Below are 57,671 nucleotides of genomic sequence, written 5' to 3'. Positions count from 1 at the left end.
ACTGAAATTAGGCGATCGCAAAAACGTCTTTTGCTTAAAAGTAAGTTGAAGGCCATTAATTCTCTAATCGTATTTAAGACAACTAATAATGCCTTTCACTTTTTCCATCACATGGATGATTTTATATTTTTAGAATTGCCCAGACAACAAATAGCCCTTTTTTATTTTTACAAAAAGAAATTTACTGATAAAACAATTGCATATGAAAATGCAATGAAAATCATAAATACTCTTTATTAAACTCGCATCATATAATCAATTGTATGTATAATATCACTTTATTTTCTTCATTCCATAGAGAACTAGGTAAATGTAATTCAAATGAGTTATACAGAGTAATTGAATTTCTCCTGACGGTAAGGCTTGCTGCTGATTTTTATTTACCTAATCCACGCGTATGAATCTCATAGAAAATAAGGACAAACCCTTGACGAAAATTTATGCGGCGTATCCTGACGCGAGAAGTGCTGATTTTGGAGCGTTCAGGGGCGATGTTGGTTTTTGGGTTATACTGGCTGAAGGAGCCTGTATTTTTTACCCGTTAATAGAGCCAGTAAAATTTGCCCCTTCTACTCCCGAGGCGGGTAAGGATCTCTTTTGGGTATTTAATGAGTAGATTAGGGGTTGAAGATAATAAGCAGAAGACAGCGGAGTAGAAACTCAATTAAAAAGCAACGCTGTTACTATAACCAATCAAATCAAATGAACAATAGAATTGCGGTTGAAACATTAACACTAAGTGAAGTGTCTGAACTCTTTCGAGAATCTATTGAAATTGCCATGCCGAAAGCTAAGGGCGCGATTTCCGTTAAAATGAAAAAGCTTAAGAAAGCAAAAATCAGTAGGGAAAAATGGGTAAAGACTTACGAAGAATTTAAAGGTGCAAAACTTAATTTTTATTGTGAGAAAGTGCCTACTCAAGAACAACCTTATGTCAGCATAGGAATGATTCACAGAACTACCGATGGTTTAATTTTAATTGCCGTTGACACTTCAAATGGGGGCATTCCACCGAATAGTTTCTTTAGAAATTTGGGCTGGAATAAATGGGTGAGGATTTATACCGGACATTTTTGCGAAAGATTTGCCCAAAGAATCCTAAATGCAGAAAAGCCGGCTTTTCAGGCAGGCTCTGAAGGAATAATGTTTTCTGATATGTTAGGCCCTGTTCGTGTTACCGACAAAATCTCAGACGAAGTTGATAAAATAGAGTTCCAATTTAAAGAAGGGCAGGCTTATGGCTACCGTGATACAGCGAGCAAAATTACCTATTTCAAAACTGTATATTCAAACGACATGCTAAAGCGCGATCGGCTCGATTTCAAGAATGAATGGGAACAACCTCTTGAAGAACTATATAAGCTATTTAGACAGGAGTAACTAAATTATTGGTTGAATTTGAGAAGTAAGCTTGGGCTCTTGAAATATATAAAGAATGTAAAATATGGAATCTGATTTTTTCTCTGAAATGCAAATAGGTGATACCGAAAATTATAAAAAATTTGTTGCGGATTTCGATAAGAGTACAGCTTTCTTAGACGACTTGTCCAATTTAATAGATTATAACGGCAGAATTATTTCATTTTTTACGGATGATGGCATACACTATTTTAATACCTGTTTGCTTGATAATGCGGTGCAGACTTTACAAAGTATTAAACTGTGTTGTTCGATAGGCAGCTTTGCGGATGCCAATACCCTGATACGGAAATTAAGGGATGACTTGGTTATGTTCGTTTATATTCGTCGTGTTATTGATCAGCGTAAACCGTTTGTTGAAACAGACCTGCAGGATGTTGACCTGACCGATGCAGACAAGCTTTTAGAATCCTTTTCAAAGATGCGTATCAATCCCGATTTAACTGATGATGAAAAAGCCGTAGCTGCCTGGCTGAGCAATAAAGTGTCGGAACTACCCTGGGCGATAAAAAAAAGAACATTGAGCTATGAAAACTATATGATTTTTTTGGCACAACATAGCGGCATTAATGAAATACTTGCCGCCTACAATCTCCAGAATTATTGGGAACAGTTACGACAGAAGCTAAATAATTACGTTCACAACAACGGTCAGCAATTTTCAGCAATCAATATAATCCGTCCAGGAGATGAAAATGTGGATGCCTATTTAAAAAATGTTTATATCCGAACGTCATACATAACAACTTTCTTTTTGGTACTGATTATAATGGTGGATGCTACTTTAATTTCATCGTCCGATATGATAGATTATCTGGATAGCGGGAAGGAGCCGCCGGAAAACTGTCAATATGAAGTAGCGCCATTTATCCAGGAATATATCGATAAAGAGGTGGTGAGGCTTCATCCAGAGTTAAAACAATATCTGAAGGACAATAATGGCTACGGAATGAAAATTAATTGAGTATAAAAAAGATTAATAATTTATTAAAAATAACGCCGCTAGCAAACCATCCGTCGTGCCCACATAGCTCCAGTTATTTATAAAACACATCAACCATTCTATTCCCATACTCACCATCACGCAGCTTCAGAGGTTTTTTTCTCTTTTTAAGGATTTTTCTAATAACCATATAGTTTAGAATCTGAGAAAGCTGCTTGCTACTATACTTCCTTCCCTTGGATTCACAATACTCTTTCAGTTCCCAAATGTATGTTGGTTGATCTAGTAAATTTGAATTACGTATTTCGCTCTCTATAAAATACGAGTCCTTTCTTTCAAGTCTGGTGTTTCGGAAATAAGATTTTACTGATTTATTTTTATCATAAAAATTATTCAGCTCTTTGGATTTTTCCAATTTCTTAGGAATTCTATAGTTTGCCCGAAGAATGTTTGCGCCGGTTATATTAAATGCGGAGCCAATTCGATTGGCAATTTCTTCTGTAAGCTCCCTTGTTCCGTTTAAAAGGGCGTACATGTGACTGGTAGATATATGCAGATATTCAGAAAAGCCTTCAATTTCGAGACCAGAATGTTCTAATAGGTCTGAAACCCTACTACTAATGAAGTCTTTGTATTCTTTTGATTCTCCCTTTTTCACAGATTAAAGGGAAAAACATTTTTGTCCTAAAAATTATTCAAAATATTTGGCAATGAGATTCTCATTAGTTATTTTTACAATAACGGATATTAAGTAGTTGTATTAACATATAACTGAAAGAGTCTCGTAACTCGAAGTATGACAGCCAAGGAAGCGAGACGGTGAGGTATCCCATGTCTACTATTGTGTACATTTGCATCAATAGAATAGATATGGGCCTTGCCGTAAAATTTTCCTACTTCCTTGGCTGTCACTAAGAGTTGTAGGTTGGGAAGGCCCATATTTTTCCTATTCCGATCCGCATAAATGACGAGACTCATCCGACCCAAAACGGATGAGCGCCACAACATCATATTATTTCATTCTTGCTAATGCAATAGCGTACAGGGTTCTTTTTGCCTGTAAGCCTAAAATACCTGTGTAATAACGGCAGCCGTGGTTTAAAACGGCGGTGGGGTTCTCATGCCCATCGCCGTCCCGGCTGCCGGGGCGCTTAAACATTACACTGCCACTATATCACCGCTCCGTACTGCATCCGGGTTAATGCCCATGAGAGTTATTTTAACTCTTAAACGCGATGCAGTATGAAAAAAATAACAACGCTTGTTGTAGCAGCTGTCCTATGCATGTACCTAAACACTGTTTTTAGCCAAAACAATACCGCTTTAACGGTTTCCGGTACCATTCGTAATACGGCCGGAGAGCCACTTTCAGGAGCCTCCGTAACAAATACGCGCACCGGAAAAGGTACTGTAACAAATGCTTCCGGAGCTTTTACTATAAACGAAGTGCGGGAAAAAGATAAACTGCGCATTAGTTACATCGGTTATGCAGCCCAAACAGTTACGGCCAATAAAGATAACCCGCTTAATATAGTCCTTAAAGATGCCACCAACGAGCTGGATAAAGTGGTAGTACAAGCTTATGGTACTACCAGCCAGCGCCTGGCCACAGGTAATATTGGTGTAGTGCGCAGTGAAGATATTGCCAAACAACCGGTAATGAACCCGCTGCAAGCCTTGCAGGGCATGGTGCCCGGTGTAGTAGTTACCAATACCAGCGGCTATGCCAATGGGCCAGTAAAAATAGAAATACGCGGGCGCAATTCTATTAACGATAAGTTTACCAGTGACCCACTGTATGTTATAGATGGGGTGCCGCTTACCATTTTGGACCTTATGCAGCAGGATAGCTACCAGTACGGCTCCAAAGGTGCCATACAAAGTGGCATTCAAAGCCCGGCCAATGGACAAAGCCCTTTTTTCAACATCAACCCACAGGATATAGAATCAGTCGAAATCCTCAAAGATGCTGATGCTACTGCGCTTTATGGCAGCCGAGGCGCAAATGGCGTTATCCTCATCACTACTAAAAAAGGGAAGAACGGCAAAACAGATGTTGACGTGAAGCTGACCACGGGTTACAGCCAGGTACCGCGGTTTAATAAAATGCTGAATACCGAACAATACCTGGCAATGCGGCGGGAAGCCCTTTCCAACGATGGTCTTGCGGTAAATATTAATACTGCACCCGACCTTACCGAGTGGGATACTACCCGGTACACAGATTGGCAAAAATACCTGTGGGGTGGCAACGGCAAAACAATAGATGCTGAATTAAGTGTTTCCGGAGGCAATGCGTTTACCTCATTTCGCGTGGGAGCCAATTACCATTACCAGGCAGACATTACTGCATCTACCGGGTCTTATAAAAGAGCCGGTCTTTCTGCAAACATTAATCATAGCTCGGTCAATAACCGGTTTAAGCTTTCGCTTACGTCCTTGTTTTCAAAAACGCTAAGCGATATGCGGTTTCTTCCATCTGTTTTAACCATTCCGCCCAATGCACCAGATGTATATAATAAAGAAGGAAAACTGAACTTTATCGGTTGGCGGCCACTGGCTAACCTGTACAACTTTGGCACCATCCTACGGCCTTATAACAGCAACACTTATATTTTAAATAATGGACTACAGCTTAGTTACCAGCTGGTGCAGGGCCTTACCTTAAAAGCAAACCTTGGTTACAGTAATGGAAGGACAGACCAGTTTACCCAGGTACCCATCGCCTCCCAAAACCCGGATGCTAACCCTACCGGCAATGCTAACCTGGGCAATAGCTTTTTTGAAAACTATATTATAGAGCCGCAGGTTGAATACAGCAGGTTTATAGGCAGTGGAAAATTAACCGCACTGGTTGGAGGTTCGTTGCAAACCAACAATACCAAGTCCAATGTTTTGTCCGGCTATGGTTATGTAAAAGATGGCACAATGGATAATATTGGTACTGCTCCATCAATTTACGCTTCCAACACAGAAGTACAATATAAATATGTTGCTGCCTTTGGCAGGCTGAACTATATTTTAAAAAACCGGTACATTTTCAATTTTAATTTCAGAAGAGATGGTTCCAGCAGGTTTGGGCCAGGACACAGGTTTGGAAACTTCGGTTCTGCCGGTGGCGCCTGGATCTTTACCGATGAAAAATGGATGCATACCGGTATGCCATTTATAAGTTATGGAAAACTGCGGGGCAGCTATGGGCTTACCGGCAGCGATCCATCTTACGATAACCAGTATTTAAGCCGGTGGACCTATGCTAACGCTCTTTATAACAATATACAGCCGCTGTTGCCCAACAATCATACGGATTCTACCTTGCACTGGCAGGTAAATAAAAAGACAGAGATAGCACTGGACCTGGGCTTTCTTAAAGATGCGATTTCGTTTTCCGCATCCTGGTATTCTAACCGGTGTGATAACCAGATCGTACCTTTTCCAACACCCGCTTTTACCGGTTTTACAAGCGTTACCTCCAATAGTCCGGCTAATGTGCGTAACACAGGCTGGGAGTTTATGCTAAAGGGAAATATTATCAATAAGAAACTAATGCAATGGGCTTCTTCCTTTCAAATAGGTATCAACAGGAATAAATTAATTGCATATCCCAACCTCAGTCAATCGCCCTACGCATCGCTGTATGTAGTTGGTCAATCTTTAAACATCGTTAAAGTATTGCACAATACTGGAGTGGATCCACAAACCGGTCTATACACTTTTGAAGATAAAACCGGCGATGGCAAAATTACCATCGACTACAGAGGTAAAACTGCCGATGATCGATACATTATTGATTTAAGCCCGAAGTTTGACGGAAGCTTTATTAACAACCTGAACTTTAGAAACTGGAATATAAACTTAACCTTTTACTTCAGAAAGCAGCGGCAGTTAAATGATCTGTTCTCATTAAAAGCAGCGGGCGGCATCTCCAATCAACTTACAGACGTGTTGAAGCGCTGGCAAACCCCGGGGGATATAACTACAGTGGCCCGGTTTACCACCAATCCTGGAAGCGATATCTCTTACAGCAACTTTGGTTCATCAGATGCAGTATATTCAGATGCTTCTTTTATACGCCTTCAAAACCTATCCCTTAGCTATACTTTGCCCGAAAAATTGTTTAACGGCAAAGGGATTAAAAATTGTTCTGTTTTTATACAGGGGCAAAACTTATTTCTGTTAACCCGATACAAAGGCATTGATCCGGAAATTCCAGGCTTTGGCAATATGCCTATGCTGCGTGTCGTAAACTTGGGTATATCCGCAAAATTTTAAATGATCCAACATGAAAAAACTTTACATATATATTGCAATTCTTTGCTCCATTATTTCCTTAACCAGTTGCAAAAAACTAATAGAGATTAAGCCCTCCACAGGTTTTGTAATAACCGACCAGGTTTTTAAAAACACCGACGATGCAACGGCGGCCGTTGCCGGGATGTTCTATAAAATGGGATCCACTGGGGTTAACTATGCAAATGCCGGTTCTACCGTTTTTTGCGGGTTAAGCGCAGATGAACTCATGCTTTTTACATCGTCACAGGAATCTTATGTTCAATTTCAGACGAATAGCCTTAACGCGTCTAATGGCTTGGTTTTATCCTCCTTCTGGAGCCCTGCGTTTAGCGTGATTTATGAAGCCAATGCAGTGATCGCTGGTCTTGAGCGTTCCCTCATTAGTGATTCAACAAAGAACAGACTGAAGGCCAACGCCTTATTTGCAAGAGCTTTTACCAATTTTTACCTTACGAATTATTTTGGAGCTATCCCACTGGTTACAACCATTAACTACAGGGAAAGCAGCTTGCTCGGCCGAACGTCTACAGAGAATATTTATACGCAAATTGTTAAAGATCTTGTTGAAGCACAAAACTATTTACCAGATAATTATAATAACGCAGGAGGGTTACGTATTGAACCCACAAAGTGGGTTGCAAAAGCCCTCCTGGCAAGAGTATATTTATACCAGAAAGACTGGGCAAATGCGGAAGCAGAGGCCACGGACTTAATAAACAATACAAGCCTCTTTTCATTAATGGCAAATCTGAACGATGTTTTTTTAACCACAAGCAAAGAAGCTATCTGGCAAATTCAGCCCAATAAGAAGCAATCTCCATTTTTTGCAAATCAGGAAGCAATCAATTTTATTCCTTTTCCATCGCAGGCAACTTCAGCGCCCAATTTTGTTATTACACCAGAACTGCTGGCGCAGTTTGAAACGGGAGATTTAAGACTAAGAGACTGGACAGGACAAACATCTTATCAATCTCAATCCTATCTCTATCCATATAAATACAAACTGGGAAAAGCAGCGCAATCCGCATCTACTCCGTTTACAGAATGTAACACTGCATTGCGACTTGCCGAACAATGGTTGATTCGTGCAGAAGCAAGAGCCGAAAAGAATAATTTGAATGGCGCGCTCGAAGACCTTAACCGGATTCGGGCAAGAGCGGGGCTTGATAATAAGCGGATAGAGACAAAGGAGGAAATGCTTGCTGCCATTTACCGTGAAAAACAGATTGAGTTCTTTGCAGAGTGGGGGCATAGGTGGTTTGATTTAAAACGGTGGGGGATCGCCAGCCAGATTCTGGGTCCGATAAAAGCAAGCACCTGGCAAGAAACGGATCAAGTGTACCCGCTACCTTCCTCAGAGCTACAAACTGGGCCAAACCTGGATCAAAACGCAGGTTATTAAATATAAAGAAAGGGAAACAAAAATTGATTGTTTCCCTTTTCTTTTCTCCTGTGTTATTTCAATTACCAGGATGGTGATGAATAAAGAGGAGTGGAATGCATATCATCTGCGTAAAGGTCAAATGAATTTCCATTCCTGTCTGTGATCTTTGCCTGCTGTACTCCCGTACCTCCTGTTGTTACCAGGTTAGATGTGTTATAGGATCCAGCTATTTCAACGGTTTGGCTTCCGTCATAAGCATACAATCCTGAAACAAACCTGGGTTTACCAGCAAAAACAACTGCGGTTACTGCAAGCAATCCACATGCTACGAATAGTGATTTAATCCGTATCATAGGCGTTCATTTTATTAGTTAATAATATCGCCTACTCTTTTCTACAGGTTTTGGGCTAGTCCTGTCCTGCAATGGAAGCGCAGGCATTTTTATATAAAACCCGGGCAAATACTACACGTGACCAATCTTTCTATACTTTTCGTTGAAAATACCTCTGTTCTTATTTACAATAAGCAATCCGAATAAAATCCAGCTCATACTTACAATGATGAGCATTTTGTGAAACCATTTCATAAATTTCCAGTACCGATGAAAAGGCAAAACAAATGTGTCTGTAAAAAGCAGGACTAATAACAGATACACAACAAAACATACACATCCAACAAGACCCAATATTAATCCCGCATTACGTGTTTTTGGCCAAATAATCAATATTGCTACTGCCATTTCAGTTAATGGGAGCAAATAACTCACCTGCCGATGAGCGCCATGCATGAATGGCAAATATTTTAGCCAAAGATCAAAATGTTCCACCCGAACCAGCAGGTATAATCCTTCATAAAAAAAACAAAACATTGCCACTAAATAAATAACCTCTTCTATGTGTTTTTTTATGTTCATATAACTATCACTGTTTACTGCAAATTTGTGAACACACAATTCTCTTCAGGTTATATTGTCACCAGATCATTACTTCTGAATCCCGCTCTGGCTAAGGATTTCCTGTCCGGGAGAGATTATTTTTCCCCCGATTTTTTTAACTAAAATGACTTTTTTGCTTAAATCTTTGTTATCTTAGTAGTGCTGTGATTTACCTCCTTTTTGAATAACCCTCTACATATATAATCGTATAAAAGGGAGTAAATGGACTAATTGAAGAAAAGCTTTTTTTTAAGAAGATTGCAGGCGAAACCTCTGTTTACTTTCCATAACTGAAATATTTTGATCATTACCAGCGTACCTGGTGGCTAAACCTTTTCAAAATGTTTAAACGTCTTGCCTTAGGAGATGAGAGCGCCCTGCACCAGATTATTGACAATTATGGCGATGAGCTGTTGGCGCGTATTTTTCGTGTAGTGCATAACCGGTATTGGGCCGAAGAAATACAAATGGATGTATTCCTGGAACTATGGGAGCAACGGGAAAAAGTATCGCTCATGGCGCATCCCAAAGCATGGCTTTTAAAGGTGGCCTATAATAAAACAGTAGACCGGTTGAGGAAAGAGATTCATTATATACCGGTTCCATTAGAGTACCTGGAAGATACAGAAAATAAAGGGGCATTGGATGATGAGATCAGCTTAGATGAACTAACGAATATCATTGCCGCTGCAATTGAAGAATTACCCCCTAAAGAAAAGAGGGTGTACATTCTGAGTACGGAAGAACGTTGGTCCATAAAAAAAATCGCTGAGGTGCTGGGGCGTTCTCCCAATACCATCAGAAATGAGCTGGTAATTGCCCGGAAGTCGATTCGGAAAATAGTCAGCAATTATTTACACCTGTTTTTATTTTAATACTGTCACTTTTAAAAAGCGAACAATGGCAGAACCATCAATTTTATTTAAACACTTGCTCAAAAAGCACATGGACGGCATTGCCAGTAATAATGAGGAAGCAACATTGCGATTGATGTGGCATTTGTTTGATGATGAAGAAATAGTCGATTTTATTGAAGAGCTACAACAAGAAATGCCGGTAAACCTGCGGGAGTCAAAAACGGATAGTGCCGCCCTGACTGCAGCCATATTGCGAAAAGCAAAAGAAAAACAAGCAAAAAAACTAAAGGGCAGGAGGGTTCGTATCCTATCCTGGGCGGCCGCCAGCATATTTATTGTTGTTATAATGTTAGTTGTCTTTAACCAAAGGCAGGAAAGTTCTAACAACATATTATGTGATAATTCTGGCAATGGAAATATTCCCACTAAAGATTTTTACTGCCTGCTACAGGTGAACAGTACACAGCGTCTTGTTATAGATAGCAATTATAAAGGCATGTTGTGCCGTTATGGGAAAATGGCAGTGCTTGTTCATCCGGGAGTTGTTCAATACAAGGCAATGCCTTATTCTGCAACGGCAGATAGCTTAAGGGAAGGCGCTCAGCAAATAAGCACAAACAACATGCAGCAATATGTAGTGGAACTTCCGGATAGAACCCGTATCCGGCTGAATGCAATGACTACTATAAAAATTTATCCAGACCGGCTCAACTCCAAGGGGCAGTTTATAGAATTAGAAAAGGGAGAGATCTATATTGAAGGAGATCAGCGTTCAGATGTTCCTCTGGTTCTAAAAACCCCATCTATTACATTCATCGCAACCGGTAGTCACTTTAATACACAAATAGATAAAAGAGGAACATTACTGGCAGTGGAAACAGGAGAAGTGGCGGTGGAAAATAGCCACGGGGAACGGATCGTCAGAGAGTGTCCGGATCTGTCTCACTATAGTAAATCAAAGTCACTGGAAGGGAAGGATACTGTAAATACTTACAATATTTCCGATATTGATCTCGTAACGAATTGGAGAAGAACAGAGCGCATGTATAAAGATGTGCAGCTGGATTATTTTGTAGCAGACATGGCCCGTTGGTATGGGTTTAAATTCACGAGCCTGGATTGTTTGCCCAAAAAGAAGATCAGTACGGTGATCTGTTACAGGGCAAATATTAAAGACTTTATTGCTGTATTACGTAATAGTGGCGTCCGTGTTCGGGAAACAAGGGAAGGGTATGCGTTTTGTGATCCAGTGGCAAAGGCTTCTCAGCAAATGGCCATTGTAGAGAATAGAATAAAAATTCGCGGGGAAAATTAAATGGTTTCATTTTATCTTTTGAACAGATCGGGTATCCAGACCGGCAAATCGGCGACCTGTTGTTTTGAACGATCAGAAACAGGGATCCTTAATGTATCAAAATATACATTCAGGTTTCTTCCAATGGCTTTTGAAAGCAAAACAAAATACTGGTTCCGGCGCTCATCATCCGTTTTTTTGTAGAGTGGTGCCAGGCTTCGGCCGCCATATTGTTCATTGTAAAGTTTCCGTAACGACCGGTTTAACTTCTTGATCGCCTTCCAGCCAAAAGTGTCAATAATCGGATAATAGAGTGTAAAGAGTTGTAAAAACGGATCCCTTTTCCAGGTTTCATAATCGGGTGCCGCAATGTATGCTTTGATCGCTTTCAGGATGCTATCCCGCGGGGACCCGTCCCTGGCGTGATAAAGATCCTTACCTAAAATTGTTTGATATACGTACAATGTATACAAATTCACGGTCACCTCGCCCAAATCATCAAAATCAAGACCATCGAACTGGTGCCGATGTCCCAGTTCGTGAAAATGTCCCCAGCTTCCAGAGTCTCGCAAATGCTGCACATTCAGAAGTCTGGTTAAACTACGGTCGTTGGGCGCTACAATCTTTGACGGTACGGTATACATTGCGCCCCATTTAACATTATTATCAATAATGATCCGCTCCGGGTGCGGGCGATCTTTCAGAATAAAGGCCAGGTCTGCATTGGCGTTCATTACTTCATCCCAAAACTGCATTAACTTTTGCGGATGCTCAAGTTTGCGAATGCTATCCGAGGGAACGGTTAAAATAATTTTATCTGTTGCCAGTTCGGCCCAGGGAGCCGGGTTTTGCCGCACTTTTTGCAGCCATTGTTTGTCCGTGGTTTTCCCCAACTGAAAAAAAGGTGCTTCCACAGCGCCGGTAACCGCAACATTAAGAACGCTTCCTTTATCTGAAACTGGGATCCCGAAATAAAGAAGCCCCCCATATAGAGAGTGGATCATTAATTCTTTCTTATCCAGATTAAACATCCTTACCAGGTTAAACGGATTCCTGTAATATTCATTTGCATCCGATACATTATCATCATGTATTCCAATTTGTGCCATTAGCCGCCGAGAGGTGTCTTTTATATCGGATAGGGTAACCGTTACCATATCACCCGGGGCTACATACAGCCCGGTACTGTACAACCTTCTGAATGAGCTATCCGGTTCCGGCAATCCGCTCCATTTATTAGAAAATCTGATCTGCAGTTTCCTGGTTATCCGCGAAGCATTATCCGGCACCGTGCCCGGAAATTCTCCATTGGTCGTTGCTTTGTAGGTTGAGTCCTTTTCATAGGCCAGATAATCTCTGTTTACCCGGTTCAGATATTTAAAAAGGTCCGGCCAATAGGCGGTTATCAATGGCTTTTTCAGTGATGCGGTATCGGAATACTTGTTAGCGGGATCTTCTATCAGTTCACAAAGATCCCGATATGTTTTGGCGTTCTTGGGAGCCATAAAAAAGATCAATTTTAAAATCGTCAACGGCACAACCTCTGCACCTTTGTGATAAAACAGATCATAGTACCTGTAGTTTGCCAGATTCGAAAGAATACTATCCACGATCAGGTACTTGGGGACCGCTGAAATGCGCAGCGTATCATCCGTTGATCCTGAATGGATCGGATTTGCCAAATGGTACAACCCAGCATTAAGCAAGAGGCTATCCATTTTTGTTGCAAATATGTGATCATCTGACTTTTTATTATACTCGAAAAGGGAGGATACATACACTAAGGTGCCTCCATCCCGTACAAATGCATCCAGCTTTTGCACATATGACTGATCGACCGGCTCATTGGTAACAAAAATGACTTTATTATCAGACAGTCGCTGCGGATCCAGACTACCTGCAGAAACATTCATTGTATTGGCCATGGTAACTACCCGCTCAAATCCAGGCATCTCAAATCCGGCATTGGCACCGGATGCCCCGGACCAATCAAAAACATTTTTCCAGAACTGGATAATATTTGGATTTTGAATCAACGGCGGTTCCAGATAGGCATTGCTCCCTACGACTAAAACCTTGCCATTTCCATAACGTCCAGTTATAATTCCGGGTACATATATTTCTTTTGAAGGATCTTCGTTGTGGTAAGCAATAACCTGTGCCTCATAGCTCAATGGGTAAGTTGCCAGCACTTGGTTGGTATCCGGTGGCAATGGAAGTTCTTTTACATCTTTTAACAGCCAATTCCGGTCCGATTTTGTCTGGCAAAAAGAAGATACTATTGTGCAAATAAAATAGATTACAAAAGTGCATATCCTATAAAGTAAGATAATCGTCTTTCCCATTCATCAATTTACTAAACGAAAATCTAATACATAGATAATTCCTTGAAAAATTCCCTCAGAATTATTCCCATGAATACTATTTCTATTTAATCGATTTAAAAGCGCCAAAAAGGGGATGACAAATCGCGGGGAAAATTAGGTATCTTTATAGTGTAAACAGCTCTTTGCTTCACTGCTAAATATGCCACTGGCAAATTACTGGCAAATTTAAAGGGCCGCGAAGCGCGACCCTTGTAAATAGTTGATTTTCAGCTCCCCCTGCTGGACTTGAACCAGCGACCCTCTGATTAACAGTCAGATGCTCTAACCAACTGAGCTAAGGAGGAATATGCTCCTAACAGCATACGCTATTAAGGGTTGCAAAAATAAGGATATTTTTATTTGAAAGGGAATTAATTCAAAAAAAATTTACCGGTGCTGCGTATATTTTTGCGGGGGTAATACCGCTGCCAGCCTTTCCGTAACTGCTGCCGGTACCGGCTCCAGGGCCTCCAGCAGGTCCTGCAACTGTCCGGCTGTGCGTACACCGGCTACTACCGTGGTCACTGCCGGGTTTTGCAACACATACTGCAGTGCCAGCTGCCCCGGCGGATAACGGCCTGCCGGCTCGCGCAACGCCTGCTGCAACTGCTGCACCGATGCCGCCGGCTGATCCAGGTATTCCCGGGCAGGCTTGTCGATCAAAAGGCCCTGTGCCAGTGCACCTCTTACTAAAACTCCTTTATTTTTTTCCTTTAGTAATCCCAGTACCGCCTCCTCCGGGCGCCGGTCAAGCAGGCTGTACTGCAACATTACCGATTCAATGGAAGAACGTTTCACATACTCGCTGATTACATTGGGACGGATGCTGCTGATGCCATAATACCGGATCTTTCCCTGTTGCTTCAGTAATTCAAACGCTTCAATGGTTTCATCGATATTGTCCTCAATCGTGCCCCCATGCAGTTGGTACAGATCAATATAATCGGTCTGCAACCGTTTCAGGCTCTTTTCCGCACAGTCTAAGATATAGTCCCGGCGCGGGTTCCAGTCCCAGCCGGAGCCATCCGCCCTCCATTGATTGCCTGCTTTTGTAGCCAGGAAAATTTTACTCCGCATGGGTTTCAACGCTTCGCCAACCAGTCGCTCATTGTCACCTTTTTCATAAAGGTCCGCCGTATCAAAAAAATTGATTCCGCGCGCAACGGCTTCCCGGAGCAACTGCATGCCGTCTTTCCTGTTGCTGTTTGTTAACGACATACAGCCAAAGCTGATGGCGGAAACAGAAAACCCGGTGCCGCCTAAAAAACGATATTCCATAACAGCAAATTTCCAAAACAAACCGGTTCAAACCATCTTTATTGAAGAAATAGCAAAGTTTCTTTAAAAAACAGCACAAATGTTTGTTTGTACCGGTTTTTTCTATAATTTCCGGAGTAAAGTAAACCAAGAGAAATGTATTAAATAATACATGCAACACCTATTCAGAAAAGCAAAAAACTAAATATGGGTTCTATGTCCATTGAGGAAAAAATAAACCAGCGGCAGTTTAAGAGCAGCTATCACAGACTGGCCTTAAATCTTATATATACCACCAGCAGTCTCCAGGCTTTTTTAAAAGAAGGCTTTAAAAAAGAGGACGTGACCGTACAGCAATACAACATCCTGCGGATCCTGAGGGGCAGTTATCCCAAACCCTTATCCACCTTGCAGATACGGGCAAGGATGATGGATAAAATGAGCGATACCAGCCGCATTGTGGATCGCCTGGTACTGAAAAAAATGGTCACAAAAAGCATCAACCATATAGATCACCGGCTGGTGGATGTGGTGATCACACAGGAGGGACTGGAAAAGCTGGCCCTGCTGGACCAGACCGATGATAATATTGCAGCATTTTTTGGTACGGTAAGCACGGAAGAAGCGGAGAAGATCAGCAAAATGCTTGATAAGTTGCATCGCTGACAAGGTTTTTTATTAAAGACGGTTGGGCTACATTTGTAGACTATGACATCGATCCGTTTTATCCTTACCGGGCTTGTTTTTACATTCCTTTGCAATTGCTGCTTTGCACAGCAGCCCGAATATGAATTCCGTGGTGTTTGGATTGCCACGGTACTGGGCATCGACTGGCCGCCGCAGAAGGCCACGGTGGCTGAGCAAAAGGCGGAATTCATCCGCCAGCTCGACCTGCACAAATGCAATGGAATGAATGCGATCATCGCACAGGTACGGCCCAGCGGCGACGCGTTTTACCCATCGCCTTATGAACCCTGGAGCCAGTGGCTGACCGGTGTGCAGGGGAGGGCCCCTGTTCCGTTTTATGATCCTCTCGCCTTTATGATACAGGAAACACACAAACGGGGTATGGAGTTTCATGCATGGCTGAATCCTTACCGGGCAGAATTCAGAATAGGCGCTTCTTCTATCGCTTCAGATAATATGATCCGCAAAAGACCGGATTGGTTTGTTACCTATGGCACCACCCGCTATTTTAACCCTTCCAATAAACAGGTACAGCAATTTGTGATCGATGTGGTAAAGGATATTGTACGCCGTTATGATATTGACGGCATCCATATGGACGATTATTTTTATCCTTATCCCATCGGTAGCAAACCGTTCCCGGACGATTATGCGTATAAAAAATCCGGAACCACCCTCAGCAAAGCAGACTGGAGAAGAAGCAATGTAGATTCTATGATCAGGAACCTGGACATCGCAATAAAAGGTATAAAACCCTGGTGCAAGTTCGGGATCAGCCCCTTTGCCGTGTGGAGAAATGCCTCACAGGATCCGGCAGGCAGCCCTACAAAAGCGGGCATGACCAACTACGATGATCTTTATGCCGACATCCTGCTGTGGCTGAAAATGGGGTGGATCGACTATGTAACCCCGCAACTGTACCGGGAGATCGGCGATCACCTGATCCCTTATGAAACCATGGTGGACTGGTGGGCAAAGCACAGCTACGGCCGCCACGTGTATATCGGGCACGGTATTTACCGTTACTATGAAACCAATGCCAACTGGAAAAAACCTTCCCAGATTCCCCAACAGATTAGAATATTGCGAAATAATCCCAGGATCCAGGGTAGTGTGTATTTTAACAGCAAAAGCTTTGATAAGAACCCGGCCGGATGGAACGATTCCCTGAGGAATAATTATTACCGCATCCCGGCAAAGATCCCTCCAATGAACTGGCTGCCAAAAAAGCCAGATAATTAATAAAAAAGGGCAATATTTAATAAATATTGCCCTTTTTTATGCTGACCCTTATTTTTTAAAACTCGGCGCTTTTGGGCGTCCGCGGAAAGGCGATCACATCCCTGATATTGCTCATTCCGGTTACAAACTGGATCATCCGCTCAAAGCCAAGCCCAAAACCCGCATGCGGAACCGTACCAAAGCGGCGGGTATCCAGGTACCAGGACAATTCTTCCTGGGGAATATTCATCTGTTCCATTTTTTTCACCAACACATCCAGCCGCTCTTCCCGCTGGGAGCCGCCCACAATCTCTCCGATCCCGGGTGCCAGGATATCCATGGCCGCCACGGTCTTTCCATCATCATTAATGCGCATATAAAACGCCTTGATGGACGCCGGATAGTTCATCAGTATCACCGGCTTTTTAAAATGCTTCTCCACCAGGTAACGCTCATGTTCGCTCTGAAGATCCATGCCCCAGCCGGTTACGGGGTACTGGAATTTCTTTTTCTTGTTGTGATTACTTTCCTTCAGGATCTCGATCGCCTCGGTATAAGACAGACGCTGAAAGTCGTTATTCAGTACAAATTCCAGCTTTTCAATCAATCCCATGTCGCTGCGTTTATCCTGGGGCAGCTGTTTTTCTTCATCTGTCAGGCGCTGGGCAAGAAAATCAAGATCTTCCCGGTTGTTTTCCAGGGCATAACGGATAATATACTTAATAAATTCTTCAGCAAGGTTGGCATTATCCTCCAGGTCATAGAACGCCATCTCCGGTTCAATCATCCAGAACTCGGCCAGATGCCGGGCCGTATTGCTGTTTTCCGCACGGAATGTAGGGCCAAACGTATAGATCTCACCAAAGGCTGTTGCCCCTAATTCTCCTTCTAATTGACCACTTACTGTTAAATTTGTCGATTTTCCAAAAAAATCTTCCTTAAAATTGATCGACCCATCTTCATTTTTGGGTGTATTTTCAAAGGGTAATGTCGTTACACGGAACATTTCCCCGGCGCCCTCGGCATCGCTGGCGGTAATAATTGGTGTGTGCAGGTAAACAAATCCCTTGTCGTTAAAAAACTTGTGCACAGCGAAGGCCAGTGCATGCCTTACACGAAAAACAGCCCCGAAGGTATTGGTACGGAACCGCAGGTGCGCTTTTTCCCGCAGGAATTCCAGGGAATGTTTCTTAGGCTGCAGCGGATAAGCCTCCGCATCCGAATCACCCAGGATTTCGATCGACTCCGCTTTCACTTCCAGTTTCTGGCCTTTTCCCACAGAAGGCACCACCGTGCCGGTCACCTTCAGGGATGCCGATGTGGTGATCCGTTTTAACAAGGATTCATCAAATGCTCCCAGGGTGGCCACTACCTGCAGATTGGTATTGGTGGTTCCGTCATTCAGGGCAATGAACTGATTATTCCTGAAGGTACGTACCCATCCCATTACTGTTACTTGCTGTTCTGCCGGCTCCTGTTGCAGGAGTTCTTTAATTTTAATCCTTTTGTTAAACATATTGCTATTTCTTAAGCTGCAAAGATAATCACAAGAGCTGTATGCTTTTTCATCATTCCTTCCATCAGTTATATCCCCGGTACGGGGGATCTGTTTCTCCGGCCTTTCTGGTTATCTTTACATTCAATATGCGACTGCTTTTTTATATCACCGCTGGCCTTTTTATCACCGGCTGTAAGGATCCGGATCCTTTGCCGGCAGCACCTGTTGAACAAAAAGAGGTGGTTGCCGGGAAGAAGGGGCTGATTACCATTACTGCTGTCGGAGACATGATGCTTGGGTCCGACTTTCCGAACACACTGCGGATGCCTAAAAGGAACATCCTGCTGCCCCTGGCAGACTCATTGAAGTCGGGCGATTTCCTGATCGGCAACCTGGAGGGGGTGATCACCAGCACTCCTGTACCGGAAAAAAAATGCATCAATCCCAAAAACTGCTATGCCTTCAGGATGCCGCCGGGTGCTGAAAAGCATTTCAGGGATGCAGGCTTTGATTTCCTGAGTCTTGCCAATAACCACTCCGGAGACTTTGGTGCCAAAGGGCTGGACGAAACCATGGCGCTGCTGAAAAAAAGCGGTATCGGCTTTGCCGGGGTCAAACACCACCAGGCCCACCGGATCATCACCAAAAACGGCATCCGTTACGGTATCGTTACCGCCGGATTTGGCTGGCGGCACCTCCACATCAGCCACCCTTTGCCGGTTGCCCGGCTGATCGAACGCATAAAGGACAGTGCGGACCTGGTGATCGTTTATTTTCACGGCGGTGCAGAGGGGGGAACGATGGAGCACGTGCAGAAACAAAAAGAGCTTTACCACGGTGAGGACAGGGGCAATGTATATGCATTTGCCCGCGCCTGTATCGATGCCGGCGCCGACCTGGTACTGGGCAGCGGCCCCCACGTTACCCGGGGGATTGAACTCTACAAAAAAAAGCTGATCGCTTATAGTCTGGGTAATTATGCCACTTACGGCTCCATTAGTCTTAACGGACCGCTGGGCCGGGCGCCCATCCTGAAAATAACAGTGGATAAGAACGGGGACTTCACCGGGGGGAGGATCATTTCCACGATCCAGCTACCCGGAAACGACCGTACACCCCGCCTGGATACCGCGGCAACCGCCCGCCATCGCATAAAGTACTTGAGCAGCAGCGACTTCCCCGAAAGTCCGTTAAGAATTACCCAAAACGGAGAGATAATTATTAAAAATTTTTGATTTTAGTTAAAAGGTGCTAATTTTGTCACGGAAATGACCCTATAACATATGATCATCTCTGCTGAATGATAATATCAATTATCATTTGTCAATCCAAAAAACTTAAAATCTTTACCAAATTAATTATCTCATTAAGATTTAATCTTTTGATTAATCCCGCACATTTATGTATGACATTTTACAATTGAACGATATGCTCGTTCCTGAACTGTTAGACATTGCCGAACAGTTAAAGATCCCTAATGCCAAAAAATTAAACAAACAGGATCTGATCTACAAAATCCTGGACAGTCAGGCTGTAACAGGATCAAAAGCTTCCTCCGGAGAACGCCCCAAAAGAAAACGTATTGTAAAAGCCACTACGTCCATCGGAACAGAAGAGGCTTTTGTGGAAGAAGAAGGAAAAGATGAAGAACCTGCTGAAAAAGCCACCAAAGCACCGGCAAAGAAAGCCGCAGCAAAAAAAGCAGCTCCTAAAAAGAAAAAAGCACCGGCAAAGAAAGAACAGGAAGAACCGGTTGTGAAAGAAGCACCGGCTGCTGAGGAAACTGAAGCTCCGACAGATGGTGCCGGAACCGTCTTCAAAACAGATGCCGCCACGGAAGCCTTTATTCTGCAGGCATTGAAGGCTACCGAAAAGTACGACAATCCGGTAGTTCCTGTAGCAGAAGAAACAGAGTTCCCTGTAGAAAACAAAGTATACGCATCAAAAAAAGATCAGAGCACTTCCTTTAACAGTCCCTCCTTTAACGTGGAGTTCGACGGTGTTATCCTGAGTGAAGGGGTGCTGGAAATGATGCCGGACGGCTATGGATTCCTTCGCTCTTCAGATTACAACTACCTTTCAAGCCCGGACGATGTTTATGTATCTCCGTCACAGATAAAATTATTTGGCTTAAAAACAGGGGATACCATTCATGGTGCCGTACGTCCTCCAAAGGAAGGAGAAAAATATTTTGCCCTCCTGAAAGTGGATACCATCAATGGTAAAAAACCGGATGAGGTAAGAGACCGTGTTCCGTTCGATTACCTCACCCCCTTATTCCCCTACGAAAAACTAAACCTGTTCACCCGCCCTTCTGATCTGTCTACAAGGATCATCGACCTGTTTACTCCCATTGGTAAAGGACAGCGCGGACTGATCGTGGCACAGCCCAAAACGGGTAAGACCATGTTGTTAAAGGCAGTGGCCAATGCCATTGCCGAAAACCATCCGGAATGTTACCTGATGGTAGTACTGGTGGATGAACGCCCGGAAGAGGTTACTGATATGGAGCGCAGCGTAAAGGCAGAAGTAATCGCTTCTACTTTTGATGAGCCTGCGGAGAAACACGTTAAGGTTTCTACCGTTGCATTGCAAAAGGCAAAACGGCTGGTAGAATGCGGTCATGACGTAGTGATCCTGCTGGATTCCATCACACGTCTGGCACGTGCACACAATACCGTATCACCGGCGTCCGGTAAGGTATTGAGTGGTGGTGTGGAAGCCAATGCCATGCAAAAACCCAAACAATTCTTTGGTGCTGCACGTAAGATCGAGAACGGCGGTTCTTTAACCATCCTGGCAACAGCGCTGATCGATACCGGAAGCAAAATGGACGAAGTGATTTTTGAAGAATTTAAAGGAACCGGTAACATGGAACTGCAGCTGGACAGAAGACTCTCCAATAAGCGGGTTTATCCGGCTATTGATCTTACTGCATCTTCTACCAGAAGGGATGACCTGCTGCTGGACCGGGACGTACTGCAACGCATGAACCTGCTGCGCGTATACCTGGCAGATATGAAAACAGAAGAAGCAATGACGGAATTACTCCGCCGCATGAAGGGTACAAAAAGCAATGAAGAATTCCTCGCAAGCATGAATTCATAAAATACATACCCCCCAAATAAAAAAAACCCGTTTGAAACGGGTTTTTTTTATTCCTGTAACAAACCATACATTTGCTCCGGAACATTATTAATTGTCATTTTGAAAATTATACCACCGAAAAAACACACTTTTTTTATGGCAGCAAAATACAGTAATCAGTCGCGTTATACCGTAGCCGTGGATTGCATCGTGTTTGGATACGATGGAAACCATCTGAAGATATTGCTGGTGAAACGTGCCTTTGCCCCGCTAAAGGGAAAGTGGAGTCTGATGGGAGGCTTTATTTCAAAAAATGAAAGTGCCGATGAGGCTGCAAGCCGTATCCTCGTGTCATTGACCGGTCTTACAGATGTTTACCAGGAGCAGTTCTATACGTTTACCGACCCGGACAGGGATACACAGGAGCGTACCGTTTCGATTGCTTATTTTTCACTGATCGATATAAAAAAATACAGGGAATCGCTGAGCGATGCCTACCAGGCTGAATGGTTTTCGATAAAGGATTTCCCGGATCTTATTTTTGACCATAAGGAGATGGTGAAGATGGCAAAAAAAAGATTGCAATATAAAGCGACTTCCCATGCCATCCTGTTTGAGCTGCTGCCCGACAAATTTACCCTGCCGCTTTTACAAAGCCTTTTTGAAGATGTGTATGAGACCAGCTTTGATAAAGGAAACTTCAGCCGTAAAATGCTCTCCACTGGACTGCTTCTGAAACAGCGCGACAAGGATAAAACCGGGTCTAAAAAAGGCGCTTATTTTTACAAGCTGGACCGTAAGAACTATCAGCAACATTTGCATAAGATCCTGAAGCTGGTTCCGAATCCCAATAATGTATTATAGTTTTCAGCCGCTATACCGGCAGTTGTACAAAAAATGTAGTTCCCTTTTCTTCTTCGGTCTCAAACCAGATCCTTCCGTTCTGAGCCAGGGTATATTCTTTACAAAGATATAAGCCCAATCCAACACCCTTTTCATTAAGCGTGCCATAAGTAGAACCGGTATTCAGCGAAAAGAGCTGTTGTCGCAGTTCCTTTTTTATTCCCCGCCCGGTATCTTTTATCATAATCAGTGCGTGCGCTTCATCGCCTGTTATGGTAATAATGATATGACCACCGGGATGGGTAAACTTTATGGCATTGCCCATAAGATTACGAACAATGATCTGCAGCATAGACGCGTTGATCAGTGCGGTAACCGAGGGATCAATGTTCCTGGTAAATCTTATTTTTTTTCGTTGCGCTTCGGGCTCAAATAAAACCAATGTGGGCTGAATGACCGAAGCAATAGTCTGACGGTGCAGTTCCGGCGCCGTTTTACGCAGTTGATCCTTCGACCAGGAAAGCATATTATTAAGCAGTTCCTGTGTATGATGCACCGCGGTGGAAAGCAGCCGTTCTGTTTCCAGGCGCTCTTCTTTCGAAAGTGTGTCTGATTGAACCATTTCCAGGTAAGCCGAAATCGAATGCAGCGGCGAACGGAGATCATGTGATAAAACAGAAAAGAGCTTGGTTTTTTGCTGGTCCATTTCCTTCAGCACCTTCGTGCTGGCGGCGGTTTTTCTCCGCTCCCGGTAGTACGCTTCTTTCAGATAATACAATCCCGCAAACAGCACCACCAGGTTGATGGTCACCGTTGATCCATGATCGATAATGATGGCCTTAAGATCTGTATAGGTCTGTTTTACCGAAGCAGGATGATACAGTTCATACAGCATATTTCCCCAGGTGGCACCAGTTACCAGCAGGAACCAGAGAAGATACTGTTTTTTTGGAGCAATAATCATCAGCAGGAAAAATAACAAGGTATAGGAAAGCAGGCTGGCGCCTCTGATCCCATCACTGTAAAAATAATTCCATACAAACAACCCGATGAAAAGAACCGAGATAAGGGTGATGCTGTAGCGGTATTGTTGCCGGAACCGGGAAAGATAGTACAGCAGGAACAGCAATAGGGTTAACCCTGAAAAAACCCAGGCGGTAAAATCCAGTCCTACATAAAAATTGAACGGAATATTGTAGGCACAGATGATAATTCCAAGGAGGCAGATGGTATTAAATATACGGACCTCAAGTGTAGTGCCGCCGGCATCTCCCGCCAGAAAACCATAAAGACCCGACAAATGTTGCCCAAGTTTTTTAAACAGGTTGTTTTGCATACCGGTAAGACGATATGAATTATATTAAAGGTTCATTACAAAAATCCTTCAAATATACTTATAATAAAAATGTACAGAAGGATGCATCCTTCTGTACATTCAATTTCGTTGGCAGCAATGTCTGTTACAATATTACACACCGGGTTTTGTGCCTTCTGCAGTATCTGCTGTGCCCGTATCTGCCGTTTTATTTTCGTCACCTTTATTTCCAAAAAGGTCATTCATCCATTTTTCTGCGCCGGGAAAATGCTCCTTCAGTGTATCCATTCCCTTTGTGGCAAGCTCTGAAAAATAATCCTTGGCCTGCTCTGCAGACTTTGAAGCATCGTCTTTCAGTTTGTTTGCTTTTTCCTTCAGGTTATTCATCATCTTTTCCTTCTCTTCCTCGCTCATACTGGTATATTTTCCTGCAGCCAGCCCGGCCAGGGCTCCCAATATAAAAGTGGCGATGTGTTTGTTGTTTACCATGAAAAAAAGTTTTAAGGTGGATCAATAGAATACTTAAATATACAAATTTTTACGTTGGATTATCTTCCGGAACCGCCGGTTAATTTCATTTCGCTGATCAGATGACCGGCTCCGGCATATTTATCAATAATAAATAACACATAACGGATGTCTACCATGATGTTGCGGCAGATGGATGCATCATAATTCACATCACTCATGGTGCCTTCCCATACCCGGTCGAAATTGATCCCTACCAGGTTGCCATGGGCATCCAGCGCAGGACTGCCGCTGTTTCCTCCTGTGGTATGATTGGATGCAATAAAGCATACCGGCATTTTTCCATTTGTGCCATAACGGCCATAATCCTTTTTGCGGTACAATTGCCGCAGTTTTTCCGGCACATCAAATTCATAATCCCCCGGTACATATTTTTCCATAACGCCATACAGATACGTATAATAATCATATTTTATACCATCTGCGGGATAATACCCGTCAACTTTTCCAAAACCCACCCGCAGGGTGCTGTTGGCATCCGGGTAAAATTTTTTATCGGTCAGTACTTCCATCTGAGCCTGCATATAGCTGCGCTGCAGCCCGTTGATACGTGCCTGCAGTTCATTGAGCTTTGGTGTGATCCCGGTGTCATACAATGCTGCCATACCGGAAACCAGCTGTGCTGCCGGGTCGGTATCAAAAAGAGCGTAAAGAGCGGATGGGTCCGTTTTTATCGCTTCCATTACTTTTGCTGAATCCAGAAAAACACTATTACCATACAGGGCAGCGGCCCATTGCTGGTAATTTTTTCCATATTGTTCAAACTGCTGTTTTGCCACAGGTGCAATAAAGGCCGGATCCTGTTTTTCTATGTAAACGGGCAATAACGCGGCAAAAATATCCCGGTCCACTGTGGGGCTGAGATTTTTATACAGTTCAGTGAGCTTATCCCGGGCTGCAGCATATTCTTTTTCGTAATTAGGTTTACCCGTGGCAGCTTTCAGCGTACGCAACCGGTTTATGATAACAAATAATTCGATCTTACTGATCGTTTCAAGATAATAATCTCTTGTAAGTCCGAAAGGCTTTATGTCCTTATAAGCACTGTTCAGATCCTGAAGAACAGTTCCGTACCGGTTTTTTAAATTATTATCTGCATTCAGCCGTTGGGTAAAGGCCGCTTCATAATCCAGCTTTTTTTGTACGCCTCCGGTCCGGGTAAGGCCCAGTACCTCACCCTGCCATTTCTTCCATGCATTGGCAATACCAGCATATTTTGAAGCGTATTTTATTTTCAATCCTTCATCAGCACGCATATAGCGCTTCATAACAGCCAGTGCCTGGTCCCGTACCATTATCTTTGCCGGATCATTTACGGATACGATCTGCTGCACGGCCTCGCTGGGAAGATATTCAGTAGTACGTCCCGGAAAACCGAAGATCATGGTAAAATCATCCTGTTTCATTCCCTTGAGTGAAATGGTAAGCGCTTTTTTGGGAATATAGGGTACATTATCCGGTGAATAGGCGGCGGGTTTATTATTTCTTCCGGCATAGATCCGGAACACGCTGAAATCGCCTGTATGCCGGGGCCACATCCAGTTATCCGAGTCCTGCCCGAAATTGCCGATACTGGAAGGTGGTGCGCCCACCAGGCGTACATCATTAAAAGTTTCTGTTATAAACAGGTAATATTTATTGCCGTCAAAAAACGGACTTACAAACCCGTTTTCAAAATCGCCCAACACTGTGGTTTTCTTTAATTCATTAATATTCCGGTCGATCCTGCTCTGCCGCTCATTTTCCATCATACCGGGCTCTACACCTTTTAATACCTGCGCGGATACATCATCGATCCTTACTATAAAGGTTACATACAAACCCGCATTGGGCAGTTCCTCCGTCTGGTTACGCGCCCAGAATCCATCTCTTATATAATTTTTGTCAAGCGTGGAATGTTTCTGTATGGATTCAAATCCACAGTGATGATTGGTAAGTACCAGTCCCTTTTCCGAAACCACCTCGCCGGTACAGAACCCCCCGAAACTTACGATCGCATCTTTCAGGCTGCCTTTATTTATGGAATAGATATCTTTTGCAGTCAGCTTCATCCCCAGCTGCTGCATGCGTTTTTCATTGAGATTTTCAAGGAATTGTGGTAACCACATACCCTCATCAGCCTTTGCAAATCCGATTGTTAAGATCCCGATAAGCAGAACCATCCATTTTTTCATACAAATCATTATTTACACCTGTTAAGGCGCGAAAGATAGTTCAATTTTCACTGCTTACATACATTCGTTTTTAAATATTAGATACAAAATAAGTCGCACGGATACCATTATTTGTCCCCAATACCCTGTGAATTACGGCTAAACAATGTGAATAACCGGCCGTGGAACGTGTATGTGAAATGTATTACTGGCTGAAAGTTTTGACATTGCACCCGGTTTTTCTAAATCAGGTGCACAGCAGCGATTTTATACCGCTAATATTAACATAGTGTAAATTTAATATGTCTTTAGTTTTTTTTAAACATTGTGTAATTCACAATTTTGTTGAAAAACGGCTATGATCTATAAGATTCGTAACTTCATGATGTGAATATCTGTTATAAAACAGTGGATAAACCCGATTCACAAAAAAATAATTTTCGTGGATAAGTGAGTTATCCACGAATCCACAGCCATAATAATAATAGGTTATTTTAAATAATTAATTAATATAAATATTATTAAAAGAAAAAAGGGCTGTTTTAAAAAACTTTGATTTTTTATTTGTGTTGATCGTATCATTGCAGGTACAAAATTTTTTCAATGATGGACGTTCAAATTCCTGAAGCGGCAAAAAATGATCTGGATCTGAAAGGGTTCCTGGATGTGGAAGTAGATCCGCAACTGGATCTCTTTGCAGAGATTGAAAAATTGAAAAAAGAGAAAAACGCCGTAATCCTGGCGCACTACTACCAGGAGCCGGACATTCAGGACATAGCGGATTACATCGGTGACAGCCTCGGACTGGCGCAGGAGGCCCAGAAGACGAACGCAGACATGATCGTTTTTGCCGGCGTGCACTTCATGGCGGAGACCGCCAAGATACTGAACCCGGCAAAGAAAGTCGTGATCCCGGATTTCAAAGCCGGATGTTCACTCAGCGACAGCTGCCCGCCCCCTTTGTTCCAGAAATTTAAGGAACAGCACCCGGATCATGTGGTGGTAAGCTATATCAACTGCAGCGCCGGCATCAAGGCGCTCAGCGATGTGATCGTTACCAGCAGCAATGCACGGATCATTGTAGAAAGTTTCCCAAAAGACCAGAAGATCATTTTTGCACCCGACAAGAACCTGGGCGCGTATATCAACAAAGTGACCGGCAGGAACATGTTGTTGTGGAATGGTGCCTGCATGGTACATGAAATATTCAGTCTTGAAAAAATAACACGATTGAAACATCAGCATCCGGAGGCAAAGCTGATCGCACATCCGGAATGCGAAGAACCACTGCTGCGGATGGCGGACTATATCGGCTCTACAACGGGATTGCTGAAGTACACCCGGGAGGACAGTGCCAGGGAATATATTGTTGCTACTGAAACCGGTATCCTCCATCAGATGGAAAAGGCAAGTCCGGATAAGACCTTTATACCTGCCCCGCCGGACAACAGCTGTGCCTGTAATGACTGTCCGCACATGAAACGGAATACGCTTGAAAAAGTATATCTCTGTATGAAGTATGAAATGCCGGATATTATTATGGATGAGTCATTAAGGCTCGCAGCAAAGAAACCCATTGACCGGATGCTTGAAATAAGCGCTGCTGCTGGATTGTAGCCTTTTATACCTTTAAATGAAAAAACTTTCTTCCTTTATTGCTATTGCAGGTTTGTGGATATTGCTGCCGTTAGCCGCTGTTTCACAAAAAAAGGTGGAATGGACCAGCCAGAAAATTTCGCTGACAAAAGGACTTACTTTTCCGCTTAGAATACCGGCAGGCTATCAGATAAGCATAGCAGCAGAAGGATTGGAGCGGCCGCGCTTTTTTGCAAAGAGCCCGGATGGCAGGTTGTTTGTTACAGATATGCACAATCGCAGCGACAATAAAAAGGGAAGGGTAGTGGTTTTGGATAAGTGGAATGCGGATACAAAAACATTTGCAAAGCGCACTACTTTTTTAAAGGATTTACACAATCCCAACCAGGTTGCCTTTTATACAAAGAATGGACAAACTTATATATATGTGGCCGAGACCGGTAAGCTGAGTTATTATAAATACAATGCGGGTGATTCAGTGGCTGTGGGAGAACCTGTAGTAATTGCTACATTCCCGGATTATGGTTTGAGTTATAAGTATGGTGGCTGGCACCTTACAAGAAGTATTGTATTTAAAAATGACAAGATTTATGTAAGTGTTGGCAGCAGTTGTGATGCATGTGTGGAGAAGGAAGATGTCCGGGCTGTTATATTGGAAATGGATCCGGACGGAAGTAATAAAAGAATTTTCGCCAGGGGGATCCGCAATGCAGTCGGTATTAAATGGGTGAATGACAATTTATGGGTAACGCATATGGGCAGGGATAACAGGGGGCCGGATAAACCAGAGGAATTATTTCATACGGTTGTGGAAAACGGGTTTTACGGTTGGCCGTATTATTATCAATACCGGAAAACAATTATTGCCGACACGCAATTTATAAAAGTCAGGCGACCTGATTTTGCACGTAAGCCACCGGTAGCGCCTTATGGATTTAAGGCCCATTCAGCACCATTGGGGTTTGAATACGTTACTGGCTTTGATGATCCGCTTTTAAATAATTCTTTTCTGGTAGCGCTGCATGGGAGCACCAGTGTATGGAGGCAACGGGGCAACGCGATTGTGCAATTGCTTCCGGGGGGAGCTTACAGGGAACTGGTTTCCGGTTTCCTGCAGGGTACAACAGAGAATAAGCGCTATGGAAGACCCTGTGACATTTTGCAGTGGAACAGAAAGTCCTTTTTTATTAGCGATGATAAAAACGGAGTGATTTATTTTCTGGAGAAACGTTGAACTGCTGGCAATTCTTTATTAAACTTTATTGTAACAAAATAATTAACTTTATTTGCAGCTGTTAAACCATTTGTTTTATGAAATTACTGGAGAATAAAGTTGCCATAGTAACCGGTGCGGCGCGCGGAATTGGAGAAGCGATTGTTGAAAAATTTGCAGAGCAGGGCGCTGCTGTCGCTTTTTCTTATGTAAGCGACAGCAGTACGGATAAAGCAAATGCACTGGTAAATAAATGGACCAGCAAAGGTATACGCATCAAGGCCTGGAAAAGTAATGCAGGAGAACTTGCTGCCTGTGAAACCTTTGTTGCAGAAGTGTTGAAAGAATTCGGAACGGTTGACATCTGTGTGAATAATGCGGGGATCTCTAAAGATAATCTGTTATTACGTATGACACCGGAGCAATGGGAATCTGTGCTTCAGGTAAATCTGAACAGTGTTTTTTATATGACCAAACAGATTATAAAACCTATGATGAAAGCCAGGTCCGGTAGCATCATCAATATGAGTTCGGTTATTGGAGTAATGGGAAATGCCGGCCAGGCAAGTTATGCAGCCAGTAAGGCGGGTATTATTGGGTTTACAAAAAGTATGGCGAAAGAACTGGGAAGCCGTAACATCCGGTGTAACGCAATTGCACCGGGTTTTGTAGAAACTGATATGACGAGTTATTTACATGAGGGAGACAGTGCAGCCAAATACCTGACAGATATCCCATTGGGGAAATTTGCAAAGACAGAAGATATTGCTAATGCAGCTTTGTTTCTTGCTTCTGATATGGGATCGTATATTACCGGGCAAACGATCAGTGTTTGCGGCGGGCTCAATATTTAAAACCCGGCATAAGCGGGTTTTACCCATTTATCTTTCGGTTCAAAATAGTGCCATAAAAGCGCGGATAAGTTTCTGGTAAGTATCCATGCTTCATTTTCATGAAGCCAGCTGGTATCCTTGTTATTTTTTGTAAAGATGCTGAAGATATACGGCTGGTTTGGTGCGTTTACCAGGAGGATCTCGTTGCGGCTGCCATCTACGCAGCCGTTTTTACTGAATACTTCAATATAAGGCGGTACCTGCGACAGGGCTTCATCCGTGTCCCAAAGATTGCGACCCAGACAACGCTGCATGCGCTCACAGGCAGCAGCTGTATAAATTTTATTTTTATAGATGGCTTCCAGGATATTGGCGATGTCCCTGGGAGTGGTTTGGCCCCAGCCGTTCTCGATCTGAAAAGCCCGCCTGCCGGGCGTTCTGGAGTTTACTCTTGTGGCTGCGTAGCCCAGGCTGTCCAGCAGGGTGTTGATTCTTGTTCCCGTGCCCGCAAGTTGTTGCAGCCAGAGGCTCGCTGTGTTATCACTGGTGGTAAGCATGAGCATCATCAGTTTCTGTAAACGGATCCTGCCGCCATTTTTAAATTCACCTAGAATGTCTTCACCTGCATAATAAAGAGAATCGCTGTAGGTAAAGGTGGAGTCATAGGTATAAGCCCCGGTTGTTATTTTATCCATAATGCCGATAAGGATCGGAACTTTTACAATGCTTGCAGTGGGAAAGATCGTGTCTGCGTTTATTTCAACGGTTTTTCCTGTTTTCAGATTTTTTACATAGATACCGATGGTACCGTGGAATCCCTGAATTGTATTCCGGATAAGCCCGGTTAATTTTTTATCGGTGGATTGTGCATGGGATACTGCTATATGGAGCAACAGAATAAAAAACACTGATAGGCGAAGCATTGTCGGATTATTTGTTTCTGTGTTGTTTAAAAGTAGTAACTTTTACGGAAAGTTTTATCGTTGGTCGTTTTTGTATATTTTTATCAGGGAACTTACAGGAACTGAATCATTGAATTGACAGAAAATGTTGCTGAGGCATTTACATTTTTTAAAACTGGTATTGCTGCATGGCTTAACAGCTTTTGGCGGACCTCAGGCGCATCTGGCGATGATGATGAAAACTTTTGTAAAGCAGACACCTTATATCACCGAAAAGGAGTTGATGGAGTATAATGCTTTCTGCCAGTTGCTTCCCGGCGCTTCTTCCACGCAAACACTGACGCTGATTGGGTTTAAGAGGGGAGGTATTCCACTTGCTGTATTAACGTTGCTGGTATGGATTCTTCCGGCTTGTACGATTATGGGGGGACTTTCTTTTCTGGTAAATTATCTGAATACGGCAGATAGTCTGAATATTTTTCGTTTTATTGTGCCAATGGCCGCGGGATTTTTGATCTATGCCTGTGTCGCTGCTTTTCCTTACTCTGTAAATAATACCATTACGCTGGCGATAGCCCTGATTGCGGGTTTTGTTACATTTTTGTTTTTTGGAAGACCATTTATTGTTCCTGTGCTGATTGTGGTGGGTGGGATCATTACCAATCTGAGTAAGAAAAGAATTCCCCAGGTTGCGGTGAAGCCCGGTAAGATCCAGTGGTGGAACATCTGGCTTTTTGCTATCCTGTTTGTGCTTGCAGGTATTTTTAGTGAAATGGCCCGGAAGAATGAGTGGACCTACAGGAAACCGGTGAACCTGTTTGAAAATAATTATCGTATGGGGAGTCTTGTATTCGGGGGAGGAAATGTACTGATGCCGATTATGTATGAGCAGTATAGTGTTCGGCCGGATGAGGTTAAGATAAAGAACCCGAATGCAATAAGGATCGATAAAGGAGAGATGCTTACAGGGATCGGAATGGTGCGTGCCATGCCGGGGCCCGTTTTTTCAATCGCATCGTACACCGGCGGACTGGCATTAAAGGATATGGGTGCGGGCATGCAGGTGCTGGGAGCTGTTATCGGGATGGTTGGTATTTTTTTACCCAGCGCTTTGCTGGTGCTTTTTTTCTTCCCGATTTGGAATATGTTGAAAAAATATTCTGCGATCTATCGTTCCCTTGAGGGGATTAATGCCGCCGTGATGGGAATTATGATGGGTTCTACAGTGTATATTATGAAGGACCTGGAGATCTTTAAGGCTTCGGGAATTGATATAACAGATCTTCTTGTGGTGGCGGGTACTTCTGTAGTACTGATCTTTACCAAACTTCCGGCACCGGTGCTGGTGTTACTTTGCCTGCTGCTGGGTTATTTCCGGTAGTAACCGGATTTTTCAATTTCTTCCATTACTGTATCCGGTAGTAGGTACCGGACGGATTTTCTTGCTTTGATCAGCTGGCGGATGGCGGTGGCCGAGAGTTGGAGCAATGGAGCATCAACAATCTTTATATTTTCAGAAATACCGGCATTTATTGTAAAACCTGGGCGGTTATATATTAATATTTTAAAATTATTTAATATATAATCATAATTCTTCCATTTCTGTATATTTTGAAAACTGTCACCACCCAATACAAGAAAGAACTGATGCTGTGGGTATTTTTCTGTGAGATGTGCTAATGTTACGGAAGTATAGGAGGGGCGTGGCAGAGTAAACTCAATATCGGAAACATACATCCGGGTATCCTGGTCAACTGCCAGCCTGGTAAGATGAAGACGCTGCTTCTCGTTAAGAAGTGATGCGGTTTCTTTTAGCGGGTTATGCGGAGAAACAATGAACCAGATCTTTTCTACCAACTCTTCATTAAGAAGATGATTGGCAATGATCAGGTGTGCGTGATGAATGGGATTGAATGAACCAAAAAACAGGCCTATGTTCATAGGAGCTTAGTTTACATCATGTACAACAATGAAACGGGCCTCATCCAGGCGAAGGCTGAGGGTATAACCTGCTACAGATATAGATATGGGATCATTTAAAGGAGCAACTTTTATTATTTCGATCTCTTCCCCGGGAAGACAACCCATTTCCATCAGTTTCAGAAAAATCTCTTCTGTTGTGAACTTTTGTATTCGTGCACGCTGTCCCGGTTTGAGATCGGAGAGCAGCAATTCTTTTTCTTGTTCCATCTTGCAAATCTAACTATTGTAGGTTGTGTTTTATTTACGAATTTTGAAAAATAATGATAATGAAACAGATATCCCAGGTAACATTCTCCTTCCAGAAAGCAGCAACACTTAAAGAGAGGAAACGACTGAAACAGTTCATTAGCCTCATATTTAAAGAAAACAAGCAGGAGCTGGATATGTTGCAGTATATTTTTTGTGGGGATGATGAGATTTTGCGCGTGAACCGGCAATACCTGGAGCATGATTATTATACAGATATTATAACCTTTGATCTACGAGAGAAATTGGCAGAACCTATGATGGCGGATATATTTATCAGTGTGGATACGGTCCGCTCGAACGCCAGACTGCTGAATGAGCCCTTTTTCAGGGAATTGCACCGGGTAATATTCCACGGGGCGCTTCATCTGTGCGGATTTAATGATAAAACAGCTGAAGAACAACAGGTAATGCGACGCAAAGAGGATGAATACCTGATCAGGTATGGATTTTAGCTGTGTTTCACGTGGAACAGTGATTCAAATGATAAGGGCTGGGGGGTATTCAACCGGGCTGATAGCTATGAAAACAGGAAAATGCATTTAAACAACTTTTTGATGGTATTTACAGGTGCAGTATTGGATTCAGCAATGCTGAGGCTTCGTTTATTATAGAATCAATTAGTAATTAATATTCTTGCAGAGTTCCCTGAATAGCCGATCGGCCAACTGAGAGTGAAAGTATAGTAGGCCGAAATACAATTAACAGAAATTGGGTTGATGATGGGAGTGTTTTTTTATTAGTGCTACTCATTTGATGGGACCTGCATTTGATGATAAGATATTCATATCAGTTTCACGTGGAACATAGAGTTGAATTCGGATTTGATTGTAGTTGTTGAATTGTTTGCCTGGAGCGGTATAAGTTATTTTAGGTGAAAGATGTTTGATATCGCGGATTTCAGTGGGTTCTGTGTAATAGATATTAAAAGAAGTGTTCCACGTGGAACAGCTGATTGTTTGTAGCACTTTAAATTTCTTCTTTTAAATATTGAATTATTGGTGTTACTCAACCTTTGTGTATTTATTTGATCTGTTGTCCCCGCCTAGTATTTTATTGTTCCACGTGGAACAATAAAATTCCAGCGCATTCCTACTGATCGTTGTTAAAGGTATCCGGAATAAGGCTTATAAAAAGGAATGGTGTAATTTTGCACCCATGTTTCCAGAGTATGATGTAATTGTTGTTGGGGCAGGGCATGCCGGTTGTGAGGCTGCCGCTGCCGCCGCCAATATGGGATCAAAAACCCTGTTGGTAACTATGAATATGCAGACCATTGCACAAATGAGCTGTAATCCTGCAATGGGTGGGATCGCAAAAGGACAGATCGTTCGTGAAATTGATGCATTAGGCGGTTATTCGGGTATTGTTACGGATTTATCCATGATCCAGTTCCGGATGCTTAACCGTTCTAAGGGCCCGGCAATGTGGAGCCCCCGTGCGCAGAGCGACCGCATGTTATTTGCTGCAAAATGGCGGGAACTATTGGAGCAAACACCCAATCTTGACTTTTACCAGGATATGGTAAAAGGATTGTTGGTAAAAGATGGGAGGGCGGCAGGAGTGATCACGGGCCTGGGACATGAAATAAAGGCGAAAGCTGTAGTACTAACCAATGGAACTTTTCTGAATGGTATTATACATATCGGTGAAAAACAGTTTGGTGGTGGGCGCGTGGCAGAAAAAGCTGCAAGCGGGATCACTGAACAGCTGGTAAGCCTGGGGTTTGAAAGCGACCGGTTAAAAACAGGAACACCTCCGAGAGTTGACGGAAGAAGCCTGGACTATTCCAAAATGGAAGTACAGGATGGGGATGATGCGATCGTTGGTTTTTCCTTTACGGATACTCCCAAGATCGACCCGGAAAAACAACGCTGCTGCTGGATCACCTATACTGATCAGAAAGTACATGATATGCTGAAGACAGGATTTGATCGAAGTCCGATGTATGCCGGAAGGATCGACGGGGTGGGTCCCCGGTATTGTCCGAGTATTGAAGACAAGATTAATCGTTTTGCGGACAAGGAACGGCACCAGCTTTTTGTAGAACCGGAAGGATGGAATACCGTGGAGATCTATGTTAACGGGTTCTCTACTTCTTTACCGGAAGATGTGCAGTACGCTGCATTACGGATGGTGCCAGGATTTGAAAATGTCCGGTTTTTCCGGCCCGGGTATGCGATTGAGTACGACTATTTCCCCCCAACGCAGCTTAAAAACACATTAGAAACAAAAATAATAAGTAATCTGTATTTTGCGGGTCAGATCAATGGAACCACGGGTTATGAAGAGGCCGCCTGTCAGGGAATCATGGCAGGTATCAACGCACACCTGGGAACAAAGGAAGCCGATCCGTTCACATTAAAGCGGAGTGATGCCTATATCGGGGTGCTTATTGATGACCTGATCAATAAAGGTACCGAGGAACCGTATCGGATGTTTACCTCCAGGGCAGAGTATCGTACCCTGCTTCGCCAGGACAATGCGGATATACGACTGACGCCGATCAGCCATCAATTAGGACTGGCGTCTTCAGAAAGAATGGATAATGTCCGGCAAAAAATGGATAATGTTGCCAATATCAGATCATTTTTGAAAGATATAGCCTTAAGACCCGAAGAAATCAACGGTTATCTTACCTCATTGAATTCTTCTCCTGTTACAGAAAGGCAAAAGGCGGAAAAGATATTATTACGCCCGGATGTGGAGCTGGAACACCTGATCGATGCCATACCTTTTCTCAAAGAACAGGTAAAAAATTATACAAAGGAAGAGCTGGAGCAGGCATCCATCCTTACCAAGTATGAAACCTATATTGAAAAAGAAAAGGAGCTGGTGAACCGGATGAGTGAGATGGAGCATCTTTCCATCCCTCCGGGATTCGATTATTCCCGCCTTAATTCCCTGGGAAATGAAGCAAAGGAAAAACTAAACCGTATCCGGCCACAAACCCTGGGCCAGGCCAGCAGGATCTCCGGCATCAAGCCGAGTGATATACAGATCCTGATGGTGTATATGGGCCGGTGATCAGCTGATCTTTCTGCTCGTTTTTTTGTTATTAAAAATTCATTCCGGATCAACAGATCATTTATGCTAGTAAGAACTGTCGCGTTTTTAACTGTAATACTCCTTGGGTGTGCCGGGAACAGCATTGCTCAGAATCAAAACAGTGAACACCTTTCCGGTTTTTTTACAGCTACCGGAACGTATAAATTTTCCCCCAAATGGATGGCCTACCTGGAACTGCAGGCCCGGTCCATAGAAAAATTCCGTACAATTGACTATTATGAAATAAAGGGAGGAACCGGCTACAATTTCAATGAAACAAACCAGGCCTTTGTTGGTCTGGGCCGTTATACAACCTATAAAGAAAAAGGACTTAACCAGGAAGAATTCCGGTTATGGCTGCAATATACGTTCAGTCATTATATATCAAAACTTGACCTGGACCACCGGGTGCGGGCTGAACAGCGCTTTTTTCATTTTCCGAAAACGGATGAGAACACAACCGATCAGCGGTACCGGTACCGGTTGAGTGCCACACTTCCATTAAACAAAAAAAAGGTGACGGCACAAACCGTCTTTCTCAATGCGTTTAACGAGATCTTTCTTGGTCCCAAAGCCAATGCCTTTAAACGAAACCGGGTTTATGCAGGCGCCGGCTATCAGTTTAATCAGAATGTTGGAATAACCACCGGTTATCTCTGGCAACGGGAGCTTTCCCCTGAAGGCAACAGGAGCCTGCATTTTATCCACATGTCTGTGAATGTGGTGATAGACCGCTGGGCGGATAAAGATAAACGGATCTTTATACCCGTTGCCGATTAGCAGGCCCCAAAAAATACGAAAACATTCGTTGTTTTGGATTGTTCATTTTGAGCAAACCGGCGGAAAATGCTGCAGGATTCTTCGACGCCTGTATTTTCACCGCTTTCTTTCGTAAAACAATAAGCCCAGGATTTAGAAATTCTGCTTTTCGGCATAAAAGTTTTTGGAAAGAAAAATTAAATTTTTATGTTTGTAAAAATATACCAGTCCAGACCAGACTAATTTTATTTTGATTTAACGATTGATCTGATGAAAATAAATGCTGAACGTTTGCTGTTTTTCACCCCTTGTCTTCCAAAGGAAGGGACCCTTTTTTACTGCAGGGATAAGCGATCTGTTTTAGCCGGGTCTGTCAAATTTTAAACCCTTAACAACAAGCATATGTACAAAGTGATTTTATCTGTATGGTTACTTATCCTGGCAGCTGCTTCAGGTGCACAGCAGCTTCCGGAATTGAAGACTGTCCTCGATTCCCAGAAAGGTCAGGCGGTGATCGATATTCCGAAAGGAAGATACCTGCTTAATAATGCGCAATATGGTGCTTATCAGTTCACAGATCTGGTGAATGTGGAGATCAGGGGAAATGGTTCGGAGATCGTCTGCAATTCCCAGGAGCTGGCATTCCGGTTCTTTAATTGTACAGGTATAAAGATCTCCGGTTTTTCCGTGGATTATGATCCGCTTTGTTTTACCCAGGGAAGTATCGTGGCCATGGACAGCACCAGGACCTGGTTTGAAGTGGAGATCGATCCGGGCTACCCGGTGGATCATGTACGTAACGACCGGGTTCAGTTTTATGATCCCGTTACGAGGGAGTTGAAGCGGAACAGCATTACGACCGGTGCCGGCCATTATACTTCTTTTGATAAGGTTGCCACTAACCGGTTCCGGCTGGTAAAAAATGCGGCCTGGGTGGCCAATGAAAAGATCGGCGACCTGGTGGTGCTGGATGTGGTATCCTCCAAAACCAATCCTGCTGCGCATGCCATCCAACTGGAGCAGTGTACGCGGGCCACAGTGGAAGATGTAACGGTTTACGGATCCAACAGCTTTTCTTTTTTTGAAAGGAACTGCAGTGAAACCCATTACAACCGTTGTAAGGTCGACCGCGGACCGGTGCAGCCGGGTATGGCTCCGCGCTTGCGTTCCAGCAATGCAGATGGCATTCACAGCAGCCTGGCGGGCAAAGGCCCGCTGGTGGAGAACTGCGAGGTAAAGCACAGCGGTGATGACTGTATCATTGTTTGCGGGCGCTCTTTTCCCTTATGCCGGATCGATACGGCAGCCAGGGCGATCTATGTACTGAGTCGTGAAGGCAACCCGGTTTTTAATACCGGTGATACGCTGCAGCATGTATTATACAGCGCTGTAAAAAGCGGGAAAGTAAGAATTGTAAGTGCGGCTGCTTTTGTTCCCGGCGCGGCAGAACAGGATGCGGTTATCAGTAAGTATCCCAATCTTTTATTTAAAACAAGCTATACGAAGGGCGTGCGCATTGTGCTGGAAACATTGCCGGACAGTATAGCCGTGGGTGATATTGTTTACAACGACAATCATACAGGAAAAGGTTTTGTGATCCGAAACAATAAAGTGGGGCATAACCGGTCGAGAGGCATTTTGATCAAGAGCAGTAACGGTGCGGTTTACAGTAATGAGATCACCGGCACCGCGATGAATGCGATCCTGGTGGCGCCGGAACTGCACTGGATGGGAGGCGGCTTTGCGGATAATGTAACCATCAGCAACAATACCATTTCTGAATGTATGTTTGAGAAGACCAATAAGGGAATGCCACCAGGCGTACTCTCTGTTTTTTGTGCCAACGGGCAACTGCAGGTACCACCGGCCGGCGCATTCGGCAATATCGGGATCTATGGCAACAAGATCAGTAAATCGCCGCTGCCGGGCCTTGTGTTCACCTCCGTTCGGAGCCTGTCGCAACAGAATAATGAAGTGACGGAAGACCCGGGTAATACAAGGGAGCACGGAAAGAATTTCGGTGCTATATTTGACGGACCTGTATGGGAAAAGAACAACAGTTATTAAAGTGATTTTCTTTTGATCAGTTTTGTGGGATTGCGTTTCAATACTGTTTGATCACCAAGGATCGCTTCCGCAACGGACCGGCCCATGGCTTCAAAATCTGTGGATATTACGGTGATGCCTCCCTCCAGTATTTCTTTTACATCAGTATCATTGTAAGAGATCAGTCCTACATCTTTACCAAGGGCCAGCTTCTTTTTACGGGCCAGCTTTATCAATGCCACATCATCTGTATTATAGCGGCTGAAGGTTACATAAGCATTGCCTTTCTGGAAATTTTTTTCGTCGATCTCTGATTGGATCAGGTATGGAAATTTGGTCTCGGTACAATAGCGTAAAAACCCGTCAATCACCAGGCGTGCATGAATGGCTTCAGGATGTGCTACAAGAATGAGCCGTTTGTATCTCGATAATTCATTTTTCAGTTCAAGAAGACTGTGATAGATATCGTATCCGAAGTCCTGGTAAATACTGCTGTAGTTGCCGGTTAATCCCTGTTCATGAAGATCAATGATGATTCTTTTTTTATCCGGAATCAGGTTCAGCATGGGGGCAACATCCTCTTTAAGAAAAGTAGCAATGACATAATGTGTATATTTTCCCAGGTTTTCCCGGATCAGTTTTTCAAATACCTGGTAGTTGTGGTGATGAAAATAAATGTCAATATCTGCACGCTCTTTTAAATGATCAAACAAACTCCGGTAAAGCTGCTCCCGCATAATATTCATTTTATCCAGCAGCAGAAATATCCGGAAATTATGATCAATCGCTTTTTTTCTTACAAAATAGCCTTTGCGGTATACCGATTCAATAATGCCTTTTTCAACCAGGTGATTCAATCCCTTCAGGAGGGTTTCCTTACTCATCCGGAGTTGCAACTGCAATTGTTTTAACGAGGGGATCTGATCCCCGATATGCAGGTGATCACTTTCAATAAGTGCGATAATGTATTCTGATAATTGCTCGTATTTCAGTTTGGCATGTAGTTCGTTCTTGACCCGTTTTGTTCCTGCATCCGCGGCTGCACTCATAGAAAATCTTTCCGGCAAAAGTAAGTAATAACCAAAACAAACCAAACCAGGATTGGACAAAAGGTATCATGCGAACCGGAAAGTATATATAAGAAGCTGATTTTATTACAAGTATAAAAAAGTCAGGATAAAAATTTGAGAAAAAGAAAAATAACCCTATGTTTGTTATATATACCAGTCCAGACCAGACTATAAAATACGAATATTGCATATGAAACGAAGTAAAATCTTGCCATTCCTGTTTGCCATTGGTTTTCCGCTGACTTGTTTGGCGCAGACCGTAAAAAATGTGGCCGGTACTGTTACGGATGAGAACGGAAATCCGCTGCAGAAAGCTACCGTCATCGTACAGGGAAAAACTGTTTCGGGTATAACAGATGCCAAAGGAAATTTTCACCTTTCAAACATCAGCGAGAAGGATGTACTGGTTATTTCGATGGTGGGGTATACCACCCAGACGGTTCCTGTTACAGGAGAGACCCAGTATAAGATCCGGTTATCACCCAACAACCAGGTACTGGATGATGTGGTGGTGATCGCATATGGAGAAGTAAAACGGAAGGATCTTACCGGTTCGGTAGGTTCCGTCAATATGAAGGATATGGAAAAAGCACCGGTGGTATCTTTTGAAGATGCCCTGGGCGGAAGGGTTGCCGGTGTGCAGGTAGGTTCCAATGACGGCCAGCCGGGAAGTATGAGTAATATAACCATCCGCGGAGGAAACTCCATTACGCAGTCAAACGCTCCATTGTATGTGGTAGATGGTTTCCCGCTCGAAAATCCCGACAACAATACGCTGAACCCGGATGATATCGAATCCATTGAAGTACTGAAGGATGCTTCTTCCACCGCGATCTATGGGGCACGGGGAGCGAACGGAGTGATCATCATTAAAACAAAACAGGGGAAAACCGGTCCGCCTGTCGTGTCTTATAACAACTGGCTGGGGATGCAATATCCGATAAAACAGATCCCCGTTATGAGTCCCTACGAATTCGTGAAATACCAGCTGGAGCTGAACCGGGCGACCGCCGAGAAGATCTACCTCCCGGATGGAAAGACCCTGGAATCTTACCGGGATGAACCCGGCGTTAACTGGCAGGATCATGTATTGCAGGACGCCTTTATGCAAAATCACAGTATTTCTTTAAGAGGCGGTACGGCTGCTACCAAATACTCCCTCAGTGGTTCGTACCTCGATCAGAAAGGAATTGTGATCAACGGCGGGTACAAACGCTACCAGGGACGTTTCCAGATCGAACAGCGGATCGGCAAAAACTTCAGGGCGGGGATCAATACAAATTATACCTATGCCGTTAAGAACGGGCAGATCGCCAATTTAACCAGCGACAACCTGAACAGTTCTTCTGCCGGCAACGCATCATCATACCTGCTTTACAGTACCTGGGGTTACCGGCCGGTGACCGGGACCGGGGTGAGCGACGATTTCCTCGATCAGCCCTTTGACGACGAGGTGGCCGGAAATACCGACCTGAGAGTGAACCCGGTGGTCAACTCCAACAATATGTATATGTATGCCATCAATAAATCATTTTTTACAAATGCCTTTCTCGAATACTCCTTCCTGAAGTATTTTAAATTCAGGGTAAATGGCGGTATGACGGAAACAGATCTCCGGTTCGAGCGGTTTAATAATTCAAAAACAGCAGCAGGGAACCCGCGTACCGTATACGGGGCTTCCTACGGGATCAATGGCTCTATCGATAACCAGCGCATCCGCAACCTGCTGAATGAAAACCTCATCACCTTCAACCGTTCGTTCAACAGCAAGCACCGTCTGGATGCGGTGGGCGGCTTCACCATGCAGCGTGCCAGCACAGAGGGGGACGGATTTGTATCCATCCTGCTGCCCAATGAAGTGCTGGGTATAAAAGGCCTGGATCAGGGAACCGTGCTTTCAAAAACAACATCCGGATCTTATTCCACATTGGTGTCTTTTCTGGGCCGCGTTAACTATACATTCAACTCCCGGTACCTGTTCACGGCATCCTTCCGGAGCGACGGATCATCCAAGTTTGCGCCCAAAAACCGGTGGGGTTATTTTCCTTCGGGGGCCTTTGCATGGAACCTGGGGAATGAAAAATTCCTGAAATCGGTTAAACAACTTTCTTCAGCAAAACTCCGCCTTTCCTACGGGGTAACGGGGAATAACCGGGTAACGGATTTCGCCTACCTGAGTGTGCTGGACCAGGAAGTATCTGCCAATACAGGCAATACCAGGAGCGGGTACTATTTTAACGGGACCTACCTTAAAGGAACCGTGCCGATTACCGTAGGGAATGAAAACCTCAAATGGGAACGTACCGCGAACCTGGACCTGGGGCTGGATGTGGGCTTGTTTGATGAGCGGATCAATTTGACCGCGGACTATTACTACAAAAGAACCTCCGATCTTTTATTGAACGCCTCCCTGCCAACCTCCACCGGCTATCTTACCGCCTTTAAAAACATCGGAGTGGTAGTAAATAAAGGGATCGAGTTCACTCTGAATACGACCAATATCAGCACAAAGGATTTCACCTGGACCTCCAACTTTAATATTGCGTTTAATGATAACCGGATAAAAGAACTGAACAGGGATGAGCCCAGTCTGATCACACGGGTCACCAACTGGAATGGCAATTTTAATAATTCGCTGCCCTATATCGCATTGCCCGGTTATCCGGTAGCACTGTTCTATGGATATGTTTTTGACGGACTGTACCAGCTGAGCGATTTCAATGCATTGCCCAATGGCGGATATGAGCTGAAGCCCGAAGTGCCGAATAACGGCGGCGCCCGATCCGCCATCAAGCCGGGGTTTATCAAATATAAGGACATAAACGGAGACGGTATTGTGGATGCCAATGATCAAACCATTATCGGCAATCCCAACCCCAAACATCTGGGTGGATTTTCAAACAATTTCCGTTACCGGCAGTTCGACCTTAATGTGTTTTTGCAATGGTCTTACGGGAATGATGTGCTGAATGCAAACCGTATTGTTTTTGAGGGAGCCGAAGCAAGGCGTGATCTGAACATGTACAAGACCTATGAGAACCGCTGGTCGCCCGATAATCAATCCAGCCTGTTGCCGGTGGCGGGAGGCTACGGGCCTAATGTGTATTCCAGCAGGAATATTGAGGACGGATCCTTCATGCGTTTAAAGACCGTTTCACTGGGCTATAATTTTTCGCCGGCCCTGATGAAAAGGTGGAAAATAGAAGCCGCCCGGCTGCACGTTTCCGCACAGAACCTTGTTACCTGGACCAGCTACTCCGGTCTGGATCCCGAGGTTTCGGTGCGGCATTCTGCGCTTACGCCGGGGTTCGACTGGAGCCCCTACCCCAGGGCGCGTACCATTACACTTGGTCTGAATGTAACTTTTTAACGATAAATGCTTTTGACAATGAAAAGGAGTTTTTATATATTTCTGGTTATAGCGCTGACCGCTACTGCCTGCAATAAGATCCTGGATACAACACCGCAGGATTTTATATCCCCCGTAAATTATTATAATACGGAAAGTGACCTGGAATCCGCGCTGGCCGGTGTATACGACCGCCTGGGGGATAACCGGGTCTATGGCCAGGGCATGGCCTGCTACCTGGTTTTTAGTGATGAGTTCTTTATGAAAAATCAGATCAACGGGATGAATGCCAATATTGTGGATGCCTCCACCCTGGAGGTCAACCGGCATTGGGAAGCGCTGTACACCGGTATCGAAAGAGCCAATATGCTGCTGGATAATATCGACAAGGCACAGCAGGCAAGCGAGGCCAAGCGCAATGAGGTAAAGGGGCAGGCCCTTTTTCTGAGAGCGTATTATTATTTTTTGCTGACCGATCATTATGGTCCGGTGCCTCTAAAACTGCATGCAACAAAAAATCCTGATGAAACACCATTATCAGGCAGCCCCGTGAAGGAAATTTATGAGCAGATCGTAAAAGACATGAAGGAAGCCGAGGGGCTGGTGAAATCTGTGTCTGACTACGGGTATAATACACGTATTACAAAAACCACGGTACAGGGAATGCTGACACGGGTTTATCTGACCATGGCCGGTTACCCATTGAGGGATGTGGCCAAATATGCAGATGCCAGAAGCTATGCCGACAAAGTAATGCAATCCGGGGTACATGGCCTGAACCCCGATTTCAAACAGATCTATATCAACCACGTAAAAGAGGCCTTTGATACAAAGGAAAACCTGTGGGAAGTGGAGTTTAAGGGAACCAGCCAGGGCGAGATACAGGAAGGCGGAACAATCGGAAGCTACAACGGCATTACCTGCGGTAATATTGATACGGGATACGGCTATGATTATGTACATGCCACTGCAAAGTTATATGACGCGTATGCTGAAGGGGATCAGCGAAGAGACTGGACGGTGGCGCCCTTCCGGTTTGTAACCACAGGAACAACAGTGGTAAGGACCAACTGGGCCGCAGACCAGATCTATGAAAGAAGCAACGGAAAGTGGAGAAGGGAATATGAATTAGTCCTTCCCCGGAACCAGAACATGACCGGCACCAACTGGCCATTATTACGGTATTCCGATATTTTACTGATGTTTGCAGAGGCCGATAACTATTTAAACAGCGGACCTTCTGCAGCAGCCTACGAAGCGCTCAATATGGTACGGCGAAGGGGATACGGTAAAGATGCACATACACCGGACGTGCAGGCCGATGCCCCTGCGGGCTTGTCGCAACAGGACTTCCAGGAGCTGATCATGAATGAGCGGCTGCGCGAGTTTGCATTTGAGGGGATCCGGAAACACGACCTTATCCGCTGGGGGGTGTACGTATCCGTAATGCAGGCCCAGGCCAGCGAATACCAGGCACGCATGCCGGCCGCCTTAAAAGACCCCGCTATTGCACAGGCACAGCGGATAACAGAGCGGGCCGTGGTATTCCCGATTCCAAATAGTGAAATGGCGGTGAACCCCAATATCAAACAAAACCCAGGATGGTAAAATCAAAACGCATGTGTATGAAAAAAAGATATGTCCCTTTACTATTATTTGTCCTTTTTGCTTCCTGTAAAAAAAGGTACGAACTGGAATCACTCGATAGCTTTACAGTTACTGCTGATAAAACTTCGTATAGAGCGGGAGATACGATACGGTTCACCTTTACCGGTCATCCTGATAATGTTGTTTACTGGTCCGGCGAACACGGGCATGTTTATGAATACCGTAACCGGACATTTGCAGAAGGCAATAAGATCCAGCTGAATTTCAAAAGCTTTTCCCAGTATGGCATTGCAGATCCAAGCACTTTAAAACTGCTGGTATCAACCGACTTCAGCGGGGTCTATGATTCCGCCAGCATCCGTTCCGCAACCTGGGAAGACATTACCGGTAAAGCAGTGCTGTCAACCGGGGCAGACCAGACGCCTTCGGGCGATATTGACCTGAGTGAGTTTGCCGCCAGGAATAAAAAAATTTCCATCGCCTTCCGGTTTAAAACAGAGACAGTAAAAACAGAAGTGACACAGAACAGATGGGTGATCCGTTCATTCGATCTCAACAGCATAAATGAAGCCGGTGAAAACACCGTGCTGGCAAACATGGCCACAGCTGGATGGACCGCTTTTAATTTTAGCGGCGCATCCTCCGCATGGACCGTTTCGTCGGTACAGCTTTTGTCCGGAAGGAATTTTGTGGATCTTGATGATGACTGGGCAGTTACCAAACAGTTCAACCCCAACAGCGTAATGCCCGATCAGGGACAACCCATAAAAAACATCTCGCAAAAACTAAACGATTATGTTGCGGTTTACAATAACCCGGGTACTTATAAGGTGGTGTTTGTAGCCAATAACTCCAACGTAAAGGATCAGCAGTCTGTAGTAAAAGAAATCACCCTGAACATTACGGCGCCAGAAGGGGAATAAATAATGGAATCATGAAGCATCGATTTTTATACCTGTTTTTTTTGTTACTGCTTTCCGGTGCGGTTACGGAGATCTGCGGCCAGCAGGCACCTTACCGCTTAAAGAACGGCCGGTTAGGCCTGGAATGGCAAAAGACAGGAGACGGTTTTATGCTGAAAAAGCTGGAGGTATACAAAGAAAATAAATGGGTCCGCCTGCCCGGTGTACTGGGGCAGTATACATTGCTGTATGCCGCCGATCAGCCGGGTACAGCAGCCGGTAACCTGACGGATGCCGCCGGAAAAACGATCACATTCCCGGAACCGGAGTACCGGTACGTTATCCCGAAATGGAAGGAAGCAACTTCTGCTGTTTCACTGAACCGGGAAGGCACGGCAACCGTTTTTTATCCGTCGTTCTGTGCGATCACGCAGCAGGGCCTGGTTTTCCGCCAGCAGGGCGGTCCTGCAGATCTGAAAGCCACCTGGGAACTGGATCCGGCAAATGAGAACGATATTAAAGTGACCCTGCAGCTGGTGGCACATAAGGCCGGGTACTATTCTATTGCAAGCCCTGCGCTGTTTACAGGAGACAAAGACCGGTTCAGCTGGGCGATCATTCCGGGCATTTTCCAGGGGAACCGGATCAACAACAATTTTGTGGATGCCTATGCTTATGGTCATGGTGTTCCGGCCCTGCCGGTTGTGGCGCGTGAAAGGACCGCGGCTGCGCTTACATCGATCTTAACAACAAAGGAAGGCGTTACCCTGTCGGTTACTGCCGCCCCCGGAACCGGCCGTGATCCCTGGGCCGGCAATAAACTTACGCAATCCGACTGGTTGCTGGGATTATCGATGATCAACCGGCAGGGACAACTGACGCCCACTTTGTACCACCCGGTGCTGGGTCAGAAAAAATCCTTTCTGAACCCCGGTGATACGGTCACCTTTGAATTCCGGTATACCGTTACGACCGGCGACTGGTACCAGACATACCAGCATGTGGTAAATGATATCTACCGGTTTGATACGTTCCTTCAGTTGAAAAAGAGCCAGGAGCCGCTCTCAGACCGGATTTCAAAGCTCTTTCATTATGTAAGGAGCGACAGTACCTCCCGCTGGCGGGTATTTGATTACAAAGGAATGCATATCGGTGCACAGGAATACCTGGGCGGTGTTTATGAATCGGAGAAAGATGCGGTTAAAAATGCAGACTATGGGGCGATGTGGATGCTGGCGCATCTTACCCGCGATCCGGTATTACTGCAAAAACGCCTGCCGGAGGCACTGAATTTTAAACTTGCACAACAACATACAGCCCCCGGTTTTTTCAAAGGCGCTGCAGCGGGTCAGTATTATTTGTACAAATCCCGGCGCTTCACAGAAGAATGGGGACCTTATACAGAGCCGATAGGAACCACTTATTATTTAATGCTGGATATCGGAAATATACTTTTATTTGAACCGGATCAGCCGGCGCTGAAAAAAGAATTGCGGCAGGCCGCCGACTGGCTGCTGGAAAAGATGCATCCGGAGGGCTTTTGGGAAGTGGCTTATGATAATGCCTCCCACCGGCCGTTGTTCGAAGATCTTAAAGACTACCGCCCTACATTCTATGGATTGCTGGTGGCCTACAAATTGCTGGGCGATAAAAAATTTCTGCATGCTGCCATAAAAGCCGCCGACTGGTTTATAAAGAACAGTGTGGAGCAGGGCTTTTTCCTCGGCGTATGTGGTGATACGCGCTTTGCGCCGGATTTTGCTACGGGACAGAGTGCCCAGGCATTGCTGGATCTGTACGAGATCACAAAAACATCCCGTTACCGGCAAGCCGCCATCCAGGTGGCGGAACTGTACACCACCTCCGTGTACTCCCATCCCATACCATCAACAGATAAAAAGCAGGTGGAGCAGCGAAGCCTTGAAGACTGGCAGATCAGCCAGGTCGGGCTCAGTTTCGAACACGGCGGAATTATCGGTTCTGCCAATGGCCATGGTCCTATTTTACTGGCCAGTCATGCGGGCCTGTTTGTGCGGATGTTCCAGCTTACAAAGGATTCCCTATTCCTGAAAATGGCGCGTACTGCGGCTTTGGGCCGGGAAGCATTTGTAGATGCCCCAACGGGAGTAGCGTCTTATTACTGGACAGCAATGAATAAAGGGGCCGGCCCTTACCCGCATCACGCCTGGTGGCAGGTCGGGTGGATCACGGATTATTTAATGGCAGAGCTTTCATTGCGCTCAAACGGGCAGATCTCCTTTCCTGCCGGTTTCCTGGCTCCTAAAGTAGGACCGCATAAAACCTATGGATTCAGTTCGGGAAAAATATATGGTAATGAAGCGGAGCTGGTGATGACCGATCAGCTGGTAACACTGAACAACCCCAACATCGATTATTTATGTGCAATCGATCGGCGCACAAAGAAAGTCTATCTTTTTCTTTTAAATAACGATGACGAAACACAGACCACAGATCTGAACCTGAGTCAGAATGCAACAGTAGGCGGCATAAGGATCACGCCAGGGAATGCAGAATTGCTGTCGGAAGGAAAGCGTCTTCCTGCTGCATTAAAGAATGCGATAAGCATTGCACCCTACGGGCTCCGGGTATATCGTTTTGATTACCGCTAAAGAGGCGGTTAAAAAAAAATTATGATCAGTCTTCAATTGAATCTATTAAGCAACGTCCTGCTGGCGATTGCCACCATTGCCGGAAGCGCCTGCAATAAGGTACAGGAACGGTTGACGGAAACGGACAGGAGGGCTTCCGGCAGCGGACCGGTAGTGCAGCCTTTGGCGACAATCGATACGCCTGTAGTAAACAGTAGCGCCTACCAGGTATATATAAATGATACACTGGTGCCGGTATTAAAGGAAACCTGTTATGACCTGTATCAGAATGGCGGGAAAAGAGTGGTGCACACTGCCCGTTATACCTACCGGCCCGGCGCGCAGATCAAAATTGTTTGTGCAACACCTTTTACCGAATACAAGCTGTCGCCGGTGCGGCTGAGCCTGCAACCGGTGAAAACAGGAAATACCCTCACTTTTACGGCTCCGGATTATTATAATTATGCCCTGGATATCCCCGGAAGGGAACCGCTGTTCCTCTTCGGAGCCCCGGATCTGAGTGCGTATAAAACGGGAGCCGTTGTATTCGACAGCGGGCTGCATAATGCGGAGAACGGCGAATTCCGCCTCCAGTCCAATACCACTTATTATCTCGAAGAAGGGGCTGTACTTAATGGAAAGATCCTTATTGAGAATGCGACCAATGTGAAACTGATCGGCAGAGGGCTGATCGATGACCGGCGGAGCCCGGTGGCGGGGAATTTTATAAAAGTGTATAAAAGCAGTAATATAGAGCTGAAAGGTTTTGGGGTGCGCCACGCTGCTTTGGGATGGCAGGTGGATATGGTGAATTCGTCGGACGTCGATGTGTCGTACCTGAACCTGCTCAGCTTCGGACAGAATAACGATGGGCTGGACCTTGGGTCCGGATGTGCCCGTGTGAACTTCAGTCAGTGCTTCATTGGTTCGGGTGATGATGGTTTTGGGTGGCATGCAATCAATGCAGCAAAAGACGGGGAAGAACCCCTGACCGATTGCCATGCGCAAAACTGTATGATCTGGAAAAGCCAGGTAGGAGTGGGCATCCGCATTGGGTCTTCCCTGGAAACAGGCGAGGTAAAAAACCTCAGTTTTAAAAATATAGATCTTGCAAAGATGACCTGGGGCGGTTATGCGGTGGCCATTCCTCATTCCGACTGGGCGGCAGTCAGTAATATTGCCTTTGACAGCATTTATGATGAAACGCCCAATAACACAAAATTTGTGTTGGCCTATATAAAACAAACATCCAACTCCAACCCGGTATATCGCCCGGGTACGATCACAGATATCCGGTTTACCAATTGTATCAGCAGCGGAACAGAAACCGTGCTGGAAGGATACGATGCCACACACCGGATCACCAATATAATATTTGAAAATATAAAACTGGCAGGCCGCAGCATGTTGCAGTCGGACGTAACCGCAAATGCATTTACAGAAAATATTGTGGTTACCGGAAATTAATAACTGTATGAAAAAGGTTCTAGGGCAAATAATGTTTCTGTGGCTTTTGTTAACGGTATCTTACAATACACCGGCACAAACAACAGCGGAAAAAGATAAAATAGCGGCTTCGCAGGCGGGCGCCTCACCGCTTTATTTTAAAGCCACTGCTGCAGATATACCGCTGATTGAGCCCGGCAAATTTTATAATGAAGCCGAATGTTCGCAGCGCGGAGGACTGCCCGGTTTTTTTGATAAGATCCGGCAGGGAAAAGAAATCGTAATGGCCTTTATCGGGGGCAGCATTACCCAGGCCAATCTTTGCTACCGGTTACAAACGGCCCGGTACCTGGAGCAGTTATACCCGTCTGCCCGGTTTAAGTGGATCAATGCAGGTGTTTCCGGCACCGGAACAGACCTGGGTGCGTTCCGGATCAGAGAACAGGTATTACAACATAAACCGGACCTGGTCTTTATTGAATTTGCCGTAAACGGGGCATATCCGGATGCCATGGAAGGGATGATCCGGCAGATCCTAAAAACGGATCCGTCCACAGACGTCTGCCTGTTGTACACCATACAAAATGGACAAGCGGCATTCTATCAAAAAAATGAAATACCACCCAATATTAAAGGACTGGAACGCGTTGCGGAATATTATGGATTGCCTTCCGTTCATCTGGGGATGGAAGCTGCCCGCCTGGAAGCCGCCGGAAAACTGATCTGGAAGGGAGGCCCGCAGGCGGTTCCGGATAAGATCTTATTTTCAGAAGACGGTATTCATCCGGTTACGGCGGGGGGCAACCTGTATGCAGCGGCCATTGCAAGGGCATTTCAAAAAATGAAAACACACGCACCGGCAAAAAAGAAAGGGCTCCCGGCACCTGTTATTACTGCAACCTGGGATGACGCCACTATGATAGATCCGGCAATTGCGGCTGTTTCAAATAATGGCTGGTCGCGGCATGCAACAGAACCGGATCCCGCGCTGAAAAAATTCAGTCCCTGGTTTGAGACGGTGTTTACGGCAGATAAACCGGGAGCTGCGTTTCGTTTTCGCTTTAATGGAGACCTGTTCGGCATCTTTGATATTGGCGGCCCGGAAGTGGGGCAACTGGAGTTTATGGTGGATGGCAAACCGGATGGCAAACCGGTAAAGCTCAGCAGGGAAAAACAGGGCAGTTTTATTTATTACCAGGCAAACGATAGGGCATCGAACAACGTGCTGAACCGCTTCAATGCCTATTGCAATAACCGCTACCGGGGACAGTTTGATGTGGTGAAGCTGGAGCCCGGTGTGCATGATGTAACGGTGACCGTTTCTTCAAAGAAAGCAGATAAGCTACAGATCCTTCCGGAAGATAAACGGGAGGATATTCAACAGCATCCGGAGAAATACGACCGGTCGGTCATTTACCTGGGACGGATCTTAATAAGGGGAAAAGTGATCAGATAAAACAGGAGCAGATGAGCGTTCCCAATAACGGGTTCTTTCTAAAATTTTTTAACCTCTAAAATCGCTTCATATGATTAGATTTTTATTTGTTTTATTCAGCATTCAACTCCTTTCATCCTGGAGCTCCTGTAGTAAAAATGAAAATGCTGTGGCTAATGATCTTAAGCTGAAAACAGCATCTACATTGCTGACCGGTGACTGGAGTCTTACGTTGGGAGAACGCTCAACCCTGTCCCAGAGCGGGTTTCCGCCGGGCGACAGCGGCTATTATACGGATGGTGCTGTATCTGTATTAAAACTAGGCAACCAGTACTATGGCTTTTGGGGCCGGTACCGCAATTACAGAACCGTTGCCAGCTCCCCCTTGTTAGAGGATCATTTAAACCACCTGGATCCTGCAACGCCTGTATTCGGAGGCAACCAGCCCAATAACGGAACGTCCAACGGGTTTAATGACGGGGGCATGTGGTTTATTGGTGTGCGGCAATTAAATGATGGCCGGTTAGCGGGCTTTTTCCATGCCGAAACGCACTGGTATCCCCGGAACACACAGGGGTGGTATGCCTACAAATCTATTGGCGTAGCCTATTCAAGCGATAGTGGCAGATCCTGGGGGGCTCCTTACCAGATCCTGAAGCATGAGTTAAATAAGCCCGATACGCCCCGCTGGTCAGGATTGGGAGATGGCGCGGTTATTTATAATCATTTAAACAACAAATATTATTGTTTTTACACACCTGCTACCGGCGTCACTGCCCTCTGCATGGCTTCTGCAACAGATCCCAATGGCTATGTGGGTTCCTGGAAGAAGTGGTACAATAATGCATTTTCAGAACCGGGCCTGGGCGGTAAGCAAACAGCCATCGCACCGCTTAATACAAAACCAGGATCAAATCCTTCTGTTCACTGGAATACCTATCTGAACAAATTTGTGATGATCTGGCATGGATGGGATGGCAAATTATATATCTCCGCCAGTGCTGATTGTGAAGTCTGGGAAACCCCGAAGCTATTACTGGAAGATGGTCCCAAGGCCTGGTATCCGTCCATCATCGGGGCCAGCAGTGTTGAAGGCGGACAGGTGATCCGGTTATATTATGCCTATGATTTCAGACCGGATGGCAGAAGGACCCTGGCTTCCCGGACAATCACCTTTCAGCTATTATAAAAAGAACGAGTGACGCAAAGAAGTAACATATCAACCGGTCTGAAAAGTGGCAGCTTGTTATACGCCGCCGCTACGTTTCATGTGCGCCGTATTGCTTTGATCGCCCTACTGCAGCTGCTCCTGTTGCTTCCGGCACCCTTTACCGGGCAATGTAGTGCACAACCATTGGTGCTCAAAAGTCCTTCAGGAGCTGTATCTGTTCAGGTAATTAAAAATAACCAGGGGGCCTTTTATTCGGTATCAAAAAATGGACACACGCTGATACAACCATCCCTCCTGGGCCTGGATATTTCCGGAAAGCCGTTACTGGAAACCGCCTCCCCATTGGAGCTGGTTAAAACCGAAGATGTAAAAGAAGCCTTTCAGCTGCTCAAAAATAATAATGCGCAGCTCCGGATATCCTATAAAAAATACAAGGTCCGTATTGGGCAATCCCTGATCGAATTTGCCATTTTTGATAATGGCTGTGCATTCCGGTATCAGTTACCAAAAGGAAAAGTACATATTACCGGGGAGCAAACCCGTTTCACGTTGAACGGGGATGAGCGTGCCTGGTTTTTTGAACGCACCAACGACTGGAAGCTGAAATCCTATGCCGGGTTGTGGATGCAGACCCGGTCAGACAGCCTGGATAAAATTTCCCCCGGCGGTCCGGTGCAGGGCAAGCCGGTAGTGCTGCAATTAGCGGATAAAAGTTATCTCTTTATTACCGAAGCGGCTTTACAGGGTTATAGCGGCATGCGGTTAAGGGCAGAGCGGAATGCCCCTTCCGTAGATTTTACAGAGCAGGCAGAAGGGTTCGATGTACAGGGGCCATACCCGTCCTTTACGCCCTGGCGGGTGATTGGCCTTGCAAAAGATCTGAATGAACTGGTGAATCATTCAATGATAGAGTCCCTGAATCCGCCACCCGATCCCGGATTGTATAAGGAACCGGATTACATCAGACCGGGCAGGGCCGTATGGAGCTGGATCACCAGGGACGACCGGTACCTGGACCCCGGATTTGAAAAAGAACTGATCTCCGCTGCTGCGGAACTGGGATTTGAATATACCCTGATCGATGACGGGTGGGAACAAAAATGGATAAATAAATGGCCAGTTTTAAAAGAACTGATCGATTTTGGAAAAACAAAGAAGGTTGGCGTGTGGGTATGGAAGGATTCCAAATTTTTAAGGGACAGCAATTACAGGGATGCATTCCTGGATACCCTGCAGCAACTGGGTGTGGCGGGCATCAAGATCGATTTTATGAACAGCGAGGCGAAGGCGCTTATTGATTTTGAAACCGCATTTTTAAAGGCGGCTGCAAAAAGAAAACTAATGGTGAACTTTCACGGATGCCAGACCTCAACGGGTGAATACCGCACGTATCCGAATGAATTAACAAGAGAAGGAATCCGCGGCATGGAGCTGAACATTATGAATGAACCCTTGCCGGCAAGTCATAATGCCGCATTGCCCTTTACCCGGCTGATAACCGGGCCGGGAGATTATACCCCGGGACTGTTCTCAAAGAAGGGGCCGACCACCAACGCGCATCAGTTGGCATTATTGTACCTGATGGAATCGCCGCTTCAGTGCATTGCAGAAAATCCGCTCACACTTTTAAACAACCCTCGTTTTAAACCCCTACTTCCGCTGTTGCGGAAACTGCCGGTTACCTGGGATGAACGGGTGGTTTTACCCCAAAGCCGGATCGGGGAGCTGGCCATTATCGCTAAAAGAAACGGCCGCGACTGGTATGTAGTGGCGGTGAACGGGCAGGAAAAAGAAATTACACGAACGCTGGATCTGTCGTTTATCAGAAATCGTTCGGATTACAAAGGCACGCTTATCAACGATCAGGACAATGGTTTTTCGGCCAGGCCCGTACATGCGGAACAGCAGGGTAAAATAACCGTTACACTGCAACCTTCCGGCGGGATGGTGCTTTGCCTGGAAGCAAAACCAGGAATAAAAGAAGGGAGGAACTTAAAGAAGCACAAATGATGAAACGGACCCACATAACTTTTTTGATCATGATTACCGGTTTCTTTCCTGTTGCTGCGCAGGTGAAGCTGAGTGGTAACGATATCCAGGTACGCTCCGGCGGAAAGACCTATCAGTTTTTACCTGAGTTTACGGTTTTGTATAGCGAAAAAGATCCGGCCCTTGCGCTTAAGCCGGCAGGAATCGATAAGGTACCGTATAACGTGCCCACCTGGAAAACGGATGCTTCAAAAGCCGATTACCGGCAACAACAGATCAATACATCAGTGGCCGGGGATGGGTTTGATGACAAGATCCTGCGGAGTAAAAAAGAGGAAAGAACGGCTAATATTTATCATGTTGGCCGGTCTTTAACCATAAAAACAGACAGGGTCTGGGAGAAGGGGGATACGGTTCATTTTCATTTTGCAGATCAGGAAGGGTTTTCATTGCAGGCCTGGCTGGTGAAGAATACGGCGCCCTATCCCTCAGTCGGATTTCTGCTGACACCCAAAAAAGAGGGATACTACAGCGTTGGATATACCGGAGCCCCGGCCTTTGAAAAACAGGAGACCAAAGAATCCTGGCAGCCGCTGATCTGGACAGAGAAGCGTACCCCGGATCAGCCTTATCTTACCCCGGCGTTCATGGCCACTGAACCCACAACACTGGTAAACGACGGGGTAAATTCAGTGGGCGTGCTGGCCGATCCGCAGTATCTTCCTTTTCAGCCATTGCCGTTGCTGGACAACAGCCGGTTCGGGATCGCCCTGTTAAACCCGAAGGAACAATTGCAACCCCAGGTGTTTGCGCCCCTGCCGGGCGGGCTCCATTCCTTTATGAAACCCGGGGAAACATTTGGATTTTCTTTTTATCTTTTAGTGACGCCGCATACGATCACGGATACCTATGAACAGATCGCCCGGAATATTTTCGGATTCAGGGATTACCGTACCAACGCCACCGTATCGATGAATACCACGCTGGACAATCTTATTGATTATGTCAAAACGCACTATGCCTGGTTTGTGGACAGCCTGAAGGGATTTGCCTATTCAACCGATGTTCCCGGCGCGGTAAAAAATGTATCCAGTCTCAACCCGCTGGAGATGGCCATCATCAGGGACGATAAAGAGCTGTTTGAAAAGCGCGCCTACCCGCTGATGGAATTCATGTTGTCGCGGGAAAAGTTCCTGTTCATTCTGGACAGTACACAAAAGATACAATCCCCTTCGCGTAAACTCAATGGGCCGATTGCGCCGTTGTCGGAGCTGGGGGTACTGCACAGCGTTTTTCCCGGGAACGATTATTTATATACCACGCTGGCAAAAAAGGAATTTAAAAAAACAAGGGTACGCAACCTGGATGTGGAGGAAAAAGGCGCCAACTGGATCAATGCCCTGTTCCTTTTTAAAATGACGCAGGATACGGCCTACCTTACTATGAGCCGGAGAATGGCGGATGAATACCTGAAAGAGCGGGTAGACAAACGCATGGCGGCCTTTGGGGATCCGATGATCTCCACACATTTTTTCTGGCCGACGTTCACCAATAACTGGTCGGCCCTGCTGGAACTGTACGAACTGACCAAAGAAGAACGCTATTTAAAAGCAGCGCACGACGGTGCCCGGCATTATGCCTTGTTTACCTGGATGGCGCCGGCGATACCCGACAGTATGATCACGGTGAACAAGGGTGGCAAGGCGCCGATGTACTGGTACCTGAAATCGAAAGGGCATCAGCAAATGTATTATCCGGAGGAAAAAGTGCCGGCCTGGCGGGTGTCGGAAGTGGGGCTTACGCCGGAGTCTTCCGGAACGGCTACAGGGCATCGCGGGATCTTTATGTCCACCTTTGCCCCCTGGATGCTGCGCATCGGGTATTATGCCAAGGATCAATTTCTAATAGAGATCGCAAAAGCGGCGCTGGTGGGGCGTTCTGCCAGCTTCCCCGGGTATCATATGAATACAGAACGAACCACGGCCTATGAAAAACCGGATTTTCCACTGCATGAGCACAAGGAGCAAAGTGTAAACTCTTTTCATTACAACCATATTCTTCCGATGGCCTCTCTTTTTATGGATTACCTGGTTTCGGATGCGTATGTTAAAAGCGGTGGAAAGATCAGCTTTCCGAGTGATTATATCGAAGGGTATGCCTATCTGCAGAATAAATTTTACGGGCACAAAAAAGGGCGCTTTATGGGATCGGACCAGGTGCAGCTCTGGATGCCGGCGCGCCTGTTATCGATCGGGGACATCGGACTGAATTATATTGCTGCACGCAAAAAAGATTCTTTATTCATTGCGTTTGCCAACCAGTCTGCGCACGCCATTAAAACAACAGTAACGGTCAACCCGGCGTGGGCTACCTTTTCACGGAAGGCAGTATGCTCCGTGCCCGGAACGGAAAATAACCGGCAGTCTTTAAAGGACAGCAGCTTCGAAGTAACGGTTCCCGCCAACGGACAAACGGCTGTGGTGCTCAGCGGCGCGGTGCTCCGGTCAGAATTCCAGGATCAGCTGCTGCAACCGGACCCGGATAAAAGCCGTGATTATCTTTCCATACCCGAAGGCCATACAAAAGCAATGCTGTTTAAACTGGGTGGATATGGCCGCCGGTTGTTCGTTTACCTGGGTGATGATGATAGTAAATGGAGCAGCGCCCGGCTTCAGTACCGCGTGGGAACAGCAACAAAAAAAACGGTTATAAAATCGGAGTATCCTTTTGAATTTACGGTGGAAGCCGGTCTTCAGGAGCCCATTGTGTTTTCATTGATCCTTACAGGGACAGACGGAAAGATAATCCGTACAAAGGAATATGAAATGGGCCATAAATAATAATATAAATCAATTGAAAAATAGATAGAGAATGATCATTAAAGATGCAGCAACGAAGCGGGAGCTGAAAAAAGAGCTTATTGAGAAAGACCTTGTTATTGTGGGAGGGGGAATGTCTGGTGTATGCGGCGCCATAACGGCCGCCCGGCAGGGGCTCCGGGTATTGCTGGTACAGGACCGTCCTGTTCTGGGAGGCAATGCATCCAGTGAGGTACGGTTGTGGATTTTGGGGGCTACGTCCCATATGGGCAATAACAACCGGTGGAGCCGGGAAGGAGGCGTGATTGACGAGATCCTGGTGGAAAATACGCACCGGAATCCGGAGGGCAACCCCGTAATACTAGATATGATCCTGTTAGATAAGGTAACACAGGAACCCAATATTACCTTATTGCTGAATACGGCGGTTTATGAAGTGATGAAGACGGATGCAGACCATATTTCCGCACTGAAGGCCTTTTGCAGTCAGAACGCCACTGAATATGAATTACGGGCGCCGCTGTTCTGTGATGCTTCGGGAGATGGGATCGTCGGATTTCTTTCAGG

The 57,671-nt window shown here is 45.2% G+C and carries 44 protein-coding genes and 1 tRNA gene (2 of these 45 cut by a window edge); 31 read left to right on the top strand and 14 right to left on the bottom strand.

The features are described from left to right. From K7B07_RS10525 to K7B07_RS10510, 4 genes are all read left to right on the top strand, one after another. A protein-coding gene (locus tag K7B07_RS10525; protein WP_223709467.1) for a hypothetical protein crosses the window boundary here: on the top strand, positions 1-240 show its final stretch. Its footprint begins 537 nt before the window's first position; 240 of the gene's 777 nt are visible here — the last part of the coding sequence; its start codon lies beyond the left edge, outside the window; its stop codon occupies positions 238-240. Positions 241-397: 157 nt separating this feature from the next. After that, positions 398-616: a hypothetical protein gene (locus K7B07_RS10520; RefSeq protein WP_223709466.1), complete on the top strand. Its 219-nt coding sequence runs from the start codon at positions 398-400 to the stop codon at positions 614-616. An 86-nt stretch (positions 617-702) separates the two neighbouring features. Beyond that, positions 703-1,380 (top strand): hypothetical protein, encoded by a 678-nt coding sequence (locus tag K7B07_RS10515; protein ID WP_223709464.1) that lies wholly within the window; start codon positions 703-705, stop codon positions 1,378-1,380. Positions 1,381-1,444: 64 nt separating this feature from the next. Then, on the top strand, positions 1,445-2,383 hold the full coding sequence (locus tag K7B07_RS10510) for a DUF5677 domain-containing protein (protein WP_223709463.1): 939 nt from the start codon (positions 1,445-1,447) through the stop codon (positions 2,381-2,383). Positions 2,384-2,456: 73 nt separating this feature from the next. Here K7B07_RS10510 and K7B07_RS10505 read toward each other — a convergent pair whose 3' ends face one another. Beyond that, positions 2,457-3,020 carry a helix-turn-helix transcriptional regulator gene (locus K7B07_RS10505; protein WP_223709462.1) on the bottom strand — a complete coding sequence of 188 codons (564 nt, stop codon included), beginning with the start codon at positions 3,018-3,020 and terminating at the stop codon, positions 2,457-2,459. A 584-nt stretch (positions 3,021-3,604) separates the two neighbouring features. On the opposite strand from K7B07_RS10505, the gene K7B07_RS10500 reads away from it, so the two are divergent. Together K7B07_RS10500 and K7B07_RS10495 are read left to right on the top strand one after the other, a co-directional pair. Continuing rightward, the gene (locus K7B07_RS10500) at positions 3,605-6,634 is read left to right on the top strand and encodes a SusC/RagA family TonB-linked outer membrane protein (RefSeq protein WP_223709461.1); all 3,030 of its coding nucleotides are present in this window, start codon (positions 3,605-3,607) and stop codon (positions 6,632-6,634) included. A gap of 10 nt (positions 6,635-6,644) precedes the next feature. Beyond that, positions 6,645-8,057: a RagB/SusD family nutrient uptake outer membrane protein gene (locus K7B07_RS10495; RefSeq protein WP_223709460.1), complete on the top strand. Its 1,413-nt coding sequence runs from the start codon at positions 6,645-6,647 to the stop codon at positions 8,055-8,057. A gap of 62 nt (positions 8,058-8,119) precedes the next feature. On the opposite strand, the gene K7B07_RS10490 is transcribed toward K7B07_RS10495, so the two are convergent. Beyond that, positions 8,120-8,392 (bottom strand): hypothetical protein, encoded by a 273-nt coding sequence (locus tag K7B07_RS10490; RefSeq protein WP_223709459.1) that lies wholly within the window; start codon positions 8,390-8,392, stop codon positions 8,120-8,122. A 111-nt stretch (positions 8,393-8,503) separates the two neighbouring features. After that, on the bottom strand, positions 8,504-8,953 hold the full coding sequence (locus tag K7B07_RS10485; protein ID WP_223709458.1) for a MauE/DoxX family redox-associated membrane protein: 450 nt from the start codon (positions 8,951-8,953) through the stop codon (positions 8,504-8,506). A gap of 362 nt (positions 8,954-9,315) precedes the next feature. Between K7B07_RS10485 and K7B07_RS10480 the strand changes: the two genes are divergently transcribed. Both K7B07_RS10480 and K7B07_RS10475 read left to right on the top strand, forming a co-directional pair. After that, positions 9,316-9,849, top strand: coding sequence for an RNA polymerase sigma factor (locus tag K7B07_RS10480; RefSeq protein WP_223709456.1), 534 nt, complete (start codon positions 9,316-9,318; stop codon positions 9,847-9,849). 25 nt (positions 9,850-9,874) lie between these two features. Beyond that, positions 9,875-11,146 (top strand): FecR family protein, encoded by a 1,272-nt coding sequence (locus tag K7B07_RS10475; protein WP_223709455.1) that lies wholly within the window; start codon positions 9,875-9,877, stop codon positions 11,144-11,146. An 11-nt stretch (positions 11,147-11,157) separates the two neighbouring features. Here the strand turns inward: K7B07_RS10475 and K7B07_RS10470 are convergent, their stop codons facing one another. The 3 genes from K7B07_RS10470 to K7B07_RS10460 all read right to left on the bottom strand — a co-directional run bounded on the left by K7B07_RS10470 (position 11,158) and on the right by K7B07_RS10460 (position 14,769). Next, positions 11,158-13,338: a M60 family metallopeptidase gene (locus tag K7B07_RS10470; protein WP_223709453.1), complete on the bottom strand. Its 2,181-nt coding sequence runs from the start codon at positions 13,336-13,338 to the stop codon at positions 11,158-11,160. Between the two features lie 384 nt (positions 13,339-13,722). Then, positions 13,723-13,796: transfer RNA gene (locus tag K7B07_RS10465), tRNA-Asn, on the bottom strand. 82 nt (positions 13,797-13,878) lie between these two features. Next, positions 13,879-14,769 (bottom strand): aldo/keto reductase, encoded by an 891-nt coding sequence (locus K7B07_RS10460; RefSeq protein ID WP_223709451.1) that lies wholly within the window; start codon positions 14,767-14,769, stop codon positions 13,879-13,881. A gap of 195 nt (positions 14,770-14,964) precedes the next feature. Between K7B07_RS10460 and K7B07_RS10455 the strand changes: the two genes are divergently transcribed. Both K7B07_RS10455 and K7B07_RS10450 read left to right on the top strand, forming a co-directional pair. Then, positions 14,965-15,414, top strand: a complete 450-nt coding sequence (locus tag K7B07_RS10455) for a MarR family winged helix-turn-helix transcriptional regulator (RefSeq protein ID WP_223709449.1) — start codon at positions 14,965-14,967, stop codon at positions 15,412-15,414. A gap of 42 nt (positions 15,415-15,456) precedes the next feature. Continuing rightward, complete coding sequence (locus K7B07_RS10450) at positions 15,457-16,677, top strand: glycoside hydrolase family 10-like protein (RefSeq protein ID WP_223709448.1); 1,221 nt, start codon at positions 15,457-15,459, stop codon at positions 16,675-16,677. A gap of 55 nt (positions 16,678-16,732) precedes the next feature. On the opposite strand, the gene asnS is transcribed toward K7B07_RS10450, so the two are convergent. Beyond that, complete coding sequence (asnS, locus tag K7B07_RS10445) at positions 16,733-18,172, bottom strand: asparagine--tRNA ligase (RefSeq protein ID WP_223709446.1); 1,440 nt, start codon at positions 18,170-18,172, stop codon at positions 16,733-16,735. A gap of 41 nt (positions 18,173-18,213) precedes the next feature. Here asnS and K7B07_RS10440 point away from each other — a divergent pair, with 41 nt between their 5' ends. The 3 genes from K7B07_RS10440 (at position 18,214) to K7B07_RS10430 (ending at position 22,105) form a co-directional block, all read left to right on the top strand. After that, positions 18,214-19,389, top strand: coding sequence for a CapA family protein (locus tag K7B07_RS10440; RefSeq protein ID WP_223709444.1), 1,176 nt, complete (start codon positions 18,214-18,216; stop codon positions 19,387-19,389). A 166-nt stretch (positions 19,390-19,555) separates the two neighbouring features. Continuing rightward, entirely contained in the window at positions 19,556-21,262 is a 1,707-nt protein-coding gene (rho, locus tag K7B07_RS10435) for a transcription termination factor Rho (RefSeq protein ID WP_223709443.1), read from the top strand. A 135-nt stretch (positions 21,263-21,397) separates the two neighbouring features. Continuing rightward, the gene (locus K7B07_RS10430) at positions 21,398-22,105 is read left to right on the top strand and encodes an NUDIX hydrolase (protein WP_223709441.1); all 708 of its coding nucleotides are present in this window, start codon (positions 21,398-21,400) and stop codon (positions 22,103-22,105) included. Between the two features lie 10 nt (positions 22,106-22,115). Here the strand turns inward: K7B07_RS10430 and K7B07_RS10425 are convergent, their stop codons facing one another. From K7B07_RS10425 to K7B07_RS10415, 3 genes are all read right to left on the bottom strand, one after another. After that, on the bottom strand, positions 22,116-23,420 hold the full coding sequence (locus tag K7B07_RS10425; protein WP_223709439.1) for a sensor histidine kinase: 1,305 nt from the start codon (positions 23,418-23,420) through the stop codon (positions 22,116-22,118). A 132-nt stretch (positions 23,421-23,552) separates the two neighbouring features. Then, positions 23,553-23,888, bottom strand: coding sequence for a hypothetical protein (locus K7B07_RS10420; protein WP_223709438.1), 336 nt, complete (start codon positions 23,886-23,888; stop codon positions 23,553-23,555). Positions 23,889-23,947: 59 nt separating this feature from the next. After that, positions 23,948-26,101: a S46 family peptidase gene (locus tag K7B07_RS10415; protein WP_223709436.1), complete on the bottom strand. Its 2,154-nt coding sequence runs from the start codon at positions 26,099-26,101 to the stop codon at positions 23,948-23,950. 582 nt (positions 26,102-26,683) lie between these two features. On the opposite strand from K7B07_RS10415, the gene nadA reads away from it, so the two are divergent. The 3 genes from nadA to fabG all read left to right on the top strand — a co-directional run bounded on the left by nadA (position 26,684) and on the right by fabG (position 29,743). After that, on the top strand, positions 26,684-27,697 hold the full coding sequence (nadA, locus tag K7B07_RS10410) for a quinolinate synthase NadA (protein WP_223709434.1): 1,014 nt from the start codon (positions 26,684-26,686) through the stop codon (positions 27,695-27,697). Between the two features lie 16 nt (positions 27,698-27,713). After that, a complete protein-coding gene (locus K7B07_RS10405) occupies positions 27,714-28,910 on the top strand; it encodes a PQQ-dependent sugar dehydrogenase (protein ID WP_223709433.1) in 1,197 nt (398 codons plus the stop codon). A gap of 77 nt (positions 28,911-28,987) precedes the next feature. Further along, entirely contained in the window at positions 28,988-29,743 is a 756-nt protein-coding gene (gene fabG, locus K7B07_RS10400) for a 3-oxoacyl-[acyl-carrier-protein] reductase (protein ID WP_223709431.1), read from the top strand. On the opposite strand, the gene K7B07_RS10395 is transcribed toward fabG, so the two are convergent. Further along, the gene (locus K7B07_RS10395; protein WP_223709429.1) at positions 29,740-30,645 is read right to left on the bottom strand and encodes a serine hydrolase; all 906 of its coding nucleotides are present in this window, start codon (positions 30,643-30,645) and stop codon (positions 29,740-29,742) included. The genes fabG and K7B07_RS10395 overlap by 4 nt on opposite strands. 124 nt (positions 30,646-30,769) lie before the next feature. On the opposite strand from K7B07_RS10395, the gene K7B07_RS10390 reads away from it, so the two are divergent. Beyond that, positions 30,770-32,005, top strand: coding sequence for a chromate transporter (locus K7B07_RS10390; RefSeq protein ID WP_223709427.1), 1,236 nt, complete (start codon positions 30,770-30,772; stop codon positions 32,003-32,005). Here the strand turns inward: K7B07_RS10390 and nadD are convergent. Together nadD and K7B07_RS10380 are read right to left on the bottom strand one after the other, a co-directional pair. Continuing rightward, positions 31,993-32,565, bottom strand: a complete 573-nt coding sequence (gene nadD / locus K7B07_RS10385) for a nicotinate (nicotinamide) nucleotide adenylyltransferase (protein WP_223709425.1) — start codon at positions 32,563-32,565, stop codon at positions 31,993-31,995. The two genes, K7B07_RS10390 and nadD, sit on opposite strands and share 13 nt — an antisense overlap. A gap of 6 nt (positions 32,566-32,571) precedes the next feature. Continuing rightward, positions 32,572-32,814 (bottom strand): FeoA family protein, encoded by a 243-nt coding sequence (locus tag K7B07_RS10380; RefSeq protein WP_223709424.1) that lies wholly within the window; start codon positions 32,812-32,814, stop codon positions 32,572-32,574. Between the two features lie 59 nt (positions 32,815-32,873). On the opposite strand from K7B07_RS10380, the gene ybeY reads away from it, so the two are divergent. The 4 genes from ybeY to K7B07_RS10360 all read left to right on the top strand — a co-directional run bounded on the left by ybeY (position 32,874) and on the right by K7B07_RS10360 (position 38,727). Beyond that, positions 32,874-33,308 (top strand): rRNA maturation RNase YbeY, encoded by a 435-nt coding sequence (gene ybeY, locus K7B07_RS10375; protein ID WP_223709422.1) that lies wholly within the window; start codon positions 32,874-32,876, stop codon positions 33,306-33,308. A gap of 703 nt (positions 33,309-34,011) precedes the next feature. Then, on the top strand, positions 34,012-35,880 hold the full coding sequence (gene mnmG, locus K7B07_RS10370) for a tRNA uridine-5-carboxymethylaminomethyl(34) synthesis enzyme MnmG (RefSeq protein WP_223709420.1): 1,869 nt from the start codon (positions 34,012-34,014) through the stop codon (positions 35,878-35,880). Positions 35,881-35,943: 63 nt separating this feature from the next. Continuing rightward, positions 35,944-36,681, top strand: coding sequence for a DUF2490 domain-containing protein (locus K7B07_RS10365; RefSeq protein WP_223709419.1), 738 nt, complete (start codon positions 35,944-35,946; stop codon positions 36,679-36,681). 381 nt (positions 36,682-37,062) lie between these two features. Then, the gene (locus tag K7B07_RS10360; protein WP_223709418.1) at positions 37,063-38,727 is read left to right on the top strand and encodes a hypothetical protein; all 1,665 of its coding nucleotides are present in this window, start codon (positions 37,063-37,065) and stop codon (positions 38,725-38,727) included. Here the strand turns inward: K7B07_RS10360 and K7B07_RS10355 are convergent. Next, positions 38,724-39,755, bottom strand: coding sequence for a winged helix-turn-helix domain-containing protein (locus K7B07_RS10355; protein ID WP_223709417.1), 1,032 nt, complete (start codon positions 39,753-39,755; stop codon positions 38,724-38,726). The genes K7B07_RS10360 and K7B07_RS10355 overlap by 4 nt on opposite strands. A gap of 211 nt (positions 39,756-39,966) precedes the next feature. Between K7B07_RS10355 and K7B07_RS10350 the strand changes: the two genes are divergently transcribed. From K7B07_RS10350 to K7B07_RS10305, 10 genes are all read left to right on the top strand, one after another. Further along, entirely contained in the window at positions 39,967-43,146 is a 3,180-nt protein-coding gene (locus K7B07_RS10350) for a SusC/RagA family TonB-linked outer membrane protein (protein ID WP_223709416.1), read from the top strand. Positions 43,147-43,164: 18 nt separating this feature from the next. Further along, on the top strand, positions 43,165-44,733 hold the full coding sequence (locus K7B07_RS10345; protein ID WP_223709415.1) for a RagB/SusD family nutrient uptake outer membrane protein: 1,569 nt from the start codon (positions 43,165-43,167) through the stop codon (positions 44,731-44,733). Positions 44,734-44,750: 17 nt separating this feature from the next. After that, entirely contained in the window at positions 44,751-45,656 is a 906-nt protein-coding gene (locus K7B07_RS10340) for a DUF5017 domain-containing protein (protein WP_223709414.1), read from the top strand. A gap of 11 nt (positions 45,657-45,667) precedes the next feature. Then, positions 45,668-48,265 carry a glycoside hydrolase family protein gene (locus K7B07_RS10335; protein WP_223709413.1) on the top strand — a complete coding sequence of 866 codons (2,598 nt, stop codon included), beginning with the start codon at positions 45,668-45,670 and terminating at the stop codon, positions 48,263-48,265. A gap of 21 nt (positions 48,266-48,286) precedes the next feature. Beyond that, positions 48,287-49,711, top strand: coding sequence for a glycoside hydrolase family protein (locus K7B07_RS10330; protein WP_223709411.1), 1,425 nt, complete (start codon positions 48,287-48,289; stop codon positions 49,709-49,711). Positions 49,712-49,718: 7 nt separating this feature from the next. Further along, on the top strand, positions 49,719-51,146 hold the full coding sequence (locus K7B07_RS10325) for an SGNH/GDSL hydrolase family protein (RefSeq protein ID WP_223709410.1): 1,428 nt from the start codon (positions 49,719-49,721) through the stop codon (positions 51,144-51,146). A gap of 70 nt (positions 51,147-51,216) precedes the next feature. Then, positions 51,217-52,314 (top strand): transposase, encoded by a 1,098-nt coding sequence (locus tag K7B07_RS10320; RefSeq protein WP_223709408.1) that lies wholly within the window; start codon positions 51,217-51,219, stop codon positions 52,312-52,314. 9 nt (positions 52,315-52,323) lie between these two features. Then, positions 52,324-54,306 carry a glycoside hydrolase family 97 protein gene (locus K7B07_RS10315; protein ID WP_223709406.1) on the top strand — a complete coding sequence of 661 codons (1,983 nt, stop codon included), beginning with the start codon at positions 52,324-52,326 and terminating at the stop codon, positions 54,304-54,306. A 29-nt stretch (positions 54,307-54,335) separates the two neighbouring features. Next, positions 54,336-57,125, top strand: a complete 2,790-nt coding sequence (locus K7B07_RS10310) for a hypothetical protein (RefSeq protein ID WP_223709404.1) — start codon at positions 54,336-54,338, stop codon at positions 57,123-57,125. A gap of 31 nt (positions 57,126-57,156) precedes the next feature. After that, positions 57,157-57,671: the 5' portion of an FAD-dependent oxidoreductase gene (locus K7B07_RS10305; RefSeq protein WP_223709402.1), read on the top strand. 1,771 nt of this gene lie beyond the right edge of the window; 515 of the gene's 2,286 nt are visible here — the first part of the coding sequence; it begins with the start codon at positions 57,157-57,159; its stop codon lies beyond the right edge, outside the window.

Origin of the sequence: Niabella beijingensis (genome assembly GCF_020034665.1) — a bacterium.
GTDB lineage: Bacteria > Bacteroidota > Bacteroidia > Chitinophagales > Chitinophagaceae > Niabella > Niabella beijingensis.
Note: the sequence above shows the minus strand (reverse complement) of the source record. Positions and strands in the feature narration are given on the sequence as shown.

What these genes read in the sequence shown, in the direction of transcription:
- K7B07_RS10460 (WP_223709451.1), bottom strand. Translation starts at nt 14,769, where the DNA reads ATGGAATATCGTTTTTTAGGCGGCACCGGGTTTTCTGTTTCCGCCATC.
- fabG (WP_223709431.1), top strand. Translation starts at nt 28,988, where the DNA reads ATGAAATTACTGGAGAATAAAGTTGCCATAGTAACCGGTGCGGCGCGC.
- K7B07_RS10455 (WP_223709449.1), top strand. Translation starts at nt 14,965, where the DNA reads ATGTCCATTGAGGAAAAAATAAACCAGCGGCAGTTTAAGAGCAGCTAT.
- K7B07_RS10415 (WP_223709436.1), bottom strand. Translation starts at nt 26,101, where the DNA reads ATGAAAAAATGGATGGTTCTGCTTATCGGGATCTTAACAATCGGATTT.
- K7B07_RS10475 (WP_223709455.1), top strand. Translation starts at nt 9,875, where the DNA reads ATGGCAGAACCATCAATTTTATTTAAACACTTGCTCAAAAAGCACATG.
- K7B07_RS10515 (WP_223709464.1), top strand. Translation starts at nt 703, where the DNA reads ATGAACAATAGAATTGCGGTTGAAACATTAACACTAAGTGAAGTGTCT.
- K7B07_RS10365 (WP_223709419.1), top strand. Translation starts at nt 35,944, where the DNA reads ATGCTAGTAAGAACTGTCGCGTTTTTAACTGTAATACTCCTTGGGTGT.
- K7B07_RS10405 (WP_223709433.1), top strand. Translation starts at nt 27,714, where the DNA reads ATGAAAAAACTTTCTTCCTTTATTGCTATTGCAGGTTTGTGGATATTG.
- K7B07_RS10325 (WP_223709410.1), top strand. Translation starts at nt 49,719, where the DNA reads ATGAAAAAGGTTCTAGGGCAAATAATGTTTCTGTGGCTTTTGTTAACG.
- K7B07_RS10495 (WP_223709460.1), top strand. Translation starts at nt 6,645, where the DNA reads ATGAAAAAACTTTACATATATATTGCAATTCTTTGCTCCATTATTTCC.
- mnmG (WP_223709420.1), top strand. Translation starts at nt 34,012, where the DNA reads ATGTTTCCAGAGTATGATGTAATTGTTGTTGGGGCAGGGCATGCCGGT.
- K7B07_RS10350 (WP_223709416.1), top strand. Translation starts at nt 39,967, where the DNA reads ATGAAACGAAGTAAAATCTTGCCATTCCTGTTTGCCATTGGTTTTCCG.
- K7B07_RS10355 (WP_223709417.1), bottom strand. Translation starts at nt 39,755, where the DNA reads ATGAGTGCAGCCGCGGATGCAGGAACAAAACGGGTCAAGAACGAACTA.
- K7B07_RS10430 (WP_223709441.1), top strand. Translation starts at nt 21,398, where the DNA reads ATGGCAGCAAAATACAGTAATCAGTCGCGTTATACCGTAGCCGTGGAT.
- nadD (WP_223709425.1), bottom strand. Translation starts at nt 32,565, where the DNA reads ATGAACATAGGCCTGTTTTTTGGTTCATTCAATCCCATTCATCACGCA.
- K7B07_RS10380 (WP_223709424.1), bottom strand. Translation starts at nt 32,814, where the DNA reads ATGGAACAAGAAAAAGAATTGCTGCTCTCCGATCTCAAACCGGGACAG.
- K7B07_RS10395 (WP_223709429.1), bottom strand. Translation starts at nt 30,645, where the DNA reads ATGCTTCGCCTATCAGTGTTTTTTATTCTGTTGCTCCATATAGCAGTA.
- K7B07_RS10425 (WP_223709439.1), bottom strand. Translation starts at nt 23,420, where the DNA reads ATGCAAAACAACCTGTTTAAAAAACTTGGGCAACATTTGTCGGGTCTT.
- K7B07_RS10310 (WP_223709404.1), top strand. Translation starts at nt 54,336, where the DNA reads ATGATTACCGGTTTCTTTCCTGTTGCTGCGCAGGTGAAGCTGAGTGGT.
- K7B07_RS10345 (WP_223709415.1), top strand. Translation starts at nt 43,165, where the DNA reads ATGAAAAGGAGTTTTTATATATTTCTGGTTATAGCGCTGACCGCTACT.
- K7B07_RS10390 (WP_223709427.1), top strand. Translation starts at nt 30,770, where the DNA reads ATGTTGCTGAGGCATTTACATTTTTTAAAACTGGTATTGCTGCATGGC.
- K7B07_RS10490 (WP_223709459.1), bottom strand. Translation starts at nt 8,392, where the DNA reads ATGATACGGATTAAATCACTATTCGTAGCATGTGGATTGCTTGCAGTA.
- K7B07_RS10520 (WP_223709466.1), top strand. Translation starts at nt 398, where the DNA reads ATGAATCTCATAGAAAATAAGGACAAACCCTTGACGAAAATTTATGCG.
- K7B07_RS10440 (WP_223709444.1), top strand. Translation starts at nt 18,214, where the DNA reads ATGCTTTTTCATCATTCCTTCCATCAGTTATATCCCCGGTACGGGGGA.
- K7B07_RS10500 (WP_223709461.1), top strand. Translation starts at nt 3,605, where the DNA reads ATGAAAAAAATAACAACGCTTGTTGTAGCAGCTGTCCTATGCATGTAC.
- rho (WP_223709443.1), top strand. Translation starts at nt 19,556, where the DNA reads ATGTATGACATTTTACAATTGAACGATATGCTCGTTCCTGAACTGTTA.
- K7B07_RS10485 (WP_223709458.1), bottom strand. Translation starts at nt 8,953, where the DNA reads ATGAACATAAAAAAACACATAGAAGAGGTTATTTATTTAGTGGCAATG.
- K7B07_RS10450 (WP_223709448.1), top strand. Translation starts at nt 15,457, where the DNA reads ATGACATCGATCCGTTTTATCCTTACCGGGCTTGTTTTTACATTCCTT.
- K7B07_RS10335 (WP_223709413.1), top strand. Translation starts at nt 45,668, where the DNA reads ATGAAGCATCGATTTTTATACCTGTTTTTTTTGTTACTGCTTTCCGGT.
- K7B07_RS10420 (WP_223709438.1), bottom strand. Translation starts at nt 23,888, where the DNA reads ATGGTAAACAACAAACACATCGCCACTTTTATATTGGGAGCCCTGGCC.
- K7B07_RS10320 (WP_223709408.1), top strand. Translation starts at nt 51,217, where the DNA reads ATGATTAGATTTTTATTTGTTTTATTCAGCATTCAACTCCTTTCATCC.
- asnS (WP_223709446.1), bottom strand. Translation starts at nt 18,172, where the DNA reads ATGTTTAACAAAAGGATTAAAATTAAAGAACTCCTGCAACAGGAGCCG.
- K7B07_RS10480 (WP_223709456.1), top strand. Translation starts at nt 9,316, where the DNA reads ATGTTTAAACGTCTTGCCTTAGGAGATGAGAGCGCCCTGCACCAGATT.
- K7B07_RS10510 (WP_223709463.1), top strand. Translation starts at nt 1,445, where the DNA reads ATGGAATCTGATTTTTTCTCTGAAATGCAAATAGGTGATACCGAAAAT.
- nadA (WP_223709434.1), top strand. Translation starts at nt 26,684, where the DNA reads ATGATGGACGTTCAAATTCCTGAAGCGGCAAAAAATGATCTGGATCTG.
- K7B07_RS10330 (WP_223709411.1), top strand. Translation starts at nt 48,287, where the DNA reads ATGATCAGTCTTCAATTGAATCTATTAAGCAACGTCCTGCTGGCGATT.
- K7B07_RS10340 (WP_223709414.1), top strand. Translation starts at nt 44,751, where the DNA reads ATGAAAAAAAGATATGTCCCTTTACTATTATTTGTCCTTTTTGCTTCC.
- K7B07_RS10360 (WP_223709418.1), top strand. Translation starts at nt 37,063, where the DNA reads ATGTACAAAGTGATTTTATCTGTATGGTTACTTATCCTGGCAGCTGCT.
- ybeY (WP_223709422.1), top strand. Translation starts at nt 32,874, where the DNA reads ATGAAACAGATATCCCAGGTAACATTCTCCTTCCAGAAAGCAGCAACA.